43 protein-coding genes and 3 pseudogenes (1 of these 46 running past the window's edge) are annotated in these 57,671 nt (G+C 70.0%); 25 read left to right on the top strand and 21 right to left on the bottom strand.

What is annotated here, in order from left to right:
- Positions 1-294: 294 nt before the first annotated feature.
- From ACWDGI_RS31585 to ACWDGI_RS31595, 3 genes are read right to left on the bottom strand one after another with little or no spacing between them, the layout of a single operon-like run.
- Complete coding sequence (locus tag ACWDGI_RS31585; protein WP_382536276.1) at positions 295-687, bottom strand: ester cyclase; 393 nt, start codon at positions 685-687, stop codon at positions 295-297.
- On the bottom strand, positions 674-952 hold the full coding sequence (locus tag ACWDGI_RS31590) for an NAD(P)-binding domain-containing protein (RefSeq protein ID WP_450764855.1): 279 nt from the start codon (positions 950-952) through the stop codon (positions 674-676). Before ACWDGI_RS31590 ends, ACWDGI_RS31585 begins: the two co-directional genes overlap by 14 nt.
- A gap of 11 nt (positions 953-963) precedes the next feature.
- On the bottom strand, positions 964-1,704 hold the full coding sequence (locus ACWDGI_RS31595) for an SDR family NAD(P)-dependent oxidoreductase (RefSeq protein WP_450764857.1): 741 nt from the start codon (positions 1,702-1,704) through the stop codon (positions 964-966).
- 93 nt (positions 1,705-1,797) lie between these two features.
- Between ACWDGI_RS31595 and ACWDGI_RS31600 the strand changes: the two genes are divergently transcribed.
- Positions 1,798-2,406, top strand: coding sequence for a TetR/AcrR family transcriptional regulator (locus tag ACWDGI_RS31600; protein WP_450764859.1), 609 nt, complete (start codon positions 1,798-1,800; stop codon positions 2,404-2,406).
- A 159-nt stretch (positions 2,407-2,565) separates the two neighbouring features.
- On the opposite strand, the gene ACWDGI_RS31605 is transcribed toward ACWDGI_RS31600, so the two are convergent.
- On the bottom strand, positions 2,566-3,264 hold the full coding sequence (locus ACWDGI_RS31605; RefSeq protein ID WP_450764860.1) for a LuxR C-terminal-related transcriptional regulator: 699 nt from the start codon (positions 3,262-3,264) through the stop codon (positions 2,566-2,568).
- A 574-nt stretch (positions 3,265-3,838) separates the two neighbouring features.
- On the opposite strand from ACWDGI_RS31605, the pseudogene ACWDGI_RS31610 reads away from it, so the two are divergent.
- Positions 3,839-4,009: pseudogene (locus ACWDGI_RS31610) on the top strand (IS701 family transposase); the annotation flags it as partial.
- A gap of 266 nt (positions 4,010-4,275) precedes the next feature.
- On the opposite strand, the gene ACWDGI_RS31615 reads toward ACWDGI_RS31610, so the two are convergent.
- On the bottom strand, positions 4,276-5,805 hold the full coding sequence (locus ACWDGI_RS31615) for a helix-turn-helix domain-containing protein (protein ID WP_360488958.1): 1,530 nt from the start codon (positions 5,803-5,805) through the stop codon (positions 4,276-4,278).
- Between the two features lie 274 nt (positions 5,806-6,079).
- Positions 6,080-6,277: a DUF4236 domain-containing protein gene (locus ACWDGI_RS31620; protein WP_351728923.1), complete on the bottom strand. Its 198-nt coding sequence runs from the start codon at positions 6,275-6,277 to the stop codon at positions 6,080-6,082.
- 373 nt (positions 6,278-6,650) lie between these two features.
- Between ACWDGI_RS31620 and acnA the strand changes: the two genes are divergently transcribed.
- The 3 genes from acnA (at position 6,651) to ACWDGI_RS31635 (ending at position 11,303) form a co-directional block, all read left to right on the top strand.
- On the top strand, positions 6,651-9,365 hold the full coding sequence (gene acnA, locus ACWDGI_RS31625; RefSeq protein ID WP_450764863.1) for an aconitate hydratase AcnA: 2,715 nt from the start codon (positions 6,651-6,653) through the stop codon (positions 9,363-9,365).
- Between the two features lie 142 nt (positions 9,366-9,507).
- The gene (locus tag ACWDGI_RS31630; RefSeq protein WP_450764865.1) at positions 9,508-9,795 is read left to right on the top strand and encodes a winged helix-turn-helix domain-containing protein; all 288 of its coding nucleotides are present in this window, start codon (positions 9,508-9,510) and stop codon (positions 9,793-9,795) included.
- The gene (locus tag ACWDGI_RS31635) at positions 9,792-11,303 is read left to right on the top strand and encodes a HAMP domain-containing sensor histidine kinase (RefSeq protein WP_450764867.1); all 1,512 of its coding nucleotides are present in this window, start codon (positions 9,792-9,794) and stop codon (positions 11,301-11,303) included. The genes ACWDGI_RS31630 and ACWDGI_RS31635 overlap by 4 nt, the downstream gene beginning before the upstream one ends.
- 32 nt (positions 11,304-11,335) lie before the next feature.
- On the opposite strand, the gene ACWDGI_RS31640 is transcribed toward ACWDGI_RS31635, so the two are convergent.
- The gene (locus ACWDGI_RS31640; protein WP_450764869.1) at positions 11,336-13,603 is read right to left on the bottom strand and encodes an NEW3 domain-containing protein; all 2,268 of its coding nucleotides are present in this window, start codon (positions 13,601-13,603) and stop codon (positions 11,336-11,338) included.
- Positions 13,604-13,936: 333 nt separating this feature from the next.
- Between ACWDGI_RS31640 and ACWDGI_RS31645 the strand changes: the two genes are divergently transcribed.
- Entirely contained in the window at positions 13,937-14,596 is a 660-nt protein-coding gene (locus ACWDGI_RS31645) for an MSMEG_1061 family FMN-dependent PPOX-type flavoprotein (RefSeq protein ID WP_450764871.1), read from the top strand.
- Positions 14,597-14,726: 130 nt separating this feature from the next.
- Here ACWDGI_RS31645 and ACWDGI_RS31650 read toward each other — a convergent pair whose 3' ends face one another.
- Both ACWDGI_RS31650 and ACWDGI_RS31655 read right to left on the bottom strand, forming a co-directional pair.
- Entirely contained in the window at positions 14,727-14,918 is a 192-nt protein-coding gene (locus tag ACWDGI_RS31650) for a hypothetical protein (RefSeq protein ID WP_450764873.1), read from the bottom strand.
- A gap of 51 nt (positions 14,919-14,969) precedes the next feature.
- Positions 14,970-15,377, bottom strand: coding sequence for a hypothetical protein (locus tag ACWDGI_RS31655; RefSeq protein WP_450764875.1), 408 nt, complete (start codon positions 15,375-15,377; stop codon positions 14,970-14,972).
- 374 nt (positions 15,378-15,751) lie between these two features.
- On the opposite strand from ACWDGI_RS31655, the pseudogene ACWDGI_RS31660 reads away from it, so the two are divergent.
- Positions 15,752-15,889: pseudogene (locus ACWDGI_RS31660) on the top strand (chitin-binding protein); the annotation flags it as partial.
- 365 nt (positions 15,890-16,254) lie between these two features.
- On the top strand, positions 16,255-19,536 hold the full coding sequence (locus tag ACWDGI_RS31665; protein ID WP_450764877.1) for a GH92 family glycosyl hydrolase: 3,282 nt from the start codon (positions 16,255-16,257) through the stop codon (positions 19,534-19,536).
- A gap of 76 nt (positions 19,537-19,612) precedes the next feature.
- Here ACWDGI_RS31665 and ACWDGI_RS31670 read toward each other — a convergent pair whose 3' ends face one another.
- Complete coding sequence (locus tag ACWDGI_RS31670; RefSeq protein WP_450765331.1) at positions 19,613-23,356, bottom strand: GH92 family glycosyl hydrolase; 3,744 nt, start codon at positions 23,354-23,356, stop codon at positions 19,613-19,615.
- Positions 23,357-23,780: 424 nt separating this feature from the next.
- Here ACWDGI_RS31670 and ngcE point away from each other — a divergent pair, with 424 nt between their 5' ends.
- The 10 genes from ngcE (at position 23,781) to ACWDGI_RS31720 (ending at position 37,851) form a co-directional block, all read left to right on the top strand.
- Positions 23,781-25,232 carry an N-acetylglucosamine/diacetylchitobiose ABC transporter substrate-binding protein gene (ngcE, locus tag ACWDGI_RS31675; RefSeq protein ID WP_450764879.1) on the top strand — a complete coding sequence of 484 codons (1,452 nt, stop codon included), beginning with the start codon at positions 23,781-23,783 and terminating at the stop codon, positions 25,230-25,232.
- A 28-nt stretch (positions 25,233-25,260) separates the two neighbouring features.
- Positions 25,261-26,187 carry a carbohydrate ABC transporter permease gene (locus ACWDGI_RS31680; RefSeq protein ID WP_450764881.1) on the top strand — a complete coding sequence of 309 codons (927 nt, stop codon included), beginning with the start codon at positions 25,261-25,263 and terminating at the stop codon, positions 26,185-26,187.
- Positions 26,188-26,191: 4 nt separating this feature from the next.
- Positions 26,192-27,115 (top strand): carbohydrate ABC transporter permease, encoded by a 924-nt coding sequence (locus tag ACWDGI_RS31685; RefSeq protein ID WP_450764883.1) that lies wholly within the window; start codon positions 26,192-26,194, stop codon positions 27,113-27,115.
- A gap of 373 nt (positions 27,116-27,488) precedes the next feature.
- Positions 27,489-28,688 (top strand): ROK family transcriptional regulator, encoded by a 1,200-nt coding sequence (locus ACWDGI_RS31690; RefSeq protein WP_450764885.1) that lies wholly within the window; start codon positions 27,489-27,491, stop codon positions 28,686-28,688.
- A 122-nt stretch (positions 28,689-28,810) separates the two neighbouring features.
- Positions 28,811-29,914: a sugar ABC transporter substrate-binding protein gene (locus ACWDGI_RS31695; RefSeq protein ID WP_351710421.1), complete on the top strand. Its 1,104-nt coding sequence runs from the start codon at positions 28,811-28,813 to the stop codon at positions 29,912-29,914.
- Positions 29,915-30,242: 328 nt separating this feature from the next.
- Positions 30,243-31,034 (top strand): ATP-binding cassette domain-containing protein, encoded by a 792-nt coding sequence (locus ACWDGI_RS31700; protein WP_450764888.1) that lies wholly within the window; start codon positions 30,243-30,245, stop codon positions 31,032-31,034.
- Positions 31,031-32,380, top strand: a complete 1,350-nt coding sequence (locus ACWDGI_RS31705; protein WP_450764890.1) for a sugar ABC transporter permease — start codon at positions 31,031-31,033, stop codon at positions 32,378-32,380. Before ACWDGI_RS31700 ends, ACWDGI_RS31705 begins: the two co-directional genes overlap by 4 nt.
- 289 nt (positions 32,381-32,669) lie before the next feature.
- A complete protein-coding gene (gene dxs / locus ACWDGI_RS31710) occupies positions 32,670-34,586 on the top strand; it encodes a 1-deoxy-D-xylulose-5-phosphate synthase (RefSeq protein WP_450764892.1) in 1,917 nt (638 codons plus the stop codon).
- 247 nt (positions 34,587-34,833) lie between these two features.
- Entirely contained in the window at positions 34,834-36,330 is a 1,497-nt protein-coding gene (locus ACWDGI_RS31715) for an amino acid permease (protein WP_450764894.1), read from the top strand.
- A gap of 72 nt (positions 36,331-36,402) precedes the next feature.
- Positions 36,403-37,851, top strand: coding sequence for an ArnT family glycosyltransferase (locus tag ACWDGI_RS31720; RefSeq protein WP_450764896.1), 1,449 nt, complete (start codon positions 36,403-36,405; stop codon positions 37,849-37,851).
- Positions 37,852-38,019: 168 nt separating this feature from the next.
- Here the strand turns inward: ACWDGI_RS31720 and ACWDGI_RS31725 are convergent, their stop codons facing one another.
- Positions 38,020-38,391: an NTP pyrophosphohydrolase gene (locus ACWDGI_RS31725; RefSeq protein WP_450764898.1), complete on the bottom strand. Its 372-nt coding sequence runs from the start codon at positions 38,389-38,391 to the stop codon at positions 38,020-38,022.
- 65 nt (positions 38,392-38,456) lie between these two features.
- Here ACWDGI_RS31725 and ACWDGI_RS31730 point away from each other — a divergent pair, with 65 nt between their 5' ends.
- Complete coding sequence (locus ACWDGI_RS31730; protein WP_450764900.1) at positions 38,457-39,473, top strand: hypothetical protein; 1,017 nt, start codon at positions 38,457-38,459, stop codon at positions 39,471-39,473.
- A 7-nt stretch (positions 39,474-39,480) separates the two neighbouring features.
- On the opposite strand, the gene ACWDGI_RS31735 is transcribed toward ACWDGI_RS31730, so the two are convergent.
- Positions 39,481-40,578, bottom strand: coding sequence for an LCP family protein (locus tag ACWDGI_RS31735; protein ID WP_450764902.1), 1,098 nt, complete (start codon positions 40,576-40,578; stop codon positions 39,481-39,483).
- A 187-nt stretch (positions 40,579-40,765) separates the two neighbouring features.
- Between ACWDGI_RS31735 and galE the strand changes: the two genes are divergently transcribed.
- Positions 40,766-41,752: a UDP-glucose 4-epimerase GalE gene (gene galE, locus ACWDGI_RS31740; RefSeq protein ID WP_450764904.1), complete on the top strand. Its 987-nt coding sequence runs from the start codon at positions 40,766-40,768 to the stop codon at positions 41,750-41,752.
- Positions 41,752-43,326 carry a CDP-glycerol glycerophosphotransferase family protein gene (locus ACWDGI_RS31745; protein WP_450764905.1) on the top strand — a complete coding sequence of 525 codons (1,575 nt, stop codon included), beginning with the start codon at positions 41,752-41,754 and terminating at the stop codon, positions 43,324-43,326. Before galE ends, ACWDGI_RS31745 begins: the two co-directional genes overlap by 1 nt.
- A 65-nt stretch (positions 43,327-43,391) precedes the next feature.
- Here the strand turns inward: ACWDGI_RS31745 and ACWDGI_RS31750 are convergent, their stop codons facing one another.
- Both ACWDGI_RS31750 and ACWDGI_RS31755 read right to left on the bottom strand, forming a co-directional pair.
- Positions 43,392-45,521 carry a 3-hydroxyacyl-CoA dehydrogenase NAD-binding domain-containing protein gene (locus ACWDGI_RS31750; protein WP_450764907.1) on the bottom strand — a complete coding sequence of 710 codons (2,130 nt, stop codon included), beginning with the start codon at positions 45,519-45,521 and terminating at the stop codon, positions 43,392-43,394.
- Complete coding sequence (locus ACWDGI_RS31755; RefSeq protein ID WP_450764909.1) at positions 45,518-46,735, bottom strand: thiolase family protein; 1,218 nt, start codon at positions 46,733-46,735, stop codon at positions 45,518-45,520. The genes ACWDGI_RS31750 and ACWDGI_RS31755 overlap by 4 nt, the downstream gene beginning before the upstream one ends.
- Positions 46,736-46,855: 120 nt before the next feature.
- Between ACWDGI_RS31755 and ACWDGI_RS31760 the strand changes: the two are divergent.
- A pseudogene (locus ACWDGI_RS31760) lies at positions 46,856-47,026 on the top strand (carbohydrate ABC transporter permease); the annotation flags it as partial.
- A 237-nt stretch (positions 47,027-47,263) separates the two neighbouring features.
- On the opposite strand, the gene ACWDGI_RS31765 reads toward ACWDGI_RS31760, so the two are convergent.
- Positions 47,264-48,499 carry a hypothetical protein gene (locus ACWDGI_RS31765; RefSeq protein ID WP_450764911.1) on the bottom strand — a complete coding sequence of 412 codons (1,236 nt, stop codon included), beginning with the start codon at positions 48,497-48,499 and terminating at the stop codon, positions 47,264-47,266.
- A gap of 918 nt (positions 48,500-49,417) precedes the next feature.
- Here ACWDGI_RS31765 and ACWDGI_RS31770 point away from each other — a divergent pair.
- On the top strand, positions 49,418-50,254 hold the full coding sequence (locus ACWDGI_RS31770; protein ID WP_450764913.1) for a TetR family transcriptional regulator: 837 nt from the start codon (positions 49,418-49,420) through the stop codon (positions 50,252-50,254).
- A gap of 119 nt (positions 50,255-50,373) precedes the next feature.
- Here the strand turns inward: ACWDGI_RS31770 and ACWDGI_RS31775 are convergent, their stop codons facing one another.
- The 3 genes from ACWDGI_RS31775 to ACWDGI_RS31785 all read right to left on the bottom strand — a co-directional run bounded on the left by ACWDGI_RS31775 (position 50,374) and on the right by ACWDGI_RS31785 (position 53,489).
- Positions 50,374-51,654, bottom strand: coding sequence for an HRDC domain-containing protein (locus tag ACWDGI_RS31775; protein WP_450764915.1), 1,281 nt, complete (start codon positions 51,652-51,654; stop codon positions 50,374-50,376).
- Between the two features lie 195 nt (positions 51,655-51,849).
- Positions 51,850-52,512 (bottom strand): response regulator transcription factor, encoded by a 663-nt coding sequence (locus tag ACWDGI_RS31780; protein ID WP_123973178.1) that lies wholly within the window; start codon positions 52,510-52,512, stop codon positions 51,850-51,852.
- Positions 52,513-52,811: 299 nt separating this feature from the next.
- Complete coding sequence (locus ACWDGI_RS31785) at positions 52,812-53,489, bottom strand: DUF3000 domain-containing protein (RefSeq protein WP_450764917.1); 678 nt, start codon at positions 53,487-53,489, stop codon at positions 52,812-52,814.
- Positions 53,490-53,597: 108 nt separating this feature from the next.
- On the opposite strand from ACWDGI_RS31785, the gene hemE reads away from it, so the two are divergent.
- Positions 53,598-54,665 (top strand): uroporphyrinogen decarboxylase, encoded by a 1,068-nt coding sequence (gene hemE / locus ACWDGI_RS31790; protein ID WP_450764919.1) that lies wholly within the window; start codon positions 53,598-53,600, stop codon positions 54,663-54,665.
- Positions 54,666-54,674: 9 nt separating this feature from the next.
- Here the strand turns inward: hemE and ACWDGI_RS31795 are convergent, their stop codons facing one another.
- Complete coding sequence (locus tag ACWDGI_RS31795) at positions 54,675-55,499, bottom strand: rhomboid family intramembrane serine protease (protein ID WP_450764921.1); 825 nt, start codon at positions 55,497-55,499, stop codon at positions 54,675-54,677.
- A gap of 167 nt (positions 55,500-55,666) precedes the next feature.
- Here ACWDGI_RS31795 and ACWDGI_RS31800 point away from each other — a divergent pair, with 167 nt between their 5' ends.
- Positions 55,667-55,936, top strand: a complete 270-nt coding sequence (locus ACWDGI_RS31800) for a hypothetical protein (RefSeq protein WP_450764923.1) — start codon at positions 55,667-55,669, stop codon at positions 55,934-55,936.
- 104 nt (positions 55,937-56,040) lie between these two features.
- On the opposite strand, the gene ACWDGI_RS31805 is transcribed toward ACWDGI_RS31800, so the two are convergent.
- Both ACWDGI_RS31805 and ACWDGI_RS31810 read right to left on the bottom strand, forming a co-directional pair.
- Positions 56,041-57,432 carry an FAD-dependent oxidoreductase gene (locus ACWDGI_RS31805; protein ID WP_450764925.1) on the bottom strand — a complete coding sequence of 464 codons (1,392 nt, stop codon included), beginning with the start codon at positions 57,430-57,432 and terminating at the stop codon, positions 56,041-56,043.
- A 37-nt stretch (positions 57,433-57,469) separates the two neighbouring features.
- On the bottom strand, positions 57,470-57,671 hold the final stretch of the coding sequence (locus ACWDGI_RS31810) for a DUF4349 domain-containing protein (protein WP_450764927.1). The gene runs 677 nt beyond the window's last position; 202 of the gene's 879 nt are visible here — the last part of the coding sequence; its start codon lies beyond the right edge, outside the window — the gene reads right to left on this strand; its stop codon occupies positions 57,470-57,472.

The following is a 57,671-nucleotide window of genomic DNA, read 5'->3' on the forward strand; positions in this document are numbered from 1 at the left end:
CACGAGGCTGAGCTCTTCCACCTCGCGATGCGCAACATGCTCGCGGACATCCACCGCCGGATTTCAGGGAGCACGGGCACCGTTGGAGCCGGGGCAGTGTGAGGTGCGTCCAGATGTGACGCGCGTCCGGGCGGTGGCGTCAGAACCGCCGCTCGCCCGCAGGGGACGGGGCACCGCATGGATGTGGCCGGTGACCCGCCGGCCTGGGCGCGGGGATCCTCGCAAGTGAAGTGCCCGAGCGGGCCATTCTGGGTATGCGGACATGTCTCGGTGGGTCGGGCGCGAACTTGCAGGTCAGCCGGTCAGCTGCCGACGCAGTTCACCGGCGTCGTGCAGGGCGGTCATGTGCACGAACCGCCCGTCGCGAACCTGGTAGATGGCGTACTCGACGATCTCGAACGAGGCGCCGGTGGGAGCCACGCCGAGCCAGGGCTTCACGGGAGTACCGGTGTTGACCAGGCGCGCAGCCAGACGGTCACCGTCGAAGAGCAGCTCCTGCAACTCCCAGTGCAGGTCCGGTACCGCGTCCACGTCCTGCCGTTGCACGACCAGGAGGTCGTCGCGGGTGGCGGGCTCCCCGTTCAACGTGGTCCGGTCGTTGATGAACGCGTCCATGCCATCGAACTGGTGGGCGTTGAGCGCTTCGAGGTAGCGCCGGTAGAACGTGCGCAGATCACTGTCGGACATGTGAGGGGCCTTTCTGTGCGGTGGCTCCGGATCGGGGCCGCGCGTGGAAGGTCAGAGCGGGAATGCGCGCCGCGGCCGCGTCGGACGGCCGCTGCCGCGGAGGGGGCCCGCCGGTCAGCGTCACGTCGGAGCAAGTCGCTGTGCCCGGCCCAGGTTGGCGATGAGCTCGCGAGTTGGCGATCACAATGCGGTAGCCGTGGGCCAGGGCCGCCCGGGCGATCTGGCTGCCGACCTCGCCCGCACCGATGATCCCGATGGTGGGCACGGGTCCGCCTCTCAGATCTGGTTCAGGCCGCCGTCGACGTACAGGCTCGAACCGGTGATGAAGCTGCTCTGCTCGGATGCCAGGAAGGCCACGGCAGCGGCCACCTCCTCCGGGCGCCCGAGCCGGCCCAGTGGCACCCGTGTCACCAGGTGCTGCTTGAACCGTTCCGGGTCGGGGGTCAGCCCCGCCAGGGCGGGGGTGTCGGTCGGGCCGGGGGTGAGGGTGTTGACCCGGATGCCGCGTCCCTTGAGTTCGTTCGCCCAGGTCCGGGCGAACGAGCGCGTGGCGGCCTTGGTCGCCGCGTACACGCCGAGTTCCGCATCGCCGACGTCCCCGTTGGTCGAGCCGTTCACGATCACCGAGGCGCCGTCGTTGAGCAGCGGCAGGGCCTTTTGGACGGTGAACAGCAGGCCACGGACGTTGATGCCGAACAGGGTGTCGAAGTGCTCCTCGGTGACCTGCTCCAGCGGAGCGAGCGCGGCGACGGCGGCATTCGCGAACAGCACGTCCAGCCCCCCGCCCCGGCTGCGGATGGTGGCGTAGAGCCGATCCAGGTCGTCCAGGTTCGCGATGTCGCCGGTCACCGCGGTGGCCGCGGGACCGATCAGGTCGACGGCCGCGTCGAGTTCGGTCGCGCGCCGGCCGGTGATGAAGACGTGCGCGCCCTCAGCTGCCAGCCGGGCCGCAGTGGCCAGGCCGATGCCGGCGCTGCCTCCGGTGACGAGAGCGCTCTTTCCGTCGAGCAGTCCCATGTGTGCCGCCCCTTTCCACTTCTGTAGCAGTCGCTGCAGAAGTGGACCGTAGCACTTCTGTAGCGATCAGTGCGGAAGGGGTAGGGTGTGGGGGTGGAGACGAAACCGACCGGCCCGATCGGCCGACCGCGAGGATTCGATGCCGACGCCGCCCTTGAGCGCGCCATGCTGGTGTTCTGGCAGCACGGCTACGAAGGGGCCAGCACCGCCTGCCTGACGCAAGCGATGGGGATCTCCACCACCAGCATGTACGCCGCGTTCGGCAACAAGGAGCAGCTGTTCCGCAAGGTGTTGGAGCGCTACACCGACGGTCCGAGCGCCTACCTGGCCCAGGCACTGGAGCAGCCGACTGCGTTGGGCGTCGCCACCGCCATCCTGGCCGGCACCGTGCGCACCACCACGCGCGCGGGCCAACCCCACGGCTGCCTGGGCGTCCAGGGTGCCCTGACCACCAGTGACTCCGGCCAGGACGTCCGCGCCCTCCTCGTCGACTGGCGCACCACCGGATACGCCCGCATCCGCGAGCGGTTCCGGCAGGCCGTCGACGAGGGCGATCTGCCCTCGCAGACCGACCCCGGCCTCCTGGCCCGTTACCTCACCACCCTCGCCTACGGCATCGCCGTCCAGGCCGCGAGCGGCGTCGCTCGCGACGAATTGCAGGAGCTGGCCGACGCCGCCTTGCGCCACTGGCCCCTGACCTGACACCGGCGTGGCTGCGGGGGGTCGTGCCGTGCGGGCCTGACGGGTGATCATCCCTCGGCGGCGTGGTGGGCGACTTCCCGGGTTGTCGACCGCCGGCTCGTGGCGCGGGGTGCGATGGCGACCTGCCCAGCTGGAGGCCGCGGCAGGACTTCGGGCTGTTCAGGCGGCCGGCCGCACCAGGCCCGATTCGTAGGCGAAGACCACCGCCTGGACACGGGCACGGGCTCCGATCTTGGCGAGGATGTTGCTGACGTGGGCCTTGACGGTGGTCGTGGCGATGGACAGCCACGCAGCGATCTCGGCGTTGGACCAGCCGGAGGCGACGGCGGTGAGCACGACACGCTCCCGCTCGGTGAGCGCGCCGATCCCCACTTCCCGCTCGGCAGGGAGCGCGGGTTGCGCCTGGCGGACGGTGTCGATGAGAGCGCGGGTCAGACCGGGGGTGATGACGGCGTCTCCGGCGGCCACGACACGGATGGCCGCGGTCAGTTCGCCGGGGGTGGCGTCGTGGAGAAGGAATCCACCGGCGCCGGCGCGCAGGGCGGCGTAGGCGCGCTGCTCGTGGCCGGCGGAGGTCAGGATCAGCACGCGTGGGCGGTTACCTTGCGTTCTGGAGAGTTCGGGGGTCCGGGGGAGGGCGGGAGCCCGCGTGACGCGGCGGATGGTGTCGGTGCCGTCCGAGTGGGAAATGTGGCTGTCCATCACCACGACGTCGGGGCACAGTGCGGCGCTCATGCGGACCGCCGCGGCCCCGCTCGAGGCCTCGCCGAGGACAGTCAGGCCGGGCTCATCCGCCAGGAGCATGCGCAGTCGGCGGCGCTGCGGGGACTGCTCATTGACAATGAGTACGGAGGTCATGGGTGGGCGTTCTCCCAACGGGAAGCGGACTGTCGGCGCACGGTGCGGTAGTCGAAACTGCACCGTTTCTCTTGTCGTCTGGGTCATCTTCGCCGGATGCGGCCGCACGCTCAGTCGGCACCGAGGGCTCGGTGAATGGTTACTCCGGGCCCGAGCCGCTGCGCGTGACAAGGCGGACGCTTTCACCGCGGTCGGCGAGCAGGCGAGCGACATTCGTGCCGATGGAACCGGCGCCGATAACGACATGTAGGGCCATGACGGGCTCTTTCGTATAGATAGGTGTCGCGGGTTCGTCAAAGACTCGGAACAAAGTTCGCCGATGGCCGTTGTGGAAAATAATCGGCCTGAGCTTGGGCCGCAGGGCAGACCTCGGATCGGCGGTTCTTCACGTTTCCGTGTGCTGCCGCCTGTCGGTGAGCCAAAGGCTCGTATCAATCTCGTCGTCCGTCTTCGCAATTGGTCACCGGTGGTGTCGCACGAGTCGTGACGCTATCCGGGCCTCGCTGCGATTTGGCAGAGATAGATTTTTCCAACACTGTCAGGTACTGCGTGGGCGGAGGAACTGCCGGCCCTGATGGGCGGGTTGGGGCATCTGTTCGCCCGGCCGGAGCCGCGGGAGGTCTTCGCCGATCTGATCGAAGGGCTGCTGTCCGACCTGGGCCGGAAGAACGGCTGGACGATGGCAGGGCGAGCCGGGCGTGCCACCCCGCACGCCACACCTTCTACGACCGGCGTCTGTACCTACCGCAGTCCTGGACCCGCTGCACTAGGCCACGGTGCGCGAGCAGTGGGAACGCCGCAGCCAGGGCGAGGGCTCCAAGGTCGGCCAGTACCAGGTCCGCCGCTGGACCTCCTGCATCGACAGCCGTCACCATCTGGCCGAGGACGTGCACGAGGACGTGGCACGGGCGCTCCGGCAGGCACGGAACTCCACAGGGCTGACGGACGACGACGAAACCGTCCTGACCCGCTCAGCAGCAGGTCAGGACGGGGTGCGGCGGCATTCGCTCATCAAATGTCGCGGAAGATCTCGATCTGCGCCCCGATCGTGTTGAGGCGCTCCGCGAGGTCCTCGTAACCGCGGTTGATGACGTACACGTTGCGCAGCACCGACGTGCCCTCGGCCGCCATCATGGCCAGCAGGACGACCACGGCGGGGCGCAGCGCCGGCGGGCACATCATCTCGGCGGCGCGCCAGCGGGTCGGGCCCTCCACCAGTACCCGGTGCGGGTCCAGCAACTGGAGCCGGCCGCCGAGGCGGTTCAGGTCGGTGAGGTAGATCGCGCGGTTGTCGTAGACCCAGTCGTGGATCAGGGTCTTGCCCTGTGCGACCGCCGCGATGGCCGCGAAGAAGGGGACGTTGTCGATGTTCAGACCCGGGAACGGCATCGGGTGGATCTTGTCGATCGGCGCCTCCAGCTTGGAGGGCCGGACGGTGAGGTCGACCAGGCGGGTACGGCCGTTGTCGGCGAAGTACTCGGCCGTGCGGTCGTGGTCGAGGCCCATCTCCTCCAGGACGGCGAGTTCGATCTCGAGGAACTCGATCGGCACCCGGCGCACGGTCAGCTCCGACTCCGTCACCACCGCCGCGGCCAGCAGGCTCATCGCCTCCACCGGGTCCTCGGAGGGCGAGTAGTCCACGTCCACGTCGATGTTCGGGACGCCGTGCACGGTCAAGGTGGTGGTGCCGATGCCCTCGACCCTGACGCCGAGCGCCTCCAGGAAGAAGCAGAGGTCCTGGACCATGTAGTTGGAGGACGCGTTGCGGATGACGGTGACGCCGTCGTGCCGGGCGGCGGCCAGCAGCGCGTTCTCGGTGACCGTGTCCCCGCGTTCGGTCAGGACGATCGGGCGGTCGGGGCGGATCGAGCGGTCGACCTGCGCGTGGTACTGCCCCTCGGTCGCCGCGATGTCCAGCCCGAACCGGCGCAGCGCGATCATGTGCGGTTCGATGGTCCGCGTGCCGAGGTCGCAGCCGCCGGCGTACGGCAGCTTGAAGTGGTCCATGCGGTGCAGCAGCGGACCGAAGAACATGATGATCGAGCGAGTGCGTACGGCGGCCTCGGCATCGATCGCCGCCATGTCGAGGTCGGCCGGCGGTACCAGCTCCAGGTCGACGCCCTCGTTGATCCAGCGGGTGCGCACGCCGATGGAGTTGAGCACCTCCAGGAGGCGGTACACCTCCTCGATCCGGGCCACCCGGCGCAGAACCGTGCGGCCCTTGTTGAGCAGCGAGGCGCACAGCAGGGCCACGCACGCGTTCTTGCTGGTCTTCACGTCGATCGCGCCGGACAGCCGGCGACCGCCCACCACCCGCAGATGCATCGGGCCCGCGTAGCCCAGTGAGACGATCTCGCTGTCCAGGGCTTCACCGATGCGGGCGATCATCTCAAGGCTGATGTTCTGGTTGCCGCGCTCGATGCGGTTGACAGCGCTCTGACTGGTGCCGAGCGCCTCCGCGAGCTGTGCCTGTGTCCAGCCGCGGTGTTGCCGGGCGTCACGGATGAGCTTGCCGATGCGTACGAGGTAGTCGTCTGCCATGAGGTTGAGGCTATCTCAGATATGAGATGGTGCCCGTTGGGGGGTCCGTTCGGGTGATGCGTCGTCAGTGCGGTTGGCCGTTCGGCCCGTCGGCCGTTGTCCGGGGCCTTTCCCTATGTGCGCCGACATACCGTCCAGTGACCGATAAGTCCTGAATTTTCGGGCTCTGGCGCACTTCTCGACACGCCGACAGTCCGCCTTGCGGGTGACCCGTGCCTCCGTCCGGACGGCACCGCGGGGCGGACCGCCCGGTCGCCGGTCCGCCCCACGGACGTCACCGGCGGCGCTCCCTGGAGGTGCGGCGCCACCCGAACGGTCCGGGCAGGTCCATGGACGTCGTCCGGCGCCCAGTGCTGCTGTGCGTGTGCCGGGGTCCGTGCTTGCCCCCGGTGGTGATGGACCAGGAGTGCCGATTGATGTTGAGGCGTACTCCGGGCAGGATCCGGAAGCTCTTCCGGAAGGTGAGCGGCATGACTGTGACTCCTTTCGCTCCCCTCGCCGGTTACCCCCACTCCGTGAACTGATGGGCGCGAAAACCGGATTGCCTCACGGGCGCTCGTTCGGGACCGGGTGGTTCGCGCCCGCGCGCCCGTGCGGGATGTGGTGATTCGCCCCTCGGGGGCCGGCCCCGGACACGCCGCGGGGGCAGCGGAGAACGGGTCCGGGCATGACCATCCGGCGCCCGTGTACTAGAGTTATCTCGACATCGAGATATCTGCCTAGGCGCACCGTAGCCGCCACCTCCAGTAAGGCATGCCTAACTTAGCCTGGCCTTACTGGATCGGCCAAGTCGGCGTGGCGGCACGATTGACGGTGGTACGCGCACATCAATGAAGGAGACTGTCGTGTCGGCGAACAGCTTCGACGCCCGCAGCACGCTGCAGGTGGGCGACGAGTCGTACGAGATCTTCCGGCTGGACAAGGTGGAAGGCTCGGCTCGCCTTCCGTACAGCCTGAAGGTGCTGCTGGAGAACCTGCTCCGCACGGAGGACGGCGCGAACATCACCGCCGACCACATCCGCGCCCTCGGCGGCTGGGACTCGCAGGCTCAGCCCAGCCAGGAGATCCAGTTCACGCCGGCCCGCGTGATCATGCAGGACTTCACCGGCGTGCCCTGTGTCGTGGACCTCGCCACCATGCGCGAGGCCGTCAAGGAGCTCGGCGGCGACCCGGCGAAGATCAACCCGCTGGCCCCGGCCGAGCTGGTCATCGACCACTCCGTCATCGCCGACAAGTTCGGCACCCACGAGGCCTTCGCCCAGAACGTCGAGCTGGAGTACGGCCGCAACCGCGAGCGCTACCAGTTCCTGCGCTGGGGCCAGACCGCCTTCGACGAGTTCAAGGTCGTCCCGCCGGGCACCGGCATCGTCCACCAGGTCAACATCGAGCACCTGGCACGCACGGTCATGGTCCGGGGCGGCCAGGCCTACCCCGACACCCTGGTCGGCACCGACTCGCACACCACCATGGTCAACGGTCTCGGCGTGCTCGGCTGGGGCGTCGGCGGCATCGAGGCCGAGGCCGCCATGCTCGGCCAGCCGGTCTCCATGCTCATCCCGCGCGTCGTCGGCTTCAAGCTGACCGGTGAGCTCAAGCCCGGCACCACCGCCACCGACCTGGTGCTCACCATCACCGAGATGCTCCGCAAGCACGGTGTGGTCGGCAAGTTCGTCGAGTTCTACGGCGAGGGTGTGGCGGCGACGAGCCTCGCCAACCGCGCCACCATCGGCAACATGTCGCCGGAGTTCGGCTCCACCGCCGCGATCTTCCCGATCGACGACGAGACCCTCAACTACCTGCGTCTGACCGGCCGCAGCGACCAGCAGGTCGCGCTCGTCGAGGCGTACGCCAAGGAGCAGGGCCTCTGGCTGGACCCGAAGGCCGAGCCCGACTTCTCCGAGAAGCTGGAGCTGGACCTCGCCACCGTCGTCCCCTCCATCGCCGGCCCGAAGCGCCCGCAGGACCGCATCGTCCTCGCGAACGCCGCCGAGCAGTTCAAGAGCGACGTCCGCAACTACGTCGCCGACGACGACGAGGCGGGCAAGGAGTCCTTCCCGGCCTCCGACTCCCCGGCCACCGCCAACGGCGTCCCGACCAACCCGGTCACCGTGACCGCCCCCGACGGCTCGACGTACGAGATCGACCACGGCGCGGTCACCGTCGCGGCCATCACCTCCTGCACCAACACCTCCAACCCGTACGTCATGGTCGCCGCCGCGCTGGTGGCCAAGAAGGCGGTCGAGAAGGGCCTGACCCGCAAGCCCTGGGTCAAGACCACCCTCGCCCCGGGTTCCAAGGTCGTCACCGACTACTTCGAGAAGGCGGGCCTGACCCCCTACCTCGACAAGGTCGGCTTCAACCTGGTCGGTTACGGCTGCACCACCTGCATCGGCAACTCCGGCCCGCTGCCGGAGGAGGTCTCCAAGGCCGTCAACGACCACGACCTCGCGGTCACCTCGGTCCTGTCCGGCAACCGGAACTTCGAGGGCCGGATCAACCCCGACGTCAAGATGAACTACCTGGCCTCCCCGCCGCTGGTCGTCGCCTACGCGATCGCCGGCTCGATGAAGGTCGACATCACCAAGGACGCCCTGGGCACCGACACCGACGGCAAGCCGGTGTACCTCCAGGACATCTGGCCCACCGAGGCCGAGGTCAACGAGGTCGTGGCGAGCGCCATCGGCGAGGACATGTTCAACAAGTCCTACGCCGACGTCTTCGCCGGCGACGCCCAGTGGCAGTCGCTGCCGATCCCGACCGGCAACACCTTCGAGTGGGACGCGGAGTCGACGTACGTCCGCAAGCCCCCCTACTTCGAGGGCATGGCGCACGAGCCGTCCCCGGTCACCGACATCGCCGGTGCCCGCGTGCTGGCCAAGCTGGGCGACTCGGTCACCACCGACCACATCTCCCCGGCCGGCGCCATCAAGGCCGACACCCCGGCCGGCAAGTACCTCACCGAGCACGGTGTGGAGCGTCGTGACTTCAACTCCTACGGCTCCCGCCGAGGCAACCACGAGGTCATGATCCGCGGTACGTTCGCCAACATCCGCCTGCGCAACCAGATCGCGCCGGGCACCGAGGGCGGTTACACCCGCGACTTCACGCAGGCCGAAGCGCCGGTGGCGTTCATCTACGACGCCTCCCGCAACTACATCGAGCAGGGCATCCCGCTGGTCGTCCTGGCCGGCAAGGAGTACGGCTCCGGCTCGTCCCGCGACTGGGCCGCCAAGGGCACCGCGCTGCTCGGCGTCAAGGCCGTCATCGCCGAGTCGTACGAGCGCATCCACCGCTCGAACCTGATCGGCATGGGCGTGCTCCCGCTGCAGTTCCCGGAGGGCGCCACCGCCGAGTCCCTCGGTCTGACCGGCGAGGAGACCTTCTCCTTCACCGGTGTCGAGGAGCTCAACAACGGCACCACGCCGCGCACGGTCAAGGTCACCACCGACACGGGCGTCGAGTTCGACGCGGTCGTCCGGATCGACACCCCCGGTGAGGCCGACTACTACCGCAACGGCGGCATCATGCAGTACGTGCTGCGCAGCCTGCTCCGCAAGTAGCCTCAAGGGGCCTGTGAGGGCCGCGTCCCCGGTCAGCCGGGGGCGCGGCCCTTCGCCGTACCTGTGCGCGGCCGCCGCGGAACATCGCCAGGGCTCAGCCGGAACACAGCGTTCCCCCAGCGGACCGGCACAGACTTGATACATGGCTGCCACCGCAGGGTCCCGAACCGGCCGAGTCCGCGTCCTGATCGTCGACGACGAGCCCGGTCTCACCGAGCTGCTGTCCGCCGCCGTCGCGGACGCGGGCCGGCGCCCCTACCCCGCGCCCGACGGGCAGACGATCTGGAGCACGTCCTTCGACGGCGGCGAAAACCTGGTCGAGGTCTGCATCTCCAGTCTGCGCCGCAAGATCGACCGGGGCCGGACGCCGATGATCCACACCGTGCGCGGCATGGGGTACGTCGTACGGGCCGTGGAGGACGGGAGATGACCGCCCGGCTGCGGAGCCGGTCGCTGCGCACGCGGTTGCTCCTCTTCATCACCGCCGTCCTGGTCTGCGTCTGCGCCGTGCCGGCCCTGACCACCGCCTTCGCCCAACGCGCCTGTCTGATGGGCGACCTGGACGACCGGGTGAGCGCCGCGGTCGAGCGCAACGCGGGCGGCGCCGCGCTGCATCCGGAGCTGACCCGCGACCTGACCTTCCTCAACGAGGGCGGCCATCCGGCCGGCATGCTCGCCGCCCGCATCGACACCAGGGGCGAGATCCTCAGCGCGGCCGTGGTCACCCAGGACGCGGCCCCGCGTTCGCTCACCGCCGCCCAGACCGACGCTCTCCGGGGCATCGTGCCGAACGGCTCGCCGGACACCCGCACGGTCCCCGGCCTCGGCACCTACCGGGTCGCCGCCCTGGACGCCGACGGGGTCCGCGTCATGACCGGCCTGCCGATGGACGACGTACTGGACATGATCGGCGACCTGGTGGAGGTCGAGGTCGCGGTCGCCGCGGTCGGTCTCACGGCCGCCGGCTGCGTGTGCGCGGTGGTGATACGACGACAGCTGCGCCCCCTCGGCCGGGTCGCCGCCACCGCCGTCGAGGTCTCCCACGCGCGCCTCGGCCACGGCCAGGTCACCGGCCTGACCCGGGTCCCGGAACGGGACACCGACCCCGGCAGCGAGGCCGGCCAGGTCGGCGCCGCCCTCAACCGCATGATCGACCATGTCGAGGCCTCGCTCGCACAACGCCGGCACAGCGAGGAGCAGGTGCGCCGCAGCGAGGAGCGCATGCGCCGCTTCCTGGCCGACGCCAGCCACGAACTGCGCACCCCGCTCGCCTCGATCGCCGGGTACGCGGAGCTGATGAACCGCGGCACCGACCGCATCGAACCGGACCTGGCCTGGCGCCGGGTCGACGCCGAGTCGGCCCGGATGCGCAGCCTGGTCGAGGACCTGCTGCTGCTCGCCCGCCTCGACGAGGGACGCCCGCTGCAGTCCGCCGAGGTCGACATGGCCGCACTGGTCGCCGAGGCGGTGTGGGACGCGCGGGCGGCGGGCGCGGCACACGTCTGGCAGCTCGAACTCGACCTGGACGGACCGGCGCTGGTCCTGGGCGACGAGGCCCGGCTGCACCAGGTGGTGGCCAACCTGCTGGCCAACGCGCGGGTGCACACGCCCGCGGGTACGGCGGTGACCGCCACGGTCGAGGCCACCGCCGCCACCTGCGTGATCCGTGTCCACGACGACGGACCGGGCATCCCGCCGGAACTCCTGCCCGCCGTCTTCGAACGCTTCACCCGGGCCGACTCCTCCCGGACCCGCGCCGGTGTCCGGGAGGGCGGCTCCGGTCTGGGCCTGGCCATCGCCGCGGCCATCACCACGGCCCACGGCGGCCGGCTCGACGTGGCGAGCCGACCGGGCCGTACGGAGTTCACTCTGGAGCTCCCGGTGGCCGGACTCCCGGCCGCCGGAACGGCGATGCGCGCCCGCACGGCGCCGGTCTGAGAAAGCACCGGGCGCCGCGCGGACGACACGCCCTAGGGGGTGGTGGTGAACGTGTCGAAGTCGGCCTCGCCGGTGGTGCCCGAGGCGTGCGAGGTCTGGGTGAGGCCGACGTCCTGAGTGGCCGCGGCGGTCGGGACCGTGACCGTGCCGACCAGGTTCCAGGTGGCGTCGTCGGTGGAGTAGTAGCCGCTGTACGTGGTGCCGTGCCGGACCAGCTTCAGCCACGAGGGGTAGGTGGCGGTACCGGTGGAGTCCTGGGAGTCCAGCCGCCCGTCACCGTCGCTGTCCCAGTCGAGGAGGTAGCCGTTGCCGGGGGTCACGACCAGGGCCAGGTAACCGGGGGAGGTGTCCGGCTGCGTGATGTCGTTGCGGACCATGATCCCGGCCTTCGCCCAGACGTCCGTGTCCGACTGGGAGTCGATCTTCACGGTGGTCGTGGAACCGTCGTGCTCGGCCCCCGGCAGGTAGACCGTCCCGTACTCGTTCGTCCCGTTGTACAGGTCGGCGCCCTGGGCACGGATGCCGAGCCGGGAGCCGGACTCGCTGAAGCTCGCCGTGGTGGAGGCGAACGTGCGGTACGGGGCCGTCACGGGGTGGTTGACGGTGATCGTGTCACCGGCCTTCAGCCCCGTGGCGCCCGCGGAGTGATAGCGGTAGGTCGCCGACCCGTGGAACGAGCTGGAGGCGAAGAGGTCGGCCGAGGGCGGCATCGAGACGCTGAAGGTGGCCTTCAGCGCGCTGCCGCCGTGGATCGTCCGGGCCCGGGTCCCGTCACGCGTGGTGATCTTCGTGCCGGACGGCCCGGTGAGGGTCAGACCGGCGTCGGTGACCGGCCGGGAGCCGTTGTCGGACAGGACCGCGGTCACCTCACGCGTGGTGCTGTCGCTGGGCGCGGAGGCCCAGTGCAGTGCCAGCGAGACGTCGGGGGCCGCGCCCCGCACCACGTGGCCGCTGCCGTGGACCCGGTAGAGGACCACGCCGTGCGGCGGAACGTCGGCCGCTATCCGGCCCGTCGACTCGGTCACCCGGTGGCTCCACAGATCCCGCAGGGAGTAGTCGCGCGCCGCCGGCAGCCCCAGCGCGGCAGCGGTGGTGGCGACCTCCCGGGGCGCCGCGGCCGTGTTGAACAGGCCGACGACCACGTCCCCGTCGGGCTCGGTCTTGGCGAACACCTGGGAGTCGCCGCCCCCGGAGATCCGCCGGGCGTCGATGCCGTCCTGGTCGACCGCGAGGACGTCGGTGTTCTTCAGCAGGGCCAGGTCGGCCGGGTCGAGGTGGGTCAGATCGGTGCCGAGCATGAGCGGGGAGGCGGCCAGCGACCACAGGCTCAGCTGGGTCCTGCGCTCGTCCGGGGTGAGCCCGTCGTGGTCACCGTTGCCGATCTCCAGGGAGTCGTAGTCGTTGTAGCCGCCGGGACCGCCGTACGGCGCCCACGCGGCGACCTGGTCGAACCGGGAGGCGACGGAGGCCCAGGTGGTCAGCGGGTAGCTGCTGCCGTCCGGTCCGCAGTAGCACTCGATGTCGCCGCCGGTGCGCCAGCCGTTGGACAGCCTGCCCCAGGTGGCCGCGTTGTTGATGTCGAGGCTGTTGGACAGCTCCAGGTGGATGGGCCGGCCGGTCCCCCGCAGGGCGTCCGACCAGGCCTGGACGTCCTGTTCGTCGGGGGTGCCGACGCCGTCGATCTTGAGATAGTCGATGCCCCAGCCGGCGAACTGGCCGGCCCAGGAGTCGATGAACGCCTGGGCGCCGGGCTTGCCGTAGTCGATGCCGACCATGCCGCCGCAGTTGTAGTTGTTCTCCGTCGTCGTGGTGGCGATGTCCTGGGCGCGGTACGGCGTTCCCTGGATCGCGGTGTTCTGCGCGACCGCCTGCCGGGAGATGCCCGGAGTGACATAGAGCCCGAACTTCAGCCCGAGGGAGTGGACATAATCGGCCACGACCTGGATGCCGTTCTCACCACCGCGGGGCGGGAACTTGGCGGGGTCGGTGACCCAGCGGCCGTACTGGTCGACGTCCGGCCCCTGGCTGCCCGGGCACTGGTACCAGAAGTCGTCGACATTGGCGTACACGAACCCGTTCTTCGCGAGGCCGCTCGTCTTGAGCGCCTTGGCCTGCGACTCGATGGTCCCCGCGGTCGGATTGCGGCGGACGAAGCTCCAACTGCTCCAGCCGAGGGCGGGTTTGAGTCCGACACCGTTGTCATCGGCTTGCGCCGGCTGGCCGCCGGTCGCGGTCAGCCCCATCGTGAGCAGCAGCGCTCCGGTCAACGCGGCCAGCGTCCCGCGTATGTGTCTCCTCATGAGTTCTTCCTCCATCGCAGCGCCCTGACAGCGCGACGGCCGGTATCGGAGGGTCGGGATCCGGCCGGGACGGCTGCTCGCACGACCCACCTGACTGACTCAGAAAACGTCAAGAACCAACTTTGTGGGCGCGACAAGTGAACATGACCAAACGCCAGCCACCACCGGTGCGCTTGGCCAAAAAAGAGTCAAGTCTGTGGGCTCACTGTGGCACCGGCCGGCGAGGGCGGGTTCGACGGCCGGCTCGCCCGGATGCCGGCACGACAGGCCGTCCTTGTGTCCCGGCGTTCACCGACCGAGATCGATCCAGGTCGGCCCATTAGGGTCGGAGGCATGACGACGCCCCTTGCCAGCAGTGTCTTCGATTCGCTGCGCCTCGACGCGGTGCCCGACCAGGAGGCGCTGCGCCGGGTCTACGACCTCCCCGGCGACGCGGCCGTGCGCAAGCAGATGACCGAACTCACCGAGCAGACCCGGCGGTTGATCGGCTGCTCGTCGCTGGTCCTGGTCGCCAGCGCGGACGCCGAGGGCAACTGTGACGTCTCCCCGCGCGGCGGCCCCGCCGGGTTCGTCGCCGTCCTGGACGCACGGACGGTGGCGATACCGGACGCGACCGGCAACAAGCGTCTGGACACCCTGCAGAACGTCATCGCCACCGGACGGGCCGGGCTGCTGTTCGTCATCCCGGGGCGCACCACGACCCTCAGGGTGAACGGCCGGGCCTGCGTCTCCACCCGCCCGGAGCTGCTGTCGCAGCTGACCGCCGTGGGCAAGCCGCCGGCCAGCGCGCTGGTGCTGGGGATCGAGGAGGTCTACCCGCACTGCCCCAAGTCGCTCCTGCGCAGCGGGGCCTGGAAGCCGGAGCAGTGGCTGCCGGCGGACGCCCAGCCGACCTCGGCCGAGGTGACGCTGGCCCAGCTGCGGATGCCGGAGCTGACGATCACCGACATCGAGCAGGCGGAGGCGGACTCGCTGAAGTACCGCTACGAGTGACGGGCCGGCCGGAGGTCGCTGAACCGCCGGCCGGCCGAACTCCCGGGCCGGCACGCCGGCCACCACATCGCTGCCCGCCCTCCGGGACGCCGGACCTGGTCCGAGTGGGCCGCCGGCTGTCGGCCGTCCCTCACCGTCTGACCGGCTCGCCGACCAGGAACTCGGCCGTGCCGTCCGTGGCGGCCGCGACGATCCGGGCGAACGTGACGGCGTCGAAGACGGCCCGGTCGGGCCGATGGCTCGTCACGAACCCGCTCAGCAGACGGTGGACGGCGTCGGAGTCCGAGGGGGTGGCGTCGCGGACGGCCCTCTCGTCGGACATCACGGTGCTCACCCCGCCGAGACCACGGTCGACGGCGACTGTCGTCAGGGATCAGTCGTAGGGGTTGATGGACCCGCCGGAGGAGCTGCAGTTGTCGAAGGTCGTGTCGCGGCAGACCGTCACCCAGAGGCTGTGGATGCCGCCGTCCAGGCTGCCCGACAGGCTGCCCCAGGTGGTGGTGGTGCCGCACCCGCTGGTGTTCCAGTGGTTCGGGTACTGGAAACCCGGCACGGTGACGTAGAAGAACACCGGGTGGGCGTCGCAGGAGGTGTCACTGAGTTTCACGTTGCGCAGGGTGAACGACTCCGAACCGGTCCAGTCGACGGTGAGCGAGACGGAGGCGCCCGTGGTGCTGGCGCTGAGCGGATCGTTGTCCGCCGCGTTGGCCGTGCCCGGCGTGAGCCCCAGGGCCGCGGCCGCGAGGCCGGCGGCTATGGCGGCGATGCCACGCTTCTTCATGATTCCTCCCGTGTTCTTGAGCGTTGTCCGGTCGTGTGCTCGGTGCGAGCTGTCCTCTCCCGCCTGGCGGCAGCAGGCTGTCGGCGCGGCCGGGTGGGTGCCAAGACGTTCGGGGTGCCCTGGGACGCCGGGATGACGGTGGCGTGTTGAACTGCGACATCGCGGAGTCGCCGGGATGTCGCTGGGACGGGCGCCCGCCGGACACCGACCGCGAGTCCGGGCGCCGGTGTCACCTCAGGAACGGTGGACCCGTCCCTACCGTTTACAGCCGCTCGCGTCCGCGCTAACTTCACAGGAGAGTGGGGTGGGAGCGCTCCCATCAGCTTCGGCGGACCGGAACCCGCCGAGGCGCCGGGCCCGCTTCCACCCCGCGTACCCACACCGGACAGGACGTGATGGTCCACGACGCCGACCGGAACGGCTCGCTCAGCCCCGGGCAGGGCACGACCTTCGGCCACGTGGTCCAGGGCGACGGCGCGGAGACCGCGACCGCCCCGCCGTGCCAGGTCGGTCGACGTCGCCGGTGGCCGCTCTGGGCGGACCCGGTGTCGGTGCACACTGGGTCCGCGAGCCGGGCAGGGAGGGGGGTGGGGTACCTGCCCGGGGGAAGTGGCTCGAACTGCCTCTTGCACGCTGTGCTGTTCGGCTTGTTTCGACGCTATGGAACACGACAACGTTGTCTGATGGTCTGTACATGACTCTACCGCCCCAACCGACAACGATGTCAACCCGCTTCGGGTAGCCCGACCGGGTGAACCGGGGGCGGTGCCTGTCCGGGGGTATGCGGTCTTCCGTGCTACGGGTGGCGCACGTTACTGTCCCTGCGGCTTGTGCGACCTGTGGTGCGCGACCCGTCCGAAGGAGGAGGGGCCGCGTCATGCGTTTCCGTCCCATGTCCCTGCTGCTGGCCGCGGTGCTCGCGACCGGCGGCGCCACACCCGCCCTCGCGGCGACCGCGAGCGGGGTACCCGAACGAGCCCCCGAACTCGTCAAGGACCCCACGGCGTACGTGGATCCGCTGATCGGCACCAAGAACGGCGGTGACACCTTCCCGGGCGCCGTGGTGCCGTTCGGCATGCTCTCCTGGAGCCCGGAGAACACCAGAGGCGACGCGAGCAGAACGGCCGCGCCCGGCGGCTACCAGTACGACGCCACCCGCATCCGGGGCTTCAGCCTCACCCATATGTCCGGCACCGGCTGCGCCGGCGGCAGCGGCGACATCCCCTTCTTCCCGTACGCCGGCGAGGTCACCTCGTCCCCGGCGAGCGACACCAAGGACGCCGTCTACGCCTCCGACTTCAGCCACGCCGACGAGACCGCCGAGCCCGGGCACTACAAGGTCGGCCTCGCCTCCGGCGTCACCGCCGACCTCACCGCGACCACCCGCACCGGGTCGGCCCGGTTCACCTATCCGGCCGGCAAGCCCGCCTCGTTGCTGATCCGCACCGCCAACTCCGAGGTGGGATCGGCCGATTCGACGGTCACCATCGACCCGGCCGCCCGCACCGTCTCCGGCTCGGTCACCTCCGGCGACTTCTGCGGCTACCTCGACCCGGAGGGCCAACGCTCCTACTACAAGCTGTACTTCACCGCCCACTTCGACCGCGCCTTCACCACCACCGGCACCTGGCAGGACGACAGGCTCAGCCCGGGGTCCAGGGCCGCCTCCGGCGGCACCGGCGGCTTCTCGACCGGCGGGCGGCCGGTCGCGGGCAAGGGGGCCGGCGGATACGTCGAGTTCGCGCCCGGCACCGGCCCGGTGAACGTCAAGGTCGGTATCTCGTACGTCGGTCAGGGCGCAGCCGAGGCGAATCTGAGGGCCGAGAACCCGCCGCGGCGCTCCTTCGACACCGTCCGTGCCGCGGCCCACCGCGCCTGGCGCGACCGCCTCGGTGCCATCCGCGTCGGGGGCGGTACGGACGCCGACCGCACCACCTTCTACACCGCCCTCTACCACTCGCTCTTCCACCCGAACGTCATCAGCGACGCCGACGGCCGCTACCGGGGCAGCGACGACCGGGTGCACCGCGTCGGGCGCGGCCACCGGGCGCAGTACGGCACCTTCTCCGGCTGGGACGTCTACCGGGACCAGGTCCAGCTCCTCACCCTGCTGGACCCCGCGACCGGCTCGGACATCGCCCAGTCGCTCTACGAACTCGCCCGGCAGAACGGCGGGATCTGGGACCGCTGGCTGCACGGCGCGAACGGCACCCACGTCATGAACGGTGACCCCTCGCCCACCGCCCTCGCCGGTATCCGCGCCTTCGGCGGTACCGACTTCGACCTGAAGGGCGCGCTGCACTCCCTGGTGAAGGCGGCGACGGTCCCGACGGCCCAGGACCTGTCGGCGGCGGGCAAACCGGTGCTGTCGGCCGGCCAGCGACCGTCCCTCGACAAGTACCTGGACAAGCACTACATGCCGTCCGTCTCCAACGCCTGGGGCGGCGCGGCGGAGACCCTGGAGATGTCCACGGCCGACTTCGCCCTCTCCCAACTCGCCTCGGCCGCGGGGGAGAAGAACACGGCGGCCACCTTCGCCGACCGCTCCCAGTGGTGGCAGAACAACTTCGACATCGCCGCCGACCCCAGCGGCGGCTACATCGCCAACCGCAAGGCCGACGGCAGCTGGGTCACCGGCTTCACCCCGGCCACCGGCAACGGGTTCGTGGAGGGCACGGCGGCCCAGTACACCTGGATGGTGCAGCACAACCCGGCCGGGCTGTTCGCCGCGATGGGCGGCACGGACCAGGCCCTCGCCCGCCTCGACGCCTTCTTCCACCACACCGACGGCAGCTGGGCCCTCACCGGCAGCGGCGGCGACAAGTCCGAGCTGGACAACGAGCCCTCGATCAACGTGCCCTACCTGTACGACTACGCGGGCGCCCCGTACAAGGCCCAGGAGACCGTCCGTGCGGCCATGACGACGCTCTGGTCCACCGGTCCGGGCGGTATCCCCGGCAACGACGACCTCGGCGCGATGTCGTCCTGGTACGTCTTCTCGGCGCTCGGGATGTACCCCCAGGTCCCGTCCCGTGCCGAACTCGTCCTGGCCTCACCCCTGTTCGAGCGCGTGGAGATCGACCGCCCGGGCGGCAACGACATCTCGATCCGCGCCCGGGGTGCGGCGGCCGACGCCCCGTACGTCCAGTCCCTGAAGGTCAACGGCCGTACCAGTGACCGGCCCTGGCTCGACGGCTCCTTCGTCCGGGACGGCGGCCGCCTCGACTACACCCTCTCCGCCACCCCGAACCGCACCTGGGGGGCCGCCTCCGTACCGCCGTCCTTCCGTCAGGGCGAGCAGCCGTACCAGATCGGCGTCGGACCCACCGCCGCGACGCTCGCCCCCGGGGACAGCACCCAGGTCGGCATCCGTGCCCTGTCCCTCACCGGCGGCACCGGCCCGGAGGTCCGATTCCGGGTGACGGCCCCGGACGGCGTCAAGGCCACCCCGGCCGAGGGCACGGTGACCGACGGCTCCCGGCAGATCACCCTCTCCACCACCTCCGGCACCCCCCAGGGCTACTACGACGTCCAGATCACGGTGACCTCCGACGGCACCTCCTACGCCCAGCCGGTCGCCCTGACCGTCGCCGCGCCGGGCACCCTGCTCGCCGCCTACGACAACACCGGTGTCTCGGACGACGTCGGCGACCACGACGAGGGCGACTTCGACGGCGGCGGCTGGAGCTACTCCCGCCAGGCCCTCGCCGCGGCCGGCCTCACCGCGGGTGCCCACGGCACGGTCGACGGCCTGGCCTACACCTGGCCGAACGCCCCCGCCGGGCGCCCCGACAACGCGACGGCCGCGGGTCAGACCGTCGAACTCAGCACACCCGCAGAGAAGTTGTCCTTCCTGGGCAGCGCCACCAACGGCAACCAGTCCGCCCCGGCGACCGTCACCTACACCGACGGCAGCACCGGCACGGTCGACCTCGCCTTCACCGACTGGACGGTCGGCGGCGGAGGCGGCACCGTCCAGTACGGGAACGAGACCGTGGCGAGGACCGCGTACCGCAATGTCGCGGGCGCCGACAAGGACCCCGTGGCCACCTACGTCTTCGCGACCAGGCCTTTCGAGGCGCCGGCGGGCAAGAGCATCAAGAGCGTCCGGCTCCCCGGGAACACCGACCTGCACGTGTTCACCCTCGCCACCGGCTGAGACGGCGAAACCCAGAAAGAAGGGGGGCGGACCCGAACGGGCCCGCCCCCTGCTTCCGGCTTCTCCCAGCCGTGCCTCAGGCCAGCAACTCCACCTCCGCCAGCGTCGAAGCGCCGTCCAGGACGAGCCGGTAGTGCGCGTACGTCCCGGGCGTGCGGACCGTGAACGCCCGGGTCTGCAGGTTCCAGGCGAAGGTCTCGTCCGACCGCCGGTCCACGGTGCGCCAGTGGGTGCCGTCCGTCGAGGCCTGGAGGGTCCAGCCCGTCGGGGCCCTGGTGTGGTCGGCCGGTGAGGTGAGCGTGTACTGGATCCCCTTGACCGACCGGGTCACCGGCAGGTCCACCGAGGTCACCGTCTGCTCCGTCGCCGACGTGTTGTCGAACAGGGAGCCGTCACCCTTCAGGACGTCCGCGCGCGGAACCGGGACCTTGTCGTCCTTGGTGATCGAGACCGGGCCGGCGTTCTTGCCGGTACCCCACGTCGACGGCTTCGGGCCCATCGTGAAGTCGATGATCCCGCCCTTGGAGATGAGCGAGTGGGGGAGCGAGGTCGACGTCCAGATACGGCCGTTGACCCGCACGCCCTGCACGTAGACGTTGGCCGCGCTGTTGCGCGGCGCCCGGATCACCAGGTCCCGCCCGTTCTCCAGGTGGACCGTGGCCTTCTTGAACAGGGGCGAGCCGATCGAGTAGTCGCCGCTGCCCATCACCAGCGGGTAGAAGCCGAGGGCCGAGAAGAGGTACCAGGCCGACTGCTCGCCGTTGTCCTCGTCGCCGTGGTACCCCTGGCCGATCTCGCTGCCCAGGTAGAGCCGGGAGACCGCCTCGCGGACGTAGGCCTGGGCCTTCCAGGGCTCGCCGGCCGCGTCGTACATGTAGATGACGTGGTGGGCGACCTGGTTGGAGTGGCCGTACATGCCCATCCGGACGTCCCGGGCCTCGGTCATCTCGTGGATGACCCCGCCGTAGGAGCCGACGAAGTCGGCGGAGGCCGTCTCGGGGGTCGCGAAGTACTCGTCCAGCTTGTCCGCGAGTCCGGACCGGCCGCCGTACAGGTCGGCCAGGCCCCGGCTGTCCTGCGGAGCCGTGAAGGCGTAACCCCAGCCGTTGGTCTCGGTGTAGTCGTAACCCCACACCCGCGGGTCGTACGACGACGAGTCCAGCCGCCACTTGCCCTGGGCGTCCTTGCCCTGGAAGAAGCCGGCCTTGGAGTCGAAGAGGTTCACGTAGTCCTGGGCGCGGTTGAGGAAGTAGTCCGACTCCTCCTTGTAGCGCTTCTCGCCGGTCTTCCTGTACAGGGCCAGGCCCATCTCGGCGATGCCGTAGTCGTTGACGTACCCCTCCATCGCCCAGGACAGGCCCTCGCGGGTGTCGTCGCTGGTGTAGCCGAGGAAGGGAGAGGTCGACATGCCCTTGCGGCCCACGCCGGAGGAGGGCGGGACGACCGTCGCGTTCTTCACGGCCGCCTCGTAGGCCGCCTTCGCGTCGAAGCTGACGCCCTTGACGTAGGCGTCCGCGAACGCCACGTCCGAGGAGGTGCCGGTCATCAGGTCGGCGTAGCCGGGGGAGGACCAGCGCGAGGTCCAGCCGCCGTCCTTGTACTGCTGCACGAACCCGTCCACCATCTCACCCGCCTGACCTGGTGTCAGGAACGAGTAGGCCGGCCAGGTCGTGCGATACGTGTCCCAGAAGCCGTTGTTGACGTACACCTTGCCGTCCACGATCTTCGCGCCGGTGTGCGTCGGGGTGTCCTGGCTGGTCATCGGCGAGAAGGGGGAGGCGTACTGATCCTTGGAACCGACCTTCTCGAAGCCGGAGTTGGGGTACAGGTACAGCCGGTACATGCTGGAGTAGAGCGTGGTCAGCTGGTCGGCCGTGGCGCCCTCCACCTCGACCTTGCCGAGCAGCTTGTCCCAGGTCTTCCGGGCCTGCGCCTTGACCGTGTCGAAGGTGGCGCCGTCCGGGATCTCCTGGCGCAGGTTGTCCTGGGCCTGGTCGACGCTGATCAGGGAGGTGGCCAGGCGGAGCGTGACGGTGTGGTCGGCGCCCGCGTCGAAGCGCAGATAGCCCTTGACCCCGCTGGAGTCGCCGCCCGTCACCGGCTTGTCGAAGACGCCGTAGACGAACAGGCGGGTGGCGCCGGTCGACAGGCCGGACTTGACGTCCGAGTAGCCGGTGACGATCCCGTGCTCCTTGTCCAGGGTCAGGCCCGCCTGCTCGGTCACGTTGTCGAAGATCACGCTCGCGTCGTCGCCCGGGTAGGTGAAGCGCAGCGCGGCCGCGTGGTCGGTGGGCGCTATCTCGGCCTTGAGACCGTTCTCGAACCGCACCCCGTAGTAGTACGGCCGCGCGGTCTCGTTCTCGTGCCGGAACGCCAGCTCCCGTGCCTCCCGGCCGGTGTCCGGGGTGCCGGCGGCGCCGGACGGCATCAGCTGGAAGGTCTGCCGGTCGCCCATCCAGGGGCTGGGCTCATGGCTGGCGCTGAACGCCTGGATCGTCGGCAGGTTGTCGTCGTTGTTCGCCCGTGCGTACTCGTACAGCCAGCTCTCCGAGGACGCGTTGGTCACCGGCGTCCAGAAGTTGAAGCCGTGCGGCAGGGCCGTCGCCGGGAAGTTGTTGCCGCGCGAGAAGCTGCCGCTGGAGTTGGTGCCGCGGGTGGTCAGCGCGTAGTCGGACAGATGCGCCCTGGGCTTCTCGGGGGCGACCCGCCCGATGGTCACGTCGTCGATCCAGCCACGGAACTTGGCCGGGCCCGCGGGCGAGTCGTAGCCCACCAGTATCCGGTCGACGGTCTTGCCGGCCGCGACCGAGCCGATCACCGAGGAGACGTTGTTCCACTGGTTGACGTACAGCCCCTTCGACGCGCCCTGGCCGCGCGGCGACAGCGCGAACCCGTGGCTGTCCACCGCCCCGAGACCGCTCAGGTAGGTGCCGTCGGTGAAGGCCAGGTCCACGGAGACGTTGGTGGCGTCGTAGTCGAGGTCGCCGTCGGCCATCGAGGGGAAGATCCGGTACGAGAGCCCGGTGTCCCGCCGGACCTTCACGTTCACGTCGAAGACCTTGTTGTACGAGTACGCCCGCCCGCTCGCGGTGTGCCGGCCCGCGTAGCGCAGCGCATGGGTCCCGGTGAAGCCGGCCCGGGCCTTCGCGGTCGGCGAGCCGCTCGGGCCCTTGTCGACCAGCGAGAGCATGTCCTGGGGCACCGGCCCGCCGCTGCCGCCCGTGGAGAACTGGACGTCGGCGATCTGCAGGATGTCCGGGGCGCCGTTGTTCTTCGTGACGTCGAGCCGGAAGTGCTGGTACTCGGCGGGTGCCGAGAGGTCGTACGTCCTGGTCTGGAACCGCTCGGTGAAGCCTTCGCCCGTACGGGTGTCGACGGTCTTCCAGTCCTTGCCGTCCGTCGAGCCCTGGAGGGTCCAGTCGGCGGGGTCGCGCTCGGCGTAGTCGTTCGCCGAGGTGACGGCGTACGTCACCAGTTTGATGGGCTTGTCGAAGTCGAACTCCGCCCAGCCGGTCGGCTCGAAGGTGAGCCACTTGGTGCCCGGTTCGCCGTCGACGAGGTTCTCCTTGACCTCGCCCGCGCCGGTGTTCTCGCCGCTGGCCCGCATGTCGGTCACGTGGTCGGTGACATTGCCGGGGATGCCGGTGCTGTAGCCGCCGTCGACCCCCGAGGCGCGCGGTGCGCCGGCGGGGTCCGTGTCGACCGTGTCGGTCCAGTCCGGTGACGGATCGCCAGACTCGAACGAGGATGCGAACTCCGTCGCGGCGGCCGGTGCCTTGGCCGGCAGGGCGACCGCGGCCCCCTGGGAGCCCAGGGTCATGACTACGGCGGCCGCGATCACGACCGCCGTACCAGATCTGTGTCCTGTTCTTCGCTGCGTTCTCCGCTGCATCACAACGGGTACCCTCCCTGCCACATGAGACAACGTTGTCAGATGCGTGGCGCAGGAACCAGTAGGTGGTCAAGTGGTCCGTGATGTCAAGGGTGTTGGCTGCGGCATTCAGGGGTCTATGTCGGCTCTTTTTCCGGCAAGCCGTACACAGCTCGCTCAGATTTCCGACAGGTCTCAACTAGGAAAAGACCCTTGGCCAACCTTGCATTCGATCTTGCCCCGCTGGCGGGAAGTGGACTATACCTGTCGGCGTTTCCTGAGTGACTTCCTGCACGGCCCAGCACGACCCGACCGCGGTGCCGGGGAGGATCCGGTTCACCGCCTGAGTCCTGGAGAGGGCGAGGACTTGAGCATGGGATCCACATCCGCAGCCAGTCATGGTTCCGAAGGCGTCGGCCGCCGCGATCTGATCAAGCGGTCAGCCGCGCTCGGCCTGATTTCGGTCCCCACCGTCGGATTTCTCTCCGCCTGCGCGAGCAGCGGCGGAGGCGGCCAGTCCAAGGACAAGACCGGCAAGAAGACGGCCAAGAACCCGCTCGGCGTCAACGACACCGCCAAGATGGAATTCGTCCTCTTCGACGGCGGTTTCGGCAAGGAGTACGCCGAGGACGCGGTGAAGATCTACCAGAAGGACTTCCCGAAGGCCACGGTCAAGTTCTCGGCGACCCAGAAGATCCAGTCCACCCTGCAGCCCCGCTTCAACCAGGGCACCCCGCCGGACCTCATCGACAACTCCGGCGCCGAGCAGATGGACATGGGCGTGCTGGTCGGCAAGAAGCAGCTGGCCGATCTCACCCCGCTCCTCGACGCGCCGTCGTACGACGACCCGAACAAGAAGGTCCGCGACACGCTGCGCCCCGGCATCGTCGAGATGGGCCAGTTCGACGGCGACCCGGTCTGGATCATGTACTACGCCTACACGGTGTACGGCGTCTGGTACTCGCAGAAGGCGCTGGACTCGCTCGACGCGGAGTACCCGCAGACCTGGGACCAGATGCTCGCCGTCTGCGAGAAGGCCAAGAAGAAGGGCATGGCTGGCTGGACGTACGCGGGCAAGTACCCGTACTACGTCCCCTTCTCGCTGTACCCGATGATCGGCAAGGTCGGCGGCGTCGAGGTGCTGAACGCGATCGACAACCTGGAGCCGAACGCCTGGAAGCACCCGGCCGTCAAGGCGTGTTTCGAGGCCTACTACGAGCTCTACAAGAAGGGCTACATCCTCAAGGGCACCCCCGGCCTGGACCACATCCAGTCACAGACCGCCTGGGCCCAGGGCAAGGCGCTGTTCATCCCGAACGGCTCCTGGGTGGAGAACGAGTCGGCGAACGTCATCCCCTCCGACTTCAACCTCGCCGTCTCCGCGCCCACCGGCATCGACAAGAACGACAAGATGCCGTTCGGCACCATCTGGGCCTCCGGCGGCGAGCCGTTCATCGTCCCGGCCAAGGCGGCGAACGCCGAGGGCGGCATGGAGCAGCTGCGCATCATGCTCAGCGAGGCGTCCTCCAAGAACTTCACGTCGAAGGTGAAGTCGCTGACCGCGTACAACGGCGGCACCGATGGCATCACCCTCACCCCGGGCCTCACCTCCGGCGTCGCCGCCCTGAAGCTGGCCGGGTCGAACGTGGTCAACCCGCGGCTCCAGGACTGGTATGTGCAGCTGCAGAAGGAGAAGATCGGGGTGGCCGGCCTCGGCGAGATGATGGCCGGCCGACTGACCCCGGCGGAGGCCATCAAGAAGATCCAGGGCTATGCCGACGAGGCGGCCAAGGACACCTCGATCAAGCACTACAAGCACCAGTAATACCCACCCTCACGGCACCGGAGTGGCGATGCAGCACGGCAAGTACCGGTTCATTGTGGGGTTTCTGGCGTTGCCCCTCGGACTGTACGCGCTCTTCGTGGTCTGGCCGTTCATCCAGTCCATCTACTACTCGTTCACGGACTGGACCGGCCTGAGCCCCGATTTCAAGATGGTCGGCCTGGACAATTACAAGAGGATGTTCCATGACGACATCTTCTGGAAGTCCTTGCAGCACAGCTTGATGTTCGCGGTCGTGCTGCCGCTGGTGACGATCAGCCTGGCGCTGTTCTTCGCCTTCATGATCAATGTGGGCGGTCGCAGAAGGAAGGGCGGCCCGGTCGTCACCGGTGTCCGGGGCTCTTCCTTCTACAAGATCGTCTATTTCTTCCCGCAGGTGCTTTCGATCGCGATCGTCTCGCTGCTGTTCGCCTTCGCGTACAACCCGGACAGCGGCGCGATCAACTCACTGCTCCGCGGAATTGGTCTGGACAACATCCAGCCGCTGTGGCTCGGCGACCCGAGCCTGGCGCTGTGGTGCGTGATGGCCGTACTGGTCTGGTCCACGGTCGGTTTCTTCGTGGTCCTCTTCTCGGCGGGCATGGCGTCCATCCCCACGGATCTCTACGAGGCCGCGCTGCTCGACGGCGCCGGCCGCGGCACGACCTTCTTCCGCCTCACCCTGCCGCTGCTGTGGGACACCGTGCAGTCCGGCTGGGTCTACATGGGCATCCTCGCGCTCGGCGCCGAGTCGTTCGCAGTCGTACAGATCATGACGACCGGACCGGGCGGTCCCGACTACTCGACGACCGTGATGGTCCTGTACGTGTACCAGAAGGCGTTCCGGGACGGTCAGGCCGCCTACGCCACCACCATCGGCGTCGCCCTGCTGGTCGTCACGCTCGCCTTCGCGGCGATCGTGATGCGGCTGGGCCGTCGCGAGCGGCTGGAGTACTGAAGCGATGACGACGACCGAGACCGACGCCCCGATGCCGACCGGCCCGGACGCGCCCGTGGCCAAGACCGAGATCCCCGCGCCGGAGCCGTCCCGGCGCAGGCGCGAGGGCGGGATCCTCAACGTCTTCTCCCACGGCGTCCTGGTCCTCTGGGCGATCATGGTGGTCATGCCGCTGGTCTGGGCGGTGATGACCTCCTTCAAGGACGACAGGTCCATCTTCAGCTCGCCGTGGGCGCTGCCGGACAAGCTGCACTTCGACAACTGGTCGCGGGCCTGGACCCAGGCCAACATGAGCGACTACTTCCTGAACACCATCCTGGTGGTGGGCGGCTCGCTGATCGGCACGCTGGTGCTCGGCTCGATGGCGGCCTACGTCCTGGCCCGCTTCGACTTCCCGGGCAACCGCTTCATCTACTTCCTGTTCATCGGCGGCATGAGCTTCCCGATCATGCTCGCGCTGGTCCCGCTGTTCTACGTCGTGAACAACATGGGCCTGCTGAACACCATCCACGGCCTGATCCTGGTCTACATCGCGTACTCGCTGCCGTTCACGGTCTTCTTCCTCACGGCGTTCTTCCGCACCCTGCCCACCTCGGTGGCCGAAGCCGCCTTCGTCGACGGCGCCTCGCACACCCGCACGTTCTTCCAGATCATGCTGCCGATGGCGAAGCCCGGCCTGATCAGCGTGGGGATCTTCAACTTCCTGGGGCAGTGGAACCAGTACATGCTCCCGACGGTCCTCAACACGGACCCCGACAAGCACGTCCTCACCCAGGGCCTGGTCCAGCTGGCGGTCAGTCAGGGTTACAAGGGCGACTGGTCGGGCCTGTTCGCCGGCCTGGTGATGGCGATGCTCCCGGTCCTGGCGGCGTACATCATCTTCCAGCGCCAGGTGGTGGCGGGCCTGACGGCGGGCGCTCTGAAGTAACGCGAATATTCGCAACCCGAAAGAGGGCGCCTTCGAATCCGGCGGCCACGACCACGCCCTGAAGGGGCGCGGGGCTGTGTTCACGATGCGGCTCCGCCGCGTGGGCGCGACCAGCCACAACGGCGCCGCACCCGCTCCGCCACGGTGACCCGTACCCCCTCTCCCGCCTGCTCACCAGTGGCCTAGACATGTCGAAAGCATGTCCCTCAGGCGACCCCCGAACCGCCAACGATTTCTGTCAAGGACTTGACGGCGGTAACCCGTTCAGCAGAGCTTGGAGTTCATAACTTGTAAGTGGCCCGGTCTCAGTGAGGTGACCTGGGTCACGTTGGCGGCACCGTGGCCGCCTCCGATGGCGGGAGTGGATGGGTCGATGGAGACTCCGGGGTCGCAGTCGTCGCTGCACCGAGCCAACCTGGAACGTGTCGTACGGGCCGTACGACTGGCCGGATCGCTCACGCAGGCGGAGATCGCGCGCACGACCGGCCTCTCGGCGGCGACGGTCTCCAACATCGTGCGCGAGCTCAAGGACGGTGGAACCGTCGAGGTCACGCCCACGTCGGCGGGTGGCCGCAGGGCCCGCAGCGTGAGTCTGAGCGGTGACGCAGGCATCGTCATCGGGGTCGACTTCGGCCATACCCACCTGCGCGTCGCGATCGGGAACCTGGCCCACCAGGTGCTGGCCGAGGAGTCCGAACCGCTCGACGTGGACTCGTCGTCCAGCCAGGGCTTCGACCGGGCGGAAGAGCTGGTCAACCGCCTGATCGCGGCGACCGGCGTGGACCGTTCGAAGATCGCCGGTGTGGGCGTCGGCGTACCCGGACCGATCGACGTCGAGTCCGGCACCCTCGGCTCCAGCGCCATCCTGCCCGGCTGGATCGGCGCGAGACCCGCCGAGGAGCTCAGACTCCGTCTCGGCGTCCCCGTGCACGTGGACAACGACGCCAACCTCGGCGCCCTGGGCGAGCTGGTCTGGGGCAGCGGCAAGGGCGTGCGTGATCTCGCTTACATCAAGGTCGCGAGCGGTGTCGGCGCCGGTCTGGTGATCAACGGGAAGATCTACCGGGGCCCCGGCGGCACGGCGGGCGAAATCGGACATATTACACTCGATGAATCCGGCCCGGTCTGCCGCTGCGGCAACCGCGGCTGCCTGGAGACCTTCGCGGCGGCCCGCTACGTGCTGCCACTGCTCCAGCCCGGTCACGGCACCGACCTGACCATGGAAGGCGTCGTGCGGCTGGCCCGGGACGGCGACCCAGGCTGCCGTCGGGTGATCGCCGATGTCGGCCGGCACATCGGCAGTGGTGTGGCCAATCTCTGCAACCTGCTGAACCCGAGCAGGGTGGTCCTCGGCGGCGACCTCGCCGAGGCCGGAGAGCTGGTCCTGGCGCCGATCAGGGAGTCCGTGGGGCGCTATGCGATCCCCAGCGCCGCCCGGCAACTCTCGGTGCTTCCAGGGGCCCTTGGCGGCCGTGCGGAGGTGCTCGGCGCACTTGCTCTGGCGCTCAGCGAGATGGGCGATTCGACCCTTTTGGACGGGTCGTTGCCTGCCGTTGCACCTGCCTTCACTTAGAGAACGAATGGCGCCGTTGCCATCTCGTTAAGTATTTACTTCTTGACGCCGCAGTCACGGCCGAGTTGACTTCCAGCCACCTCGGCCGCAGCGTTGCGGCCCTGTCAGGGAGGCACCCCCAAATGAACGCAACGATGCGTAGAGTCGTGATCGGCACCGCCGCGGTTTCCATGGCGCTGTCCGTCGCCGCCTGTGGCAAGGCCGGCGACGACAAGAAGAGCGACTCGTCCAGCAGCAGCTCCTCCGGTGGCAAGACCATCGGCCTGCTGCTCCCCGACAGCGTGACCGCGCGCTACGAGAAGTTCGACCACCCGTACTTCGAGGCGCAGGTCAAGTCGCTGTGTGCCGACTGCACCGTCGACTACGCGAACGCTGCGGGTGACGCCGCCAAGCAGGCCCAGCAGGTCAGCACCATGGTCACCAAGGGCGTCAAGGTCATCGTGATCTCCGCCCAGGACTCTGCGGCCATCAAGTCCTCCATCGACGCCGCCGTGGCCAAGGGCGTCAAGGTCGTCGCGTACGACCGCCTCGCCCAGGGCAAGGTCTCGGCCTACGTCTCCTTCGACAACGTCAAGGTCGGCGAGCTGCAGGGCCAGGCCCTCCTCGACGCCCTCGGCTCCAAGGCGACCACCAAGTCCAAGGTCGTCATGATCAACGGTGACGACGCCGACCCGAACGCCGCCCAGTTCAAGGCGGGTGCCCACAAGGCCCTGGACGGCAAGGTCAAGATCGCCTACGAGCAGTCCGGCCTGTGGAAGGACACCGTCGCCGCGCAGAAGGTCAAGGCGGCCATCACGCAGCTCGGCGCCAAGAACATCGCGGGCGTCTACTCCGCCAACGACGGCATGGCCGGTGGTATCGCCACCACCCTCAAGGGCGCCGGCATCAGCGGCATCCCGCTGACCGGTCAGGACGCGGAGCTCGCGGGCATCCAGCGCATCGTCGCCGGCACCCAGTCCTCCACCGTCTACAAGGCGTTCAAGCCGGAGGCCGACGCCGCCGCCACGATCGCCGTGGACCTGCTGCAGGGCAAGAGCATCTCCTCGCTCGCCACCACCACGCAGACCAGCGGCTCCGGTGACAAGGTGCCCTCCCAGCTGCTGACCCCCGTGTCGGTCACCAAGGCCAACATCACGGACACCGTGATCAAGGACAAGCTGTACACCGTCGCGGACATCTGCACCGCCGAGTTCGCCAAGGCCTGCAAGGCCGCCGGCCTGCAGTAGTCCAGCCCTGGAGCCGTCCGGCTCCGGCCGCCAGCGCCCGGGTGATCGCAGTACGACACCCGGGCCCCGGCCGCCCGACGCACCACCCGGCCCTTCCGCAAGGTGCCCGGTCCGTCCGGCGGTCTCGCGAAACCCCTCCGACGCCCGCTCCGGCCTTCATACCCCGCTGCCGGAGCGGGCGTCGGACGGACCCGTTGCCAAGCGCAGCGGATTCGCGCATGTTCATCTTGTAAACCACGTGCGTACACCGACCAACCTGAGGTACCGCACGGCCCTCCGCGCCTGATCACACAAGCGCGGCATCCCCGCCGGTCAGGCGGCGAAGGAGATGGTTCACGTGTCCGCTACGCCCGTGCTGGCGTTGCGCGGAGTCTCCAAGCGATTCGGTGCGGTCCAGGCCCTCACCGAAGTCGAGCTGGAGGTCCACGCCGGAGAAGTGGTCGCCCTGGTGGGCGACAACGGCGCAGGAAAGTCGACCCTGGTCAAGACGATCGCGGGTGTCCACCCCATCGATGAGGGCGTCATCGAGTGGGAGGGCGGCCCGGTCAGCATCAACAAGCCGCACGACGCCCAGGGACTCGGCGTCGCGACGGTCTACCAGGACCTCGCCCTCTGCGACAACCTCGACGTGGTCGGCAACCTCTTCCTCGGCCGTGAGCTGCTGCACCGCGGCGTCATCGACGAGGTCACGATGGAGAAGCAGGCCCGCGAGCTGCTGAGCACGCTCTCCATCCGCATCCCGAGCGTCCGCATCCCGATCGCCAGTCTCTCCGGCGGTCAGCGTCAGGTCGTGGCCATCGCCCGCGCCCTGATCGGCGACCCCAAGGTCGTCATCCTCGACGAGCCCACCGCGGCCCTCGGTGTCGAGCAGACCGCGCAGGTCCTCGACCTGGTCGAGCGGCTGCGCGAGCGCAACCTCGCCGTCATCCTCATCAGCCACAACATGGCCGACGTGAAGGCGGTCGCGGACACCGTGGCGGTGCTGCGACTCGGCAAGAACAATGGTTTCTTCCCCGTGAAGAGCACCAGCCAGGAAGAGATCATCGCGGCGATCACGGGTGCCACGGACAACGCCGTGACCCGTCGTTCGGAGCGTCGCACCCCGGAGGCGGCAAAGTGAGTGAGACGTCGAACAAGACCGTAGAGGGCGGCGAGTCGCCCAAGATCGAGAAGGCCGAGGCCGCCGAGGCCCCGACCACGGTGGCGCCCGCCGACGACCCCACGGCCGCGCCGGTCACGGTCGTCGACCCGCGCCTGCTGGTCCGTGAAGAGGGCTTCAAGGGCTACCTCACGGAGTTCAAGCGCCGGGTGAAGGGCGGCGAGCTGGGCTCGCTGCCGGTGGTCGTCGGCCTGATCATCATCTGGACCATCTTCCAGGTGAAGAACAGCCTGTTCCTGAGCGCGGACAACCTCTCCAACATCAGCTACTTCCTCGCGGCCACCGGCATGCTCGCCATCGGCCTGGTGTTCGTGCTGCTGCTCGGCGAGATCGACCTGTCCGTCGGCTCGGTCAGCGGACTCGCGTCCACGGTGTTCGCCGTCTTCGTGGTCAACCACGGCATGAACCAGTGGCTGGCGCTGGTCCTCACGATCATCACCGGCATCGGCATCGGCGCTCTGCACGGCTGGTTCTTCGCGAAGATCGGCGTACCCGCGTTCGTGGTCACCCTGGCCGGCTTCCTCGGCTGGAACGGCCTGATGCTGTGGCTGCTGGGCTCCAGCGGCACGATCAACATCCCGGCCGACAGCGGTCCGGTGCACGTCCTCGGCCAGAGCTCCTTCTTCATGGACCAGGCCATCATCGGCGCCTACCTGCTGGCCGGCCTCGGTGTGGTGCTCTCGGCGGTGGGCCAGTTCAACGAGCAGCGCCGGCGCCGTGCGGCGGGTGTGCCGTTCCGGCCCACCAGCGAGATCCTGGTCCGTGTCGTGCTGCTCGCGGTCGCGTCCTTCGCGGCGGCCGCGGTGCTGAACAACGCGTCCGGTGTCTCCAACGCGCTGGTGATCTTCCTCGCCTCGCTGGTGATCGTCGACTTCGTGCTCCGTCGTACGACCTACGGCCGCAAGGTCTTCGCGGTCGGCGGTGGCATCGAGGCGGCCCGCCGTGCGGGTATCAGCGTGCCGATGGTCCGGATCACCGTGTTCGCGATCTCCGGTGGCTTCGCGGCCATCGGCGGTATGTTCTTCGCCGGTCAGACGGCGAGCGCGACGCTGAACGCCGGTGGCGGCAACACGCTGATGCTCGCCATCGCGGCGGCCGTCATCGGTGGTACGTCCCTGTTCGGTGGCCGCGGTACCGTCTGGTCCGCCCTCCTGGGCATGCTGGTCATCCAGTCGATCCAGACCGGCCTCGACCTGCTGAACATGAACACGTCGATCCAGTACATGATCACCGGTGGTGTTCTGCTGGGTGCGGTCGTCATCGACTCCGTCTCCCGTAAGAGCCAGAAGGCGGCGGGGCGCGGATAGCTCCGATCGCCGTCGGGGTCGCGGCGCGTGGGCGGCTTCACCGCCGTCGTGGTTGATCGCGCCCACGCGGTGGTAGCCGCAAATGAACACAGCCCCGCGCCCCTGAGGTTTCCGACTGTGCCCGGCACTGTCCAGTGCCGGGCACAGTCATGTCTTAGGTGGGGCTCATGATGGGTACAGCCGATCGCGTGACCCATGACCCAAGGGCCGGAGTCGTTCCGCCCGGGCGGAACATTAGACTCGATGAGCCCGGCAACAGCTCGATCAGCTCTACTGCAAGGAGGCACGGGTGCCGCTGCTGACCCGTATCAGGGGACCGCGCGATCTGGACCGGCTCAGCCCCGAGGAGCTGGTCCAGCTGGCAGAGGAGATCCGGAGCTTCCTCGTGGAAGCGGTCTCCAAGACCGGCGGACACCTGGGTCCCAACCTGGGCGTGGTCGAGCTCACCATCGCCCTGCACCGCGTCTTCGACTCCCCGAAGGACAAGGTGCTGTGGGACACCGGCCACCAGTCCTACGTGCACAAGCTGCTCACCGGCCGGCAGGACTTCTCGAAGTTGAAGCAGAAGGGCGGCCTGTCCGGCTACCCCTCGCAGGCCGAGTCCGAGCACGACGTCATCGAGAACAGCCACGCCTCCACGGTGCTCGGCTGGGCCGACGGCATCGCCAAGGGCAACCAGCTGCTCGAACGCGACAGCCACGTCGTCGCCGTGATCGGTGACGGCGCCCTCACCGGCGGCATGGCCTGGGAGGCGCTCAACAACATCGCCGACGCCAAGGACCGCCCGCTGGTCATCGTCGTCAACGACAACGAGCGGTCGTACGCCCCGACCATCGGCGGCCTCGCCAACCATCTGGCGACCCTGCGCACGACGGACGGGTACGAGCGGTTCCTGGCCCGGGGCAAGGACCTGCTGGAGCGCACCCCGGTCGTCGGGAGGCCGCTCTACGACACCCTGCACGGCGCCAAGAAGGGGCTGAAGGACTTCATCGCGCCGCAGGGCATGTTCGAGGACCTGGGCCTCAAGTACGTCGGCCCGATCGACGGCCACGACATGGAGGCCCTGGAGTCGGCCCTCGCCCGGGCCAAACGGTTCGGCGGCCCGGTGATCGTGCACTGCCTCACCGAGAAGGGCCGCGGCTACCAGCCCGCCCTCCAGGACGAGGCCGACCGCTTCCACGGCATCGGCCCCATCCACCCCGACACCGGCCTGCCGGTCAAGGCCTCCGGCGCCGACTGGACCTCCGTCTTCGGCGACGAGATGGTCGAGCTCGGCAAGGAGCGCGAGGACATCGTCGCCATCACGGCGGCCATGCTCCAGCCGGTCGGCCTGAAGAAGTTCGCCGACACCTTCCCGGAGCGGATCTACGACGTCGGCATCGCCGAGCAGCACGGTGCCACCTCGGCGGCGGGCCTGGCCACGACCGGACTGCACCCGGTCTTCGCCGTGTACGCCACCTTCCTCAACCGCGCCTTCGACCAGGTGCTGATGGACGTGGCCCTGCACAGGTGCGGGGTGACCTTCGTCCTGGACCGGGCCGGCGTCACCGGTACCGACGGCGCCTCCCACAACGGCATGTGGGACATGTCGATCCTCCAGGTCGTCCCCGGCCTGCGGCTCGCCGCCCCGCGCGACGCCGACCAGGTCCGCGCCCAGCTCCGCGAGGCCGTCGAGGTCGACGACGCACCGACGGTCGTCCGCTTCTCGAAGGGCGCGGTCGGCCCCGCCGTGGCCGCCGTCGGCAGGGTCGGCGGCATGGACGTGCTGCGCGAGCCCGGCACCGACACCCCGGACGTGCTCCTGGTCTCCGTGGGCGCCCTCGCCCCGATGTGCCTGGAGATCGCCGGCCTCCTCGACAAGCAGGGCATCTCCACCACCGTCGTGGACCCGCGCTGGGTGAAGCCGGTGGACGAGGCGATGGCCCCGCTGGCGGAGCGGCACCGGGTGGTCGTCACGGTCGAGGACAACATCCGCGTCGGCGGGGTGGGCGCGACGATCGCCCAGGCCCTGCGCGACGCGGGCGTCGACGTCCCCCTCCGCGACTTCGGCATCCCGCCCCGCTTCCTCGACCACGCGTCGAGGGCCGAGATCATGACGGAGATCGGCCTGACGGCCCCGGACATCGCCCGCCAGGTGACCGGCCTGGTGGCCAAGCTGGACGGTACGACGACGGAGGTCGACTCGGTGGAGCCCGCGAGGGATTGAGGCGCCCCGGCCGGGGCGCCCCGTAAGGGGCGTGGGGCTGAATTCGACAGGCGGCTCCGCCGCGTGGGCGTGACCAGCCCCCGCGGCCCCGCACCCCCCGACGCATCCCGAACCACCCCAATGGGTCGGTCTCTCTCACCCCTCCGGTGGCGAGACCGACCCATCTGCGTGAACCTGCCTTTGCCGGGGCATACGCATCCCCGGCCCTCTCGATCATGTCGAGGACGACAAACGTGGGAGGTAGGCAGTGGCCAGTTCGCTCTTCAGGACCAAGAACGTCGAACAGTCCATCAAGGACACCGAGGAACCGGAGCACGCGCTCAAGAAGTCGCTGTCGGCGCTGGACCTCACGGTCTTCGGCGTGGGTGTCATCATCGGCACCGGCATCTTCGTCCTGACCGGCACGGCCGCCAAGAACTCCGCGGGCCCCGCCGTCGCACTCTCCTTCGTCGTCGCCGGCGTCGTCTGCGGCCTCGCCGCGCTCTGCTACGCCGAGTTCGCCTCCACCGTCCCGGTCGCCGGTTCGGCGTACACCTTCTCGTACGCCTCGCTCGGCGAGTTCCCCGCGTGGATCATCGGCTGGGACCTGGTGCTGGAGCTGGCGCTGGGCACGGCGGTGGTCGCCGTCGGCTGGTCGGGGTACATCCACTCGCTGCTCGACAACGCCGGCTGGCATCTGCCCGGGTACCTCAGCGGCCGCGACGGCGCCCACGGCTTCGGCTTCGACATCCTCGCCGCCGCCCTGGTCCTCGTCCTCACCGCGATCCTCGTCGTCGGCATGAAGCTCTCCGCCCGGGTCACCTCGGTCGTCGTCGCCATCAAGGTGGCGGTCGTCCTGGTCGTCATCATCGCCGGCGCCTTCTTCATCCACAGCGGCAACTACAGCCCCTTCGTCCCGCCGAAGGAGGCGGTGCCGGCGGGCGGCAACCTCAAGGCCCCGCTGATCCAGCTGATGTTCGGCTGGGCGCCCTCCAACTTCGGCGTGATGGGCATCTTCACCGCCGCGTCCGTCGTCTTCTTCGCCTTCATCGGCTTCGACGTCGTCGCCACCGCCGCCGAGGAGACCCGCAACCCCCAGCGGGACGTGCCGCGAGGCATCATCGGCTCCCTCATCATCTGCACCTTGCTGTACGTGGCCGTGGCCATCGTGGTGACCGGCATGCAGAAGTACAGCGAGCTGTCCGTGGACGCCCCGCTCGCCGACGCGTTCAAGGCCACCGGGCACCCCTGGTTCGCGGGTCTGATCAGCTTCGGCGCGGCCGTCGGCCTGACCACCGTGTGCATGATCCTGCTGCTCGGCCAGTCCCGGGTGTTCTTCGCGATGAGCCGGGACGGGCTGCTGCCCCGGTTCTTCTCGCACACCCACCCGAGGTTCCGCACCCCGTACCGGCCGACCATCCTGCTGGGCGTCGTCATCGCGATCGTCGCCGGCTTCACCAGTCTCAGCGAACTCGCCGAACTCGTGAACATCGGCACGCTCTTCGCCTTCATCGTCGTCGCGATCAGCGTCATCATCCTGCGCAACACCCGGCCCGACCTGGATCGGTCCTTCCGCACCCCGTGGGTGCCGGCGCTGCCGATCGTCTCCGTGCTGGCCTCGCTGTGGCTGATGCTCAACCTGCCGGCCGAGACCTGGCTGCGGTTCGCCATCTGGATGGTCATCGGCTTCGCCGTCTACTTCCTCTACGGCCGCTCGCACAGCCGCCTCGCCGGACAGCAGCGGACCCCGGCCGACGCTCCGTAATCGTCAGGCTCGCCACTCCGGCCCCGTATGTCCCGTCAAGGTGGGACTGCGGGGCCGGATAGCGTGCTCCCCATGCTTGTCGCCCCTCTCGTCCCGTCACGATCCGTAGTCGTCCGGAAGGGGTACTGGGCGCGGCTGCTGCCGCTGCTCGCCGTGCTGGCCTGCGTCACCCGGGTGCCGTCCTTCCGGCGGCCGCTGTGGAACCCGGACGAGGGCTTCCTCGCCGTACAGGCGCGCATGCTGGCGCGCGGCGGGCAGCTGTACGAGACGGTCGTGGACCGCAAACCGCCGCTGCTGCCCTGGCTGTACGAGGGGGCGTTCGCGGTCTTCGGGTCGGGGTCGCTCACCCCGCTCCGGGTGCTCGCCGTACTCGCCCAGCTGGCCACCGCCGTACTGCTCGCGTCGATCGCCCGGCGCCGGTGGGGCGACCGGGCGGGGTGTACCGCCGGGGCGCTGTATCTGCTGGTCTCGGTGGGGCTCAACCCCGAGGACGCGCAGGCGGCGACCTTCGAGGTGTTCATACTGCCGGCCACGGCCGCCGCGATGTGGTGCGCCGACCGCCGCCGCTGGGGCGCCGCCGGAGCAGCCGTCGCCTGCGCCGTGCTCACCAAGCAGACCGGCGGCGCGGTCCTGCTGCCGGTGGTCTACCTGCTCAACCGGTACGGCGGCCCGCGCGCGGGCCTGCTCCGGCTGGCCGCCGGCCTCACCCTGCCGGTACTGGGCGCGGCCCTGCTCACCGACCCGGCCGGCTTCGCCTTCTGGACGGTCACCGGCTCCGGCGCCTACGCCTCCTTCACCGGCTCCGAACTCCACGTCCTGGCACGGGCGTTGACCAACACCGCGATCCTCGCCGCGGCCTGCGCCGGACTGCTCCCGCCGGTCGCCCGCGCCCTGCGCATCGCCCGTACCGGCGCCGCCGACCTGTGGCTGTGGCTGGGCGCGTCGGCGGTCGCCGTCACCCTCGGCTTCCACTTCTTCGGCCACTACTTCCTGCAACTCACCCCGCCGCTCGCGCTGCTGGCCACGGCCGCGCTGCAGATCCTGCCGAGGGAGCGGACCGCGGCCGCCGTCCGCACCTCGGCCTGCGTCTGCGCCCTCTTCCTGACCTGGGGTCTCCTGGCCCCCCGACCCGAACTCGCGCACGCCCAGCGGCTCGCGCTCGCCCTCGCCCATCGCACCCAGCCCGGCGACCGGGTGCTGGTCTGGGGCATGCACCCGGAGACGTACTGGCTCGCCGACCGCACCCCCGCCACCCGCTATCTCACCGCCGGCCTGCTCACCAACTTCAGCGGCGGCAGGGACGGTCCGCAGGTCGGCGAGAAGTACGCCGTCGAGGGCACCTGGCCGGTGTTCCGCGCGGAGCTGGCCGACCGGGCGCCGGCCCTGGTGGTCGACGACTCCCGGGGCAAGCCGTACGGCCCGGACCGCGTCCCCAGCCTGCGCCGCCTGCTCACGGCCGACTACGAACAGGTGGCCGAGGTGGACGGAGCGGTGCTGTACGCCCGCGCGCCGGCCGAGTGAGCCCGCGCAACGACCGGCACGGGCGGGCCCGGGTCGGTGGAGCAGGGGTGCGGGTGGGTCCCCGCGCCCTCCAGGGCGTCGGCGGCGCCCCCGGCTTCCATGGAGCGGCAGGCGTGGCCCGACCCGGCTCCGTGGCGTGCGGGGGTGCGGCCGGGGTGCGGCGCCGGTTCAGTGGAGCAGGGCGTTCGGGCCGATCACCTCGGCGCCCAACTCGGTGACCCTGCGCCGGAGTTCGCGGTCGGCGGTGATGACGAGGCGGGGGCGGCCGGGGGCCTCCGCGGTCAGCTCGACGATGCGGTCGTCGCCGCTGCCGGCCGCCGACTCCACCCGTACCCCGGGCACCGACTCCACCCCGCGGGCCGCGCCCTCGACGACGAGCACCAGGTCCACCGGGGTCGGGTGGCCGGGCAGGCCCCGCTCGGCCAGTCGGTCGCGCAGCCGCTCGGCGGCCCCCTTGCGGTCCCGCCACCAGCCGTCCGGCCGTGACCCGACGACGTTCGCACCGTCGACGATCACCAGCAGGGGTGCTTCGTCATCCATGCCCCCAGCCTCGCACGCCAGGGGCCCGGGCCACTGCCCCGAAGGGCCCCGCTTAGAGTGAAGCGGTGAACGGCGACTGGCTCCTCCGCGGCCGTGACGGCCGGCTCAGTGTCTATCTGCCGTCGGGCGACGCCGTGCTGTGCCGGGCGGAACGCGGCCCCGGCAGCCCCTGGGGCACCCCCCGGAAGATGGGCGGCGACCAGCGGCTGCACCCCGGTTTCTCGGTGGGCCGGGGTGCCGACGGATACGCCCACCTGGTCGCCTGGCGGCCCACGGTGAAGGGCGAGTCGGGCCTGGTCCACTCCACCCACTACCGCCCGCGTCTGGCCGCCCTGGACTGGCAGCCGATCGGCCACCCGAACAAGAAGGGCGAGATCACCGGCGCCCCGGCCGTCGCGGTGGACGCCCAGGGCCGCGCCCATGTCTTCGTCCGCAACCGGGGGCGCGGAGCGAGCATGGTCGCCCAGAAGGAGAAGGGCGGCTGGGAGCCGTGGCGCGATCTGAAGGGCCGGCTGGTCGAGGACGGACTCGCGGCGGTCACCGGTGAGTCGGGGCGGGTGGAGGTGTACGCGGCCGTACCGGGCGGGATCGTGTACTGGCGGCAGGAGGCGGCGGGCAAGCCGCCGGTTCTGCTGGAGGCCCTGGAGGCCCCGGTCCGGCCGGGCACCCTCGCCGCCCTGGCCACCTCCGCCGAGAGCACGACCCTCTACTACAGCGACGAGGCCGGCGACCTGTGCGCCTGGCGTCCCGGCGGCAAGCCGTACACCCTGCTGCCCTCCGCCGGGCCGGGGCCGGTCGCCGCGGTCCGCTGCGAACTCGACGGACACGACTGCACCCTGCTCGCGCAGCGCTCGGCGAGCGGCCGGGTGGCGTTCGCCGCGTACCCCACGGAGGACGAGCGGGCCGGTGCCTGGTGGACCGAGTCGGGGCCGCAGCTCCCGGCCGACGCGACGGTCGCCCTGACCACGGACGGGGACGACCGGGTCACCGCGGCGACCCTCTCCCCGTCCACCGGGCAACTCCGGCTCACCCGGCGCAAGGACGAACCGGGGCTGGCCCTGGAAGCCTGGCGCGAGGTCTGACGTATCGTCAGTTGCCGCCGGTGGCAGGGGACTTCTTCGCCGAGTCGGGGATCGTGGCGTCGGCGCGGACCGCCTTCCACAGGGTCGAGGCCTGCGGCTCGGCGGCCACCACGCGGTTCGGGTCGGCCTTGTCGTACGCCACCGGGAGCATGATCGTCTCCATGGTGGACGGGTTGACGCCGTTCAGGCTGCGGCCGAACTCCGCGAGCTTGGTGAGCGAGGCGAGTTCGGAGTCGGTGGTGAGCGCGGCGGTCAGCTTGTCGGCGATCTTGTACGCCTTGACCGGGCTGCCCAGCAGGTCCTGCTTCTGGATCTCCGCGAGCAGGGCGATCATGAACTGCTGCTGGAGACCGATCCGGCCGAGGTCGCTGCCGTCGCCGATGCCGTGCCGGGTGCGGACGAACTCCAGGGACTGGGTGCCGTCCAGCTCGTGGGTGCCCTTGGTGAGGTCGAGGCCGCTGGAGGTGTCGTGGATGTCCTGGTCGACGGTGACGGTCACCCCGCCTATCGCGTCCACCAGGTCCTTGAAGCCGGCGAAGTCGACCTCGACGTAGTGGTCCATGCGGACCCCGGACATCTGCTCCACCGTCTTGACCACGCAGGCCGGACCGACCTGGGAGTAGATGGAGTTGAACATCACGCGTTTCGCGGAGGGGGCCTGGGAGCCGCTCGCCGTGGTGCACTCCGGGCGGGTCACCAGGGTGTCACGCGGGATGCTGACCGCGACCGCCTGCTTGCGGCCCTCGGGTATGTGCATCACCAGCGCGGTGTCCGAACGGGCCCCGGCGACCTTGCCGGTGTTCAGCTTCGCGTTGGCGCCGGCCCGTGAGTCCGAGCCGAGGATCAGTATGTTCTGTCCCGAAGTGGGCAGTTTCTCCGGGCGGTCGTCCCCGATCGCCCGGTCGATGTCGACGCCCTGGATGTTGCCGTCGATGCCGCTGTAGAGCCAGTACGCGGTGCCCGCTCCGGCCGCGACCAGGACGGCCAGTGAGAGCAGGATCCGGCGGCCCCTCCGGCGTCCGCCGGTGCGCTTGCGGCCGCGCCCGCCACCCTGTGCGGGGGGCGCGTCGGAGTCGCTGGGCTGGGGCGTCGGGACATGACTCATCCTGCTTCGAATCCTCAAAGATCGTGCCCCGGCGGGGCGGTGCTGTGGCGTGAGGACTCGGGTGGGGGGGGAGGCCGGTCCAGGTGGTGCTGCCCGGTCGAAACCGCACAAGGGGCGGACGACCGCACGATCATGCACAACCCGTGATGTATTTGTAAACAGCAGCCAAAGAAATAGTATGCGCGCCATGACGTGGCTGATAACAGGCGGTGCCGGCTTCATCGGCGCCCATGTCGTGCGCGCGATGCTCACCGCCGGTGAGCGGGTCGCGGTGTACGACGACCTCTCGACGGGCGACCCCGCCCGCGTCCCCGACGGTGTGACCTTCGTCAAGGGCTCGGTGCTCGACGGCACCCTCCTGCGGCGCACCCTGTCCGACCTCGGGATCGACGGCGTGGTCCACCTCGCGGCCAAGAAGCAGGTCGGGGAGTCGGTCGAGCGGCCGCTGCACTACTACCGCGAGAACGTGCACGGGCTGCAGACCCTGCTGGAGGCGGCCGCCGACACCGGGGTGCGGCACTTCCTGTTCTCGTCCTCCGCCGCCGTGTACGGCATGCCCGACGTGGACCTGGTGACCGAAAACACCCCCTGCGCCCCGCTCAACCCCTACGGCGAGACCAAGCTGGCGGGGGAGTGGCTGGTGCGCGCCGCGGGCCGGGCGCACGGGATGACCACCGCCTGCCTGCGGTACTTCAACGTCGCCGGGGCGGCCGAGGCGCGCCTCGCGGACAGGGGCGTCTCCAACCTCGTCCCGATGGTCTTCGAGAAGCTCACCGAGGGCAGCGCCCCCGTGATCTTCGGCGACGACTACGACACCCCGGACGGCACCTGCGTACGGGACTTCATCCACGTCGAGGACATCGCCGCCGCCCATCTCGCCGCCGCCCGGGCGCTGCCCGGCCGGGAGCCCGGCAGCGACCTGACGGTCAACATCGGGCGCGGCGAGGGGGTTTCCGTACGCGAGATGATCACGCTGATCGGCGAGGTCACCGGTTACGGCCCGGCGGCCGCCCCGGTCCACGCGCCGCGCCGCGCCGGAGACCCGGCACGGGTCGTCGCCTCGGCCGACCGCATCCGCGCCGAACTGGGCTGGACGGCCCGCCACGACGCCCGCACCATGGTCGCCTCGGCCTGGGCCGGCTGGTGCCGGCGCCATCCGGAGGCCCGGCGCTGATGGCCGCTCCCGTGCGCGACCGTGCCGACCGGGTGCGGCCGTCCGGTCGAGCCCCGGCCGGCCGCACGGTGCGGTCCGGACCCTGGCTCCTCACCGGGCACGACGGCAGGCTCATCGCCTACGCGCAGACCGACGGCGCCGTGCTGCGCTGGACGGAGACCCGTCCGGGCGGCCCCGACTGGACCGGCCCGGACGTGCTGCCGGTCGAGAACAGCGCCCAGGACGCGCTGCATCTGCGGCTGGTCGCCCCCGGCCGCACCGCCCGCCTCCGGCACGCGATGTGGCGGACCGGCCGCGAACTGCGCATCCTGCGCACCCGCAACCCCGGCTGGCGGATGCGCGTCGCCTACTGGCTGACCTATCCCTTCCTCAACGGCAAGGAGATCTGGCTGGTCGGTGAGCGTTCCGACACCGCGCAGGACAACTCGTACCACTTCTTCAAGTGGGCCCGGATCCACCGCAAGCGCCGCAACGTGTACTACGTCATCGACGCGGCCTCGCCCGACCACGCCAAGGTCGCCCCGTACGGGAACGTCCTGAGGCTGGGCTCCTTCAGGCACCGCATGTACCTGCTCCACGCGACCAAGCTCATCGGCTCCTACGACTCCGAGTCCTACCTCGTCCCCGAGGGCTACAAGAAGGCGCTCTTCCTGCACCGCTTCGGCGAACTGGTCAGGTACCAGCGGGTGTTCCTCCAGCACGGCGTCACCTACAACGACGTGACCTCCGGCGCCGACCAGCGCATCGCGAGCTACGACCTGCTGGTCACCGCCGGCCGTCGGGAACGCGACTTCATGGCCCAGGAGGCCGGCTACGGCGACCGCGCCCAGCCGGTCGGCTTCCCGCGCTTCGACGCTCTCCAGCGCGAACGCCGCGACAAGCCGCGCATCCTGCTGATGCCCACCTGGCGGCAGTGGATCGTCACCGCGTCCTACAAGAAGTCCGCCGGACCGGCGCGGACCAGCTTCACCCAGTCCGAGTACTACCGTTTCTACAAGACGCTGCTCTCCGACCCCCGCCTCGGCCGCGCCCTGGACGACTTCGGCGTGGACCTCGAGTTCTTCCCGCACTACGAGATCCGCCCCTACCTGCACACCTTCCAGTTCTCCTCGCCGTCCATCCAGGTCGCCGACCCGCACACCCGCAATGTGCAGCAGGCGATGAAGGAGTGCTCGCTGATGGTCACCGACTACTCGTCGGTGTTCTTCGACGTGGCCTACATGGGCATCCCGCTGGTCTACGTCCCCTTCGACGAGGAGGACTTCTACGGCCGGCACTACAAGCGCGGCTACTTCGACCTCGCCGCGGACGGCTTCGGCCCGGTCTGCCGGACCGTCGACCAGGCCGTCGACGAGATCATCGCCGCCATCGCCCGCGACTTCACGGTCCAGACCGAACACCGGGCCCGGGTCGAGGAGTTCTTCGTGCACCGAGGCGGCGGCAACTGCGAGCGCGTCTTCGACGCCATCGACGCCCTGGGCACCGCCTCCGCGGCCGCACTGGCCCCCGGCCGCCCGATCGGCGCCCTCCCGGCCCCGCTGCCCGCCCTCACCGAGTGGATCGACGCGGCCTGACCCCTGCCACGGCATGCGAAAGGGGGCCTCCGCGGATCGCGGAGGCCCCCTTCGGCTGTCGGCGGTTACGCCGGGACCGACGCCACGCCCGGCGCCAGGAACTTCTTGCCGTTCACGCGCTCGGAGACACCCTCGCGGTCCAGGTACGGCGTGATGCCGCCCAGGTGGAAGGGCCAGCCGGCGCCCGTGATCAGGCAGAGGTCGATGTCCTGCGCCTCGGCGACGACACCCTCGTCGAGCATCAGCCCGATCTCCTGGGCGACGGCGTCCAGGACACGGTCGCGGACCTGCTCCTCGCTGAGGACGACGTCACCCTGCTTCAGCAGCGCGGCGACCTCGGGGTCCAGCTCCGGCTTCCCGCTGTCGTACACGTAGAAGCCGCGCTTGCCGGCCTTGACGACGGCCGCGAGGTTCGGAGAGACCGTGAAGCGGTCCGGGAAGGCCCGGTTGAGGGTCTCCGAGACGTGCAGGCCGATCGCCGGACCGACCAGCTCCAGGAGCACCAGCGGGGACATCGGCAGGCCCAGCGGCTCGACCGCCTTCTCCGCGACCTCGACCGGGGTGCCCTCGTCGATGACGTTCTGGATCTCGCCCATGAAGCGGGTGAGGATGCGGTTGACGACGAACGCCGGGGCGTCCTTCACCAGCACCGCGGTCTTCTTCAGCTTCTTGGCGACGGCGAAGGCGGTGGCCAGCGACGCGTCGTCGGTCTGCTCGCCGCGCACGATCTCCAGGAGCGGGAGGATCGCGACCGGGTTGAAGAAGTGGAAGCCCACGACCCGCTCGGGGTTCTTGAGCTTCGACGCCATCTCCGTCACCGACAGCGAGGAGGTGTTGGTGGCGAGGATCGCGTGCGCCGGGGCGACCGCCTCGACCTCCGCGAACACCTGCTGCTTGACGCCGATCTCCTCGAACACGGCCTCGATGATGAAGTCCGCGTCCGCGAAGCCCTCGGCCTTGTCCAGCACACCGGTGACCAGGGCCTTGAGGCGGTTGGCCTTGTCCTGGTTGATGCGGCCCTTGCCGAGCAGCTTCTCGATCTCGGCGTGGACGTAGCCCACACCCTTGTCGACGCGCTCCTGGTCGATGTCGGTCAGCACGACCGGCACCTCGAGGCGGCGCAGGAAGAGCAGGGCGAGCTGAGAGGCCATCAGACCGGCGCCGACGACACCGACCTTGGTGACCGGACGCGCCAGGTTCTTGTCCGGCGCACCCGCGGGACGCTTGCCGCGCTTCTGCACCAGGTTGAACGCGTAGATGCCGGCGCGCAGTTCGCCGCCCATGATCAGGTCGGCGAGCGCCAGGTCCTCGGCGTCGTACCCCTGCTGGAGGTCGCCGTTCTTGGCGGCGGCGATGATGTCCAGGGCGCGGTAGGCGGCCGGGGCCGCGCCGTGCACCTTGGAGTCCGCGATGAAGCGGCCCTTGGCGACGGCCTGGTCCCAGGCCTCGCCGCGGTCGATCACCGGGCGCTCGACCTCGATGTCGCCCTTGAGTACCTGGGCGGTCCAGATCAGCGACTGCTCCAGGAAGTCGGCGCCCTCGAAGAGAGCGTCGGCGATGCCCAGGTCGAAGACCTGCTGCCCCTTGAGCTGCTTGTTCTGGTTGAGGCTGTTCTCGATGATCACCGAGACGGCCTTGTCGGCGCCGATCAGGTTCGGCAGCAGCGCGCAGCCGCCCCAGCCCGGGACCAGACCCAGGAACACCTCGGGGAGCGAGAACGCCGGGATGGCCTTCGACACCGTGCGGTAGGTGCAGTGCAGACCGACCTCGACGCCACCGCCCATGGCGGCACCGTTGTAGTAGGTGAAGGTCGGCACGGCCAGACCCGCGAGGCGCTTGAAGACCTCGTGGCCGCCCTTGCCGATGGCGAGCGCGTGCTCGTGCTCCTTCAGGAGCTCGACACCCTTCAGGTCCGCGCCGACCGCGAAGATGAACGGCTTGCCGGTGATGCCGACACCGACGATCGCGCCCTCGGCCGCCTCCTTCTCGACCTGGTCGATGGCGGTGTTGAGGTTCGCCAGCGAGGCCGGGCCGAAGGTGGTCGGCTTGGTGTGGTCCAGGCCGTTGTCCAGGGTGATCAGCGCGAAGCGGCCGGCCCCGGACGGCAGGTCGAAGTGGCGCACGTGCGCCGACGTCACGACCTCGTCGGGGAACAGGTCCGAGGCCTGCTTCAGAAGCTCGGCGGTGGTGCTCACTTGTCCCCCTCGAAGTGCGGGTTCTCCCAGATGACCGTCGCGCCCATGCCGAAGCCGACGCACATGGTGGTCAGGCCGTAGCGGACGTTCGGCTGCTCCTCGAACTGACGGGCCAGCTGCGTCATCAGACGCACACCCGAGGAGGCCAGCGGGTGACCGAAGGCGATGGCGCCGCCGTACTGGTTGACGCGCTCGTCGTCGTCCGCGATGCCGTAGTGCTCCAGGAAGGCCAGCACCTGCACGGCGAAGGCCTCGTTGATCTCGAACAGACCGATGTCGGAGATCGACAGACCCGCCTGCGCGAGCGCCTTCTCGGTGGCCGGGATCGGGCCGTAGCCCATGACCTCCGGCTCGACACCCGCGAAGGAGTACGACACGAGCCGCATCTTGACCGGCAGGTTGTTCTCGCGGGCGAAGTCCTCGCTGGCGATCAGCGAGGCGGTGGCGCCGTCGTTCAGACCGGCCGCGTTGCCGGCGGTGACCCGGCCGTGCACACGGAACGGCGTCTTCAGACCCGACAGGTTCTCCAGGGTGGTCCCCGGCCGCATCGGCTCGTCGGCGGTGACCAGACCCCAGCCGGTCTCGCCGCCCTCGGGGTTGGTCCGGCGCACCGAGATCGGGACCAGGTCGGCCTGGATCTTGCCGTTGGCGTACGCCTTGGCGGCCTTCTCCTGCGACCGCACCGCGTACTCGTCCGTGCGCAGCTTGGAGATCTGCGGGTAGCGGTCGTGCAGGTTCTCGGCGGTCATGCCCATGAACAGCGCCGACTCGTCGACCAGCTTCTCGCTGACGAACCGCGGGTTCGGGTCGACGCCCTCGCCCATCGGGTGGCGGCCCATGTGCTCGACACCACCGGCGATGGCGATGTCGTACGCGCCGAAGGCGACGGAACCGGCGACCGTGGTGACGGCCGTCAGGGCGCCGGCACACATACGGTCGATGGAGTAGCCGGGGACGGAGGTCGGCAGGCCCGCGAGAATGCCCGCGGTACGGCCGATGGTCAGACCCTGGTCACCGATCTGGGTGGTCGCGGCGATGGCGACCTCGTCGATCTTCTTGGTGTCCAGACCGGGGTTGCGGCGCAGCAGCTCCCGGATCGCCTTCACGACGAGGTCGTCGGCACGGGTCTCGTGGTAGATGCCCTTCGGGCCCGCCTTGCCGAACGGGGTACGGACGCCGTCGACGAAGACGACATCCCTGACGGTACGAGGCACGATTGGCTCTCCTCCAGGGTGCGGGATGGCACTGCTGCATGCGCTGAGCGCGCGCTCAGGCCCATGCTACTTATGAGTAACGTGACTGCCCACCCCTGACGGCGGGAGCGGCGAAGGTCACATGTGCCGTCCCGGAATCTTGGCGTGATCTCGACGTCCCACTTCCGCCTCAGCGGCCCCCAGGGAGCGCACTGCGAGGTCGTCTCGGCGGGAGTGGCCCTGGTCATCCTGCCGACGCCGGTCGTCCTCCTGTGCCCGCAGCGCTTCCTCTACAACGGCTTCATGCGGGGGCGGCCCGGTGAGCGCCGTGCAACGCCGGGCGTCGACCAGCCGTGCGCGCGGCGGTGTGCCGCACGCCCAGTTCCAGGATGCGAGCGTTCCGCGTCATCGGGAGTGGGCCGGGCGGGCCGGACTCGCGGGCGGGGCGGGCGGCGGCCCGGGACCGGGGTGACGTGAGCACGAGGTCTCCTCTCGGGTGGTGGTGTGCGCACAGGCGCGGCCGCGGGGTCACGGACCGCCCGGTGAACGTCATCCGTGGTGTTCCAGCGCACGGATCACGCTGTAGTCCCGTTCGATGGCGCGCGGCTCGCTGCTGCTGAGTACGGCCTCGGCGGAGACGGGGGCACCGGGCGTGCGGATCTCGCTCGCCGCGACCACGGTGGGCAGCGAGCGCAGGACGGCTCCCAGCCACGGGGCGATCCCGGCGGTCGCGCGCATGTGCACCCGCACGATGTGCTGTCCGCCCGGCGCGGGCGTGAACCGGGCGGCGGCCGGAGGGATCCACGTGCCCAGCGCGTCGACGGCGCGGTTACGGCCGGTCGCCGTCCGCAGCGCTTCGTCGGCCGGCGTCACGACGGGCGCCGCCAGCGCGCCCACCAGCAGGGGCTCGCCACCGGTCGCGTACGCCAGCCGGGTGGTGACCGGACCGCACACCACGCCCAGCGCGTCGAGCACCCGCGTGGTGCCGAGCGCCAGGGTCCGCGCCAGCGGGCTGCCAGGAGCGAGCAGATCGGTGCGGTCCAGCCGGCCGTCCCCGGTGTGGACGTCCGCCCACAGATCGGTGACGACGTGCTCGGGGCGGCCGTCGGGGCCCGGACGAGTGGCCGTGTTGACCGTGTACCGGCGCCCGGAGGGCCGCTCGCTCAGCACCAGGTGCGCGCTGCCGGAGTGCCTGACGGCCGCGTCCCGCAGGGCCGGCCAGGCGGCCCCGATCTGGAGTTCGTCCCGGCACTCCACCGGGGCGACCGGGGTTCCGCCGGCCGCCGGGGTGAGCAGATAGCCGGGCATGGGGTGGCGCCGCGCCCAGGCCACGGCCTCGGCCGGACTCGCCGTGCGGATGCCCCGCAGGGCGGGAACGCCCACCCGTGCCAGGCGGTCCGCCTGCGCCCCGCGGTCGTACCTCAGCGGTGAGGTCGCCGGATCGGCGCCGGGAAGACCGAGCTGCCAGGCGATCCGCTCGGCCGGCTCGATGCCCCCGGTGCTGCCCGCGACGACGGCCGAGACCCCCAGCGCCCGCAGCGCCTTGACGGTCTGCCGGACCCCGCGGTGCACGACCGTGCCGGTGTATCCGGCCGGCACCGGCGAGTTCCGGTACGCCGGCGGCCGCAGGCGGCTCTCCGGGACGACGGCCACCGTCCGCCAGCCGTGCCGGGCGAACGCCCGCGGATACGGGATCCCGCCGTCGTACGGGGCGATCACCGCCGCGGTGTCGACGGCGGGGTCGGTCCGTAAAACGGCCGCGGCGGGGGCGGAGGGGATGGTCATCGGTGCGAGCTCCCAAGCAGACGGGTGTGAGGCCGAAGCGGGTCAGCTGGTGCGGGCGGTCGTCCGGCCGCCCGGGTCGCTCACGCGCACCCGACGAACGAGGTGATCGCTTCGGGTCTTCGCACCTTCGCTCCGCGGATGCCGCCCATGGGAACCGGAACGGAATGCGGATCGCATCGCGTACACGGCCGGCCGTGCACCGGCGCCGACGGCTCGGCATGCCTCGTCCGAACGCGGTCGGAACGCATATGACCCCCCGTGCGGATGGGAGTGGTCCGGCGGGGTGCCCGCCCGGACCGCTCGACCCGTCGTACGACGCCATCCGGTCTTGTTGGGACCCATCGGTCCCTTCTGCTGCGACCTCTCCATCCACCGGAAACGGCTTGCATGCGTCCTCGAAGTACGGGACGGCGGCGTTCGTCACCCCTGAAGAGATGACATGTCCGAGTTGCCGGAATGTGCGGTCGGTTTCAGAAGGGACTGATCGGTCTGTTCTGTCGGCGTCAAGTCTGGAACTCGGGCGCTGTGACGTCAAGCAACCATGGGTCACACTGCTTTCAGGTGCCCGGCTGCCACTGGGATGCGGCGTGCTTAAAGAGGGGGGTCACGGTCGAAAGTCGCGTTGGTCCCTTACGTGCGGCTGACGCCGTGCGGCAGCCGTCCGCGAGTGCGAACACCCCTTCCGGCGCCGGGCGTCCGCCTGAACGGGCGGGGTAGTATCGGGAGGCTGATTAACGTGTGCGCGGCATTTTCCGGCTTATTGTGACGCCCTGAAATTCCTTTTCCTGAGAATACGGTTCGGCCTTTCAGGGCTCCGAGAACACTTGCGGGGTCGGGTGTTCTGGAACGCGTACGCAGTTTTCCCGGACAAAGTCCGTTCAGTCTCAACCGGCGAATGGGACTCGAAGGCGAGATCGAATGAGCAACCTGCGCAGGCCGCGACGGCGGCAACAGCGCGCCATCGACACGAGACAGCGAATCCTCGACGCCGCTGGCGCGCTCTTCGTGGCGGACAGCTATGAGGGGGCTTCGGTAAGTGACCTGATCACGGCCGCACGGACGAGCAAAGGGGCTTTCTATCGGCACTTTCCCGGGGGAAAGCTCGAAGTGGCGTCGGCCATCATGGAGGACACGCTGAGCATGGACGGGCTGCAGAAGCAGCGCATCATGCTCCAGGAAATGGTCGACATAGGCATGATCCTGGCCCATCGAGTCTCCAGGGAGAGTGCTGTCCAGGCCGCCTTGATGCTGTCGTTCCGCGGCAATGCACCAGAAACCTACGGAACTCCCTGGCCGGACTGGATCGTCTTCAACACGGGACAGTTGACCGAAGCGCGGCGGAGGGGAGAGCTGAAACCCTTCGTCGACGTGGAGGAGCAGTCCTACCAGGTCGCGGGGAACTGGGCCGGAGTGGTCCTGATCTCGAACACCCTCGACCGGCACATGGGGAATGTCGAAGCGCGGATCGCGCGCATGTACCGCAACGTGGTGACCGCGATCGCGGTTCCGGAGGTCCTGCCGGAGATCGACATCTCGGTGCACCGGGGCAGGAACCTGTACACCGCGTTCCTCGAAGGTGCGGCTGATCCGGAGCCGCCGCGGGACGGGTCCGCGGCGGGATCCCCGGACCAGGCCGAAGAACTCGACGGGCTCGACGGGCTCGACGGGCATGCAGGGCTGGAAGGGCTCGAAGAACTCACGGAGCACGCCGAAGAAGCGGCTCCGGGGCACGCCGGAGTACTCCCGGGGCGCTAGCGGGACCACTGGCGGAACTCGGCTCTTCAGCGGCGCCCTGAGGCGCCCCGGAGGGCCGAGTCCCGCGTCCGCGCGCCGACACCGGTGAGCCGGGAGAGGAGGCTGCCCGGCGGACCGGCCTAGGTGGTCAGCGCCGTCACCAGCGCCGGCGTCACCTGCTCCACCTGCCAGGGTCGCGCGCCGTACCCCACCAGAGCGGTTCCCACCGTCTCGGCGTCCACGGCCTTCGGCGGCTCCCAGCAGAGCCTGCGCACCGTGTCCGGGGTGATCAGGTTCTCCTGGGGCATGTTGAGCTGCTCGGCCAGGGCCGACACCGCGGCCCGTGCCGCGGACAGCCGGGCGGCCGCCGCGGGATCCTTGTCGGCCCACGCCCGTGGCGGCGGCGGCCCCGTCACCGGCTGCCCCGGCAGCGGCAGCCCGGCGTCCGGCAGCGCCTTGGCCCGGTCCACCGCCGCCTGCCACTGCTCCAGCTGCCGCCGTCCCATCCGGTGCCCGAAGCCGTTCAGCCCCGCGAGGGCGTGCACGTTCGCCGGCAGCGCGAGCGCGGCCTCCACGATCGCCGCGTCACTGAGCACCTTGCCGGGCGACACATCCCGCTTCTGCGCGATCCGGTCCCGCGTCTGCCACAGCTCCCGCACCACACCCAGCTGCCGGCGCCGCCGCACCTTGTGCATCCCCGACGTCCGGCGCCAGGGGTCCTTCCTCGGCTCGGCCGGCGGCGCGGACGCGATCGCGTCGAACTCCTGCCGTGCCCACTCCAGCTTCCCCTGCCGGTCCAGCTCCTTCTCGAGGGCGTCCCGAAGATCGACGAGCAGTTCGACGTCGAGCGCCGCGTACCGCAGCCAGGGCTCGGGCAGCGGCCGGGTCGACCAGTCGACGGCGGAGTGGCCCTTCTCCAGGACGAAGCCGAGGACGCTCTCCACCATCGCGCCGAGCCCGACCCGCGGGAACCCGGCGAGCCGCCCGGCCAGCTCGGTGTCGAAAAGGCTGCTGGGCATCATGCCTATCTCGCGCAGACAGGGCAGATCCTGGGTGGCCGCGTGCAGCACCCACTCGACACCGGACAGCGCCTCGCCGAGGCCGGACAGGTCGGGGCAGGCGACGGGGTCGATCAGCGCGCTCCCGGCACCCTCCCGGCGCAGCTGGACGAGGTAGGCGCGCTGCCCGTAGCGGTAGCCGGACGCGCGCTCGGCGTCGACGGCGACGGGCCCGGAGCCGGCGGCGAACGCGGCGATCACGCGGGCGAGCGCATCCTCGTCCGTGACCACGGGCGGAATGCCCTCACGCGGCTCCAGCAAGGGAATCGGCGCCCCCGTCACAGAAGATCCGGCGTCGTCCGGGGGAGTGCCCCCGGTGGTGCGCAGTGAACTGTCTGCTGCGGTGTCTTGGGCGTCGGTCACATGTCAAGGGTATCTGTGTGTGGACGGCGCCCGTCGACGGAACGTTCCGTCGACGGGCGCCGGAGGGTCGTAAACCAGTCAGGCCGGTGAAAGATCAGGTCCACGAACGGGGGACGTCGTCGTAGGACGTGACAGCGGATCAGCGGCCGATCCGGTTCACGTCACTGAACGGGGGAGTGCGGGATGAACGTTCGGTCAGTGGATGATGCCGGTGCGCAGGGCGACGGCGACCATCCCGGCGCGGTCGCCCGTACCGAGCTTGCGGGCGATTCGGGCCAGGTGGCTCTTGACGGTGAGGGCGGACAGGCCCATCGAGACGCCGATCGCCTTGTTCGACTGGCCCTCCGCGACCAGCCGGAGCACCTCGACCTCACGGCCGGAGAGCTCGCGGTAGCCGCCCGGGTGGCTCGGGGCACCCGGGGGGCGGCGGTGCATACGGGCGGCGGCGGAACCGATGGGGGCGGCGCCCGGTCGGGTGGGGAGCCCGATGTTGGTGCGGGTGCCGGTGACGACGTAGCCCTTGACCCCGCCGGCCAGGGCGTTGCGCACGGCGCCGATGTCGTCGGCGGCGGACAGGGCCAGGCCGTTGGGCCAGCCGGCGGCGCGGGTCTCGGAGAGGAGGGTCAGGCCGGAGCCGTCGGGGAGGTGGACGTCGGCGACGCAGATGTCGCGGGGGTTGCCGATGCGGGGACGAGCCTCCGCGATGGACGAGGCCTCGATGACATCGCGCACGCCGAGCGCCCACAGGTGGCGGGTGACGGTGGAGCGCACGCGCGGGTCGGCCACGACCACCATGGCGGTGGGCTTGTTCGGGCGGTAGGCGACCAGGCTTGCGGGCTGCTCGAGGAGAACGGACACCAGGCCTCCTGGGGGTGGGGGACGGGGCCGGCTTGTGGGGAAGAAGCCGGGACGAACCGTGCTTTCAAGGTCACAGTCGTCTTCGGCATCAAACCCGTCCGCCTTTAGAGAATGATCACGATCTGGTGAGTAACAATACGTGCAATTCGGACACGCGATCGATCATCCGAAGATCGAATCGGTTCGGGCTGTTGTCGTACGGGACAGAAAGTGGCCGTATCGACAAAGAGATGGTCAATGAAGGGTGAGTCGACGGGACCCGGGTGGACGGGTCGTCGAACACTGACGGAACGAGGCGGCTAGCGCGCCTGCGGGTCGCGGCGCTGCGGCAGCGTGACCACCGAGGCGTCGCCCGGAGCGGCCGGCGGCAGTCCCGCCACCTGCGCCAGCAGATCGCACCAGGAGGCGAGATGCGCCGCGGTGTCCGGGACCCCGGTGCGGCCCTCCCGGGGCGTCCAGGAGGCCCGGATCTCGATCTGCGAGGCGGCGGGACGCTCGGACAGCCCGCCGAAGTAGTGCGAACTCGCCCGCGTGACGGTCCCGCTCGGCTCCCCGTACGACAGGCCGCGCGCCTGGAGGGCACCGGTCAGCCACGACCAGCAGACGTCCGGCAGGAGCGGATCGGCCGCCATCTCCGGCTCCAGCTCCGCGCGCACCAGCGTGACCAGCCGGAACGTGCCACGCCAGGCGTCGTGCCCGGCCGGGTCGTGCAGCAGCACCAGACGGCCGTCGGCGAGGTCCTGGTCGCCGTCGACGACCGCCGCCTCCACGGCGTACGCGAACGGGGCCAGACGCTGCGGTGCGGGCGTCGGCTCCACCTCGACCTGCGGCCGCAGCCGCGCGCCGCGCAGCGCGTCGACCGCGGCTCGGAAGGCCGGTGGCGCCGTACTCCCCGTATGTCCTTCGCCCTCCTCGGTGCCCTTCCCCTCGCCCATCCCGCCAGCGCCGTCCGACAGTCGTCCCTGAGCCGCAGCCATGCGGGGAAGAGTAAGGGGAACGACGCCTTCGCGCAGGGAGAGACACCACCTAAGGACCATGTAAGGGCACCGCGCCACCGGGTTCCGGGGCGTGCGAGACTTGCCGTCGTGAGTGCGAACGGAAGCCCTACGGGCCAGCAGCCGACAGCGACGTACGACAGTGCCTTCCTGAAGGCGTGCAGGCGTGAACCCGTGCCGCACACCCCCGTGTGGTTCATGCGGCAGGCCGGCCGTTCGCTGCCGGAGTACCACAAGGTGCGCGAAGGCATCCCGATGCTGGAGTCGTGCACGCGGCCCGAGCTGATCACCGAGATCACACTGCAGCCCGTCCGCCGGCACAACGTGGACGCGGCGATCTACTTCAGCGACATCGTCGTCCCGCTCAAGGCCATCGGCGTCGACCTCGACATCAAGCCCGGCGTCGGCCCGGTCGTCGCGCACCCGATCCGCACCCGCGCCGACCTCGCCCAGCTCCGCGACCTCACCCCCGAGGACGTCTCCTACGTCACCGAGGCGATCGGCCTGCTCACCGCCGAGCTCGGCCCGACCCCGCTGATCGGCTTCTCCGGCGCCCCCTTCACCCTCGCGAGCTACCTCGTCGAGGGCGGCCCCTCGCGCACGTACGAGAACGCCAAGGCGATGATGTACGGCGACCCGGAGCTCTGGGCCGACCTGCTCGACCGCCTCGCGGACATCACCGCCGCGTTCCTCAAGGTGCAGATCGAGGCCGGCGCCTCCGCCGTCCAGGTCTTCGACTCCTGGGCCGGGGCGCTGGCGCCCGCCGACTACCGGCGCTCGGTGCTGCCCGCCTCCGCGAAGGTCTTCGACGCCGTCGCCGGGTACGGCGTCCCGCGCATCCACTTCGGGGTCGGCACCGGCGAACTGCTGAAGCTCATGGGCGAGGCCGGCGCGGACGTCGTCGGCGTCGACTACCGGGTCCCGCTCGACGAGGCCGCCCGGCGCGTCGGTCCCGGCAAGGCGCTCCAGGGCAACCTCGACCCGGCCGTCCTGTTCGCCGGCAAGGACGCGGTGGAGACCAAGGCCCGCGAGGTGCTCGACGCGGCCGCCGGTCTCGAAGGCCATGTCTTCAACCTCGGCCACGGCGTGATGCCGTCCACCGACCCGGACGCGCTGACCCGGCTGGTCGACTTCGTCCACACCGAGACGGTGCGCTGACCCCGTCCGCTACCAGCCGTGCCGGGGCCGGGCCCGCCTGCCGAACAGCAGGCCGCGCGGTTCCGGCGGCGGGGGCGTGCCCGGCTTGAGCGGCCAGGCGAGCAGCATGCCCACGAGGAAGCCGACGATGTGCGCCGCGTACGCTACCGTGCCGGCGTCGGAGACGCCCTCGCCGGACGAGTACACGGCCTGGAGCACGAACCAGAAGCCCAGCACCAGCCAGGCCGGCAGCCGCAGCGGCAGGAACACCAGGAACGGCACCAGCACCCAGACCCTGGCCCTCGGGTAGAGGACGAGATAGGCGCCCAGGACGCCGGCGATCGCGCCGGACGCGCCGATCAGCGGGTCCGCCGAGGTGTCGTTGAGGAGCGCGAAGCCGTAGCCGGCCGCGTAGCCGCAGACGACGTAGAAGAGGAAGTACCGGACGTGGCCCATCCGGTCCTCTACGTTGTTGCCGAAGATCAGCAGGAACAGCATGTTGCCCAGCAGATGCAGCCAGCTGCCGTGCAGGAACATCGCCGTGAAGACCGACAGCACCGGCGACTTGTCGTAGGAGGGCGGCCCGACCACACAGCCGGGGCCGTTCCGGCCGATGCCCGCCGCGCCGGTCGGGACCAGCGCGGGCATCTGATGGTGGATCAGCTCTCTGGGGACCGCCGCGTAGTGGTCCGTGAAGGCCTGCAGATGGCACAGCTGAGCCAGATCGCTGCTGCCGGCCACGGAGCCGGCTATGCCGGGTGTGAACAGGAAGACGAGGACGTTCGCGGCGATGAGCGCGTACGTCACGTACGGCGTGCGCCGCACCGGGTTGACGTCATGGACGGGTATGACCACAGGTCACTAGTGCCCAGGGCGGGGGCGCCCGAAGCGCGGAGCGGCACGGTGAACGTCGGCACGCGCGGGTGCGTATGTCCTTGCGACCGATGAGCTTCAGGTGATGTTCCAGGCGACGTGAGGACCAGGCGATGAACGAGCGGGTTGCTTCCCAGGGGTTCCCTCCCATGCAGGCCATGCCCGACGGTGAGGCGGAGATCTCTCTTGTCGTGCGGCTTCCCTGGGAGGACGTGGCGCGGCTCGGTCAGGAGGCCGGGCGGCTGGCGGCGCAGATGCAGCGGCCGGTGACGCTGGACGAGGCGGTCAGCAACCGGCTGCGGTCGACCCGGCCGGCGGCGGCGCACGCGGCGCGTCCGGGGACCGAACCGCAGCCTCCAGCCACCGTGCCGGGTGGAGCCGGGGTCACTTCTCTGCCGAGGATCAGCGGGACGGCCTAGGACGCGTTGCGGGGTGCGGGTGCGTGGGGGCTGGTCGCGCCCGCGCGGCGGTAGCCGCGTGTGGACACAGCCCCGCGCCCCTGGGCGAGTGACCGCGCCCTCTTTCAAGAGGTCCGCTCGCGTACCTTGGCCGACGCCTTTCGCGCCGCCACCAGTACCGGGTCCCACACCGGTGAGAACGGGGGTGCGTAGCCCAGGTCCAGGGCTGTCATCTGGTCCACCGTCATCTTCGCCGTCAGGGCCACCGCCGCGATGTCGACCCGCTTGCCCGCGCCCTCCCGCCCCACGATCTGGACGCCGAGCAGGCGGCCGGTGCGGCGCTCCGCGAGCATCTTGACCGTCATCGGGCTCGCGCCGGGGTAGTACCCGGCGCGGCTCGTGGACTCGATGGTGACCGCCTCGAACCGCAGGCCCACCCGCAGCGCGTCCTTCTCCCGCAGGCCGGTGCGGGCGATCTCCAGGTCGCAGACCTTGCTCACCGCCGTGCCGACGACCCCCGGGAACGTGGCGTAATCGCCGCCCACGTTGCTGCCGATGACCTGGCCGTGCTTGTTGGCGTGGGTGCCCAGCGGGATGTACTGCTCCTGGCCCGAGACCAGGTTCAGGACCTCCACGCAGTCGCCGCCCGCCCAGATGTCCCGGTGACCGCGGACCCGCATCGCCAGGTCGGTCAGCAGGCCCCCGTGCTCGCCGACGGGCAGGCCCGCGGCCCGGGCGAGGCTCGTCTCCGGGCGGACACCGATGCCCAGGATCACCACGTCCGCCGGGTACTCGCCGTCCTCCGTGGCCACCGCCCGGACCCTGCCGTCCTGGCCGGTGAGCACCTTGGTGACCTCGGCGTCGTTGACCATGGTGATGCCGAGGCCCTCCATCGCCTCGTGCACCAGGCGGCCCATGTCCGGGTCGAGCGTGGACATGGGTTCGCCGCCGCGGTTGACGACCGTCACCTCGTAGCCCCGGTTGATCATCGCCTCGGCCATCTCGACGCCGATGTAGCCGGCGCCGACGACGACCGCACGACGGCCACGCGTGTGTGCCAGCGTGTCGAGCAGGGCCTGGCCGTCGTCCAGGGTCTGCACGCCGTGCACCCCCGGCGCGTCCCCGCCCGGCATATCGGGGCGGATCGGGCGGGCGCCGGTCCCGATGACGAGTTTGTCGTACGACGTCCAGGACTCGGCGCCGGAATCGACGTCACGCGCGCGTACCCGCTTCCCGGCCACGTCGATCTCCGTGACCTCGGTGCGCATCCGCAGATCGATGTCCCGCGACCGGTGCTCCTCGGGCGCGCGGGCGATCAGACGGTCCCGTTCCGACACGTCACCGCCGACCCAGTACGGGATGCCGCACGCCGAGTAGGAGCTGAAGTGACCGCGCTCGAAGGCCACGATCTCCAGTTCGTCCGGTCCCCGCAGCCGGCGTGCCTGGGACGCCGCGGACATGCCCGCGGCGTCCCCGCCGATCACCACCAGTCGTTCCCGTCCACCGCTCATGTCCATGCGAACACGCTACGGGGCGCCGGAATTTCGGACTTGCTCAGGTCTCCCCGCCGGGCGTCCGGCGCCGGCGGACGACCCGCCACCACAGGACCGCGACCAGGGCGGCCAGGGCCGCGAAGGGCAGGGCCGCGCCCAGCGCCAGGGCGATCCAGCGCAGCATGGTGACGAAGACGTGCCAGCCGCCCGCCAGCGCGTCCACGAACCCCGGCGTGTCGTCCTTGGCGGCCTTCGTCACCGGC

It is taken from the genome of Streptomyces sp. NPDC001220 (genome assembly GCF_053597895.1).

Bases quoted from the DNA above. Each gene is read 5' to 3' on its own strand.
- ACWDGI_RS31585 (WP_382536276.1), bottom strand. From the start codon at position 687: ATGTCCGACAGTGATCTGCGCACGTTCTACCGGCGCTACCTCGAAGCG.
- ACWDGI_RS31595 (WP_450764857.1), bottom strand. From the start codon at position 1,704: ATGGGACTGCTCGACGGAAAGAGCGCTCTCGTCACCGGAGGCAGCGCC.
- ACWDGI_RS31605 (WP_450764860.1), bottom strand. From the start codon at position 3,264: ATGACCTCCGTACTCATTGTCAATGAGCAGTCCCCGCAGCGCCGCCGA.
- ACWDGI_RS31615 (WP_360488958.1), bottom strand. From the start codon at position 5,805: ATGGCAGACGACTACCTCGTACGCATCGGCAAGCTCATCCGTGACGCC.
- ACWDGI_RS31620 (WP_351728923.1), bottom strand. From the start codon at position 6,277: ATGCCGCTCACCTTCCGGAAGAGCTTCCGGATCCTGCCCGGAGTACGC.
- ACWDGI_RS31630 (WP_450764865.1), top strand. From the start codon at position 9,508: ATGGCTGCCACCGCAGGGTCCCGAACCGGCCGAGTCCGCGTCCTGATC.
- ACWDGI_RS31635 (WP_450764867.1), top strand. From the start codon at position 9,792: ATGACCGCCCGGCTGCGGAGCCGGTCGCTGCGCACGCGGTTGCTCCTC.
- ACWDGI_RS31640 (WP_450764869.1), bottom strand. From the start codon at position 13,603: ATGAGGAGACACATACGCGGGACGCTGGCCGCGTTGACCGGAGCGCTG.
- ACWDGI_RS31645 (WP_450764871.1), top strand. From the start codon at position 13,937: ATGACGACGCCCCTTGCCAGCAGTGTCTTCGATTCGCTGCGCCTCGAC.
- ACWDGI_RS31650 (WP_450764873.1), bottom strand. From the start codon at position 14,918: ATGTCCGACGAGAGGGCCGTCCGCGACGCCACCCCCTCGGACTCCGAC.
- ACWDGI_RS31655 (WP_450764875.1), bottom strand. From the start codon at position 15,377: ATGAAGAAGCGTGGCATCGCCGCCATAGCCGCCGGCCTCGCGGCCGCG.
- ACWDGI_RS31665 (WP_450764877.1), top strand. From the start codon at position 16,255: ATGCGTTTCCGTCCCATGTCCCTGCTGCTGGCCGCGGTGCTCGCGACC.
- ACWDGI_RS31670 (WP_450765331.1), bottom strand. From the start codon at position 23,356: ATGACCCTGGGCTCCCAGGGGGCCGCGGTCGCCCTGCCGGCCAAGGCA.
- ngcE (WP_450764879.1), top strand. From the start codon at position 23,781: ATGGGATCCACATCCGCAGCCAGTCATGGTTCCGAAGGCGTCGGCCGC.
- ACWDGI_RS31680 (WP_450764881.1), top strand. From the start codon at position 25,261: ATGCAGCACGGCAAGTACCGGTTCATTGTGGGGTTTCTGGCGTTGCCC.
- ACWDGI_RS31685 (WP_450764883.1), top strand. From the start codon at position 26,192: ATGACGACGACCGAGACCGACGCCCCGATGCCGACCGGCCCGGACGCG.
- ACWDGI_RS31690 (WP_450764885.1), top strand. From the start codon at position 27,489: ATGGAGACTCCGGGGTCGCAGTCGTCGCTGCACCGAGCCAACCTGGAA.
- ACWDGI_RS31695 (WP_351710421.1), top strand. From the start codon at position 28,811: ATGAACGCAACGATGCGTAGAGTCGTGATCGGCACCGCCGCGGTTTCC.
- ACWDGI_RS31700 (WP_450764888.1), top strand. From the start codon at position 30,243: ATGGTTCACGTGTCCGCTACGCCCGTGCTGGCGTTGCGCGGAGTCTCC.
- ACWDGI_RS31720 (WP_450764896.1), top strand. From the start codon at position 36,403: ATGCTTGTCGCCCCTCTCGTCCCGTCACGATCCGTAGTCGTCCGGAAG.
- ACWDGI_RS31725 (WP_450764898.1), bottom strand. From the start codon at position 38,391: ATGGATGACGAAGCACCCCTGCTGGTGATCGTCGACGGTGCGAACGTC.
- ACWDGI_RS31735 (WP_450764902.1), bottom strand. From the start codon at position 40,578: ATGAGTCATGTCCCGACGCCCCAGCCCAGCGACTCCGACGCGCCCCCC.
- galE (WP_450764904.1), top strand. From the start codon at position 40,766: ATGACGTGGCTGATAACAGGCGGTGCCGGCTTCATCGGCGCCCATGTC.
- ACWDGI_RS31745 (WP_450764905.1), top strand. From the start codon at position 41,752: ATGGCCGCTCCCGTGCGCGACCGTGCCGACCGGGTGCGGCCGTCCGGT.
- ACWDGI_RS31765 (WP_450764911.1), bottom strand. From the start codon at position 48,499: ATGACCATCCCCTCCGCCCCCGCCGCGGCCGTTTTACGGACCGACCCC.
- ACWDGI_RS31770 (WP_450764913.1), top strand. From the start codon at position 49,418: ATGAGCAACCTGCGCAGGCCGCGACGGCGGCAACAGCGCGCCATCGAC.
- ACWDGI_RS31785 (WP_450764917.1), bottom strand. From the start codon at position 53,489: ATGGCTGCGGCTCAGGGACGACTGTCGGACGGCGCTGGCGGGATGGGC.
- ACWDGI_RS31800 (WP_450764923.1), top strand. From the start codon at position 55,667: ATGCAGGCCATGCCCGACGGTGAGGCGGAGATCTCTCTTGTCGTGCGG.
- ACWDGI_RS31805 (WP_450764925.1), bottom strand. From the start codon at position 57,432: ATGGACATGAGCGGTGGACGGGAACGACTGGTGGTGATCGGCGGGGAC.